Origin of the sequence: Streptomyces sp. SLBN-8D4 (assembly GCF_049739545.1) — a bacterium.
Classification (GTDB): domain Bacteria; phylum Actinomycetota; class Actinomycetes; order Streptomycetales; family Streptomycetaceae; genus Streptomyces; species Streptomyces canus_C.
This window is the reverse complement of sequence record NZ_JBMGQC010000001.1, coordinates 9,857,358-9,915,028: the sequence shown is the minus strand read 5'-3', so window position 1 is coordinate 9,915,028 and position 57,671 is coordinate 9,857,358. Positions and strand designations below refer to the sequence as shown.

Annotated in this window: 39 protein-coding genes and 4 pseudogenes (2 of these 43 cut by a window edge); 29 read left to right on the top strand and 14 right to left on the bottom strand. The window is 68.8% G+C overall.

Features of this window, described 5'->3' with window-relative positions; all coding sequences use genetic code 11:
* The 7 genes from RKD20_RS45020 to RKD20_RS44990 form a co-directional block, all read left to right on the top strand.
* On the top strand, positions 1-1,718 hold the 3' portion of the coding sequence (locus tag RKD20_RS45020; RefSeq protein ID WP_424882811.1) for a glycoside hydrolase family 6 protein. The gene continues 31 nt to the left of window position 1, outside the view; the window shows 1,718 of its 1,749 coding nt (coding positions 32-1,749); its start codon lies beyond the left edge, outside the window; the stop codon is at positions 1,716-1,718.
* A 315-nt stretch (positions 1,719-2,033) separates the two neighbouring features.
* Positions 2,034-2,867: an alpha/beta fold hydrolase gene (locus tag RKD20_RS45015; RefSeq protein WP_424882810.1), complete on the top strand. Its 834-nt coding sequence runs from the start codon at positions 2,034-2,036 to the stop codon at positions 2,865-2,867.
* A 19-nt stretch (positions 2,868-2,886) separates the two neighbouring features.
* The gene (locus RKD20_RS45010; RefSeq protein ID WP_424882809.1) at positions 2,887-3,792 is read left to right on the top strand and encodes an alpha/beta fold hydrolase; all 906 of its coding nucleotides are present in this window, start codon (positions 2,887-2,889) and stop codon (positions 3,790-3,792) included.
* Complete coding sequence (locus RKD20_RS45005) at positions 3,789-5,318, top strand: FAD-dependent oxidoreductase (protein ID WP_424882808.1); 1,530 nt, start codon at positions 3,789-3,791, stop codon at positions 5,316-5,318. Before RKD20_RS45010 ends, RKD20_RS45005 begins: the two co-directional genes overlap by 4 nt.
* A gap of 59 nt (positions 5,319-5,377) precedes the next feature.
* Positions 5,378-6,703: an amidohydrolase family protein gene (locus tag RKD20_RS45000; protein WP_424882807.1), complete on the top strand. Its 1,326-nt coding sequence runs from the start codon at positions 5,378-5,380 to the stop codon at positions 6,701-6,703.
* 123 nt (positions 6,704-6,826) lie between these two features.
* The gene (locus RKD20_RS44995) at positions 6,827-7,150 is read left to right on the top strand and encodes a TetR family transcriptional regulator (RefSeq protein ID WP_424882806.1); all 324 of its coding nucleotides are present in this window, start codon (positions 6,827-6,829) and stop codon (positions 7,148-7,150) included.
* A gap of 5 nt (positions 7,151-7,155) precedes the next feature.
* Positions 7,156-7,383 (top strand): hypothetical protein, encoded by a 228-nt coding sequence (locus RKD20_RS44990; RefSeq protein ID WP_424882805.1) that lies wholly within the window; start codon positions 7,156-7,158, stop codon positions 7,381-7,383.
* Between the two features lie 295 nt (positions 7,384-7,678).
* Here the strand turns inward: RKD20_RS44990 and RKD20_RS44985 are convergent, their stop codons facing one another.
* Together RKD20_RS44985 and RKD20_RS44980 are read right to left on the bottom strand one after the other, a co-directional pair.
* Positions 7,679-8,857 (bottom strand): DUF3500 domain-containing protein, encoded by a 1,179-nt coding sequence (locus RKD20_RS44985; RefSeq protein WP_424882804.1) that lies wholly within the window; start codon positions 8,855-8,857, stop codon positions 7,679-7,681.
* Positions 8,847-9,383, bottom strand: coding sequence for a zinc-dependent alcohol dehydrogenase (locus RKD20_RS44980; protein WP_424883479.1), 537 nt, complete (start codon positions 9,381-9,383; stop codon positions 8,847-8,849). Before RKD20_RS44980 ends, RKD20_RS44985 begins: the two co-directional genes overlap by 11 nt.
* Before the next feature lie 38 nt (positions 9,384-9,421).
* On the opposite strand from RKD20_RS44980, the gene RKD20_RS44975 reads away from it, so the two are divergent.
* The 4 genes from RKD20_RS44975 to RKD20_RS44960 all read left to right on the top strand — a co-directional run bounded on the left by RKD20_RS44975 (position 9,422) and on the right by RKD20_RS44960 (position 17,542).
* Positions 9,422-9,916, top strand: coding sequence for a dihydrodipicolinate synthase family protein (locus RKD20_RS44975; protein WP_424882803.1), 495 nt, complete (start codon positions 9,422-9,424; stop codon positions 9,914-9,916).
* 96 nt (positions 9,917-10,012) lie between these two features.
* A complete protein-coding gene (locus RKD20_RS44970) occupies positions 10,013-10,918 on the top strand; it encodes a LysR family transcriptional regulator (protein WP_424882802.1) in 906 nt (301 codons plus the stop codon).
* A gap of 906 nt (positions 10,919-11,824) precedes the next feature.
* Entirely contained in the window at positions 11,825-15,187 is a 3,363-nt protein-coding gene (locus tag RKD20_RS44965; RefSeq protein ID WP_424882801.1) for a discoidin domain-containing protein, read from the top strand.
* A gap of 291 nt (positions 15,188-15,478) precedes the next feature.
* Positions 15,479-17,542 carry an alpha-L-fucosidase gene (locus tag RKD20_RS44960; protein WP_424882800.1) on the top strand — a complete coding sequence of 688 codons (2,064 nt, stop codon included), beginning with the start codon at positions 15,479-15,481 and terminating at the stop codon, positions 17,540-17,542.
* 103 nt (positions 17,543-17,645) lie between these two features.
* Here the strand turns inward: RKD20_RS44960 and RKD20_RS44955 are convergent, their stop codons facing one another.
* Positions 17,646-19,946 (bottom strand): alpha-L-fucosidase, encoded by a 2,301-nt coding sequence (locus tag RKD20_RS44955; RefSeq protein ID WP_424882799.1) that lies wholly within the window; start codon positions 19,944-19,946, stop codon positions 17,646-17,648.
* Positions 19,947-20,418: 472 nt separating this feature from the next.
* Between RKD20_RS44955 and RKD20_RS44950 the strand changes: the two genes are divergently transcribed.
* A complete protein-coding gene (locus RKD20_RS44950; RefSeq protein WP_424882798.1) occupies positions 20,419-21,855 on the top strand; it encodes an RICIN domain-containing protein in 1,437 nt (478 codons plus the stop codon).
* 497 nt (positions 21,856-22,352) lie between these two features.
* On the opposite strand, the pseudogene RKD20_RS44945 reads toward RKD20_RS44950, so the two are convergent.
* A pseudogene (locus RKD20_RS44945) lies at positions 22,353-22,565 on the bottom strand (decarboxylase); the annotation flags it as partial.
* Between the two features lie 840 nt (positions 22,566-23,405).
* Between RKD20_RS44945 and RKD20_RS44940 the strand changes: the two are divergent.
* Entirely contained in the window at positions 23,406-24,716 is a 1,311-nt protein-coding gene (locus RKD20_RS44940; protein WP_424882797.1) for a glucuronoxylanase, read from the top strand.
* Between the two features lie 102 nt (positions 24,717-24,818).
* Here the strand turns inward: RKD20_RS44940 and RKD20_RS44935 are convergent, their stop codons facing one another.
* A complete protein-coding gene (locus RKD20_RS44935; RefSeq protein ID WP_424882796.1) occupies positions 24,819-25,580 on the bottom strand; it encodes a FadR/GntR family transcriptional regulator in 762 nt (253 codons plus the stop codon).
* Between the two features lie 304 nt (positions 25,581-25,884).
* Here RKD20_RS44935 and RKD20_RS44930 point away from each other — a divergent pair, with 304 nt between their 5' ends.
* The 12 genes and pseudogenes from RKD20_RS44930 (at position 25,885) to RKD20_RS44875 (ending at position 41,200) form a co-directional block, all read left to right on the top strand.
* Positions 25,885-27,249 (top strand): ABC transporter substrate-binding protein, encoded by a 1,365-nt coding sequence (locus tag RKD20_RS44930; RefSeq protein ID WP_424882795.1) that lies wholly within the window; start codon positions 25,885-25,887, stop codon positions 27,247-27,249.
* Positions 27,246-28,160 carry a carbohydrate ABC transporter permease gene (locus RKD20_RS44925; protein WP_424882794.1) on the top strand — a complete coding sequence of 305 codons (915 nt, stop codon included), beginning with the start codon at positions 27,246-27,248 and terminating at the stop codon, positions 28,158-28,160. The genes RKD20_RS44930 and RKD20_RS44925 overlap by 4 nt, the downstream gene beginning before the upstream one ends.
* A 106-nt stretch (positions 28,161-28,266) precedes the next feature.
* Positions 28,267-29,121, top strand: a complete 855-nt coding sequence (locus RKD20_RS44920) for a carbohydrate ABC transporter permease (RefSeq protein ID WP_424883478.1) — start codon at positions 28,267-28,269, stop codon at positions 29,119-29,121.
* 8 nt (positions 29,122-29,129) lie between these two features.
* Positions 29,130-31,121: a hypothetical protein gene (locus tag RKD20_RS44915; RefSeq protein WP_424882793.1), complete on the top strand. Its 1,992-nt coding sequence runs from the start codon at positions 29,130-29,132 to the stop codon at positions 31,119-31,121.
* Positions 31,118-31,465, top strand: coding sequence for an L-rhamnose mutarotase (locus RKD20_RS44910; RefSeq protein ID WP_424882792.1), 348 nt, complete (start codon positions 31,118-31,120; stop codon positions 31,463-31,465). The genes RKD20_RS44915 and RKD20_RS44910 overlap by 4 nt, the downstream gene beginning before the upstream one ends.
* Before the next feature lie 38 nt (positions 31,466-31,503).
* Positions 31,504-32,409 carry an amidohydrolase family protein gene (locus RKD20_RS44905; RefSeq protein WP_424882791.1) on the top strand — a complete coding sequence of 302 codons (906 nt, stop codon included), beginning with the start codon at positions 31,504-31,506 and terminating at the stop codon, positions 32,407-32,409.
* Positions 32,410-32,512: 103 nt separating this feature from the next.
* On the top strand, positions 32,513-33,454 hold the full coding sequence (locus RKD20_RS44900) for a zinc-dependent alcohol dehydrogenase (protein WP_424882790.1): 942 nt from the start codon (positions 32,513-32,515) through the stop codon (positions 33,452-33,454).
* Positions 33,451-34,212, top strand: a complete 762-nt coding sequence (locus RKD20_RS44895; protein ID WP_424882789.1) for an SDR family oxidoreductase — start codon at positions 33,451-33,453, stop codon at positions 34,210-34,212. Before RKD20_RS44900 ends, RKD20_RS44895 begins: the two co-directional genes overlap by 4 nt.
* A gap of 45 nt (positions 34,213-34,257) precedes the next feature.
* Positions 34,258-34,775: pseudogene (locus RKD20_RS44890) on the top strand (PfkB family carbohydrate kinase); the annotation flags it as partial.
* Positions 34,776-34,810: 35 nt separating this feature from the next.
* A complete protein-coding gene (locus RKD20_RS44885) occupies positions 34,811-35,821 on the top strand; it encodes an aldo/keto reductase (protein WP_424882788.1) in 1,011 nt (336 codons plus the stop codon).
* A 139-nt stretch (positions 35,822-35,960) separates the two neighbouring features.
* Positions 35,961-39,011, top strand: coding sequence for an RICIN domain-containing protein (locus RKD20_RS44880; RefSeq protein WP_424882787.1), 3,051 nt, complete (start codon positions 35,961-35,963; stop codon positions 39,009-39,011).
* A 137-nt stretch (positions 39,012-39,148) separates the two neighbouring features.
* Positions 39,149-41,200 carry a family 43 glycosylhydrolase gene (locus tag RKD20_RS44875; protein WP_424882786.1) on the top strand — a complete coding sequence of 684 codons (2,052 nt, stop codon included), beginning with the start codon at positions 39,149-39,151 and terminating at the stop codon, positions 41,198-41,200.
* A 73-nt stretch (positions 41,201-41,273) separates the two neighbouring features.
* Here RKD20_RS44875 and RKD20_RS44870 read toward each other — a convergent pair whose 3' ends face one another.
* The 9 genes and pseudogenes from RKD20_RS44870 to RKD20_RS44830 form a co-directional block, all read right to left on the bottom strand.
* On the bottom strand, positions 41,274-43,967 hold the full coding sequence (locus RKD20_RS44870; protein ID WP_424882785.1) for an RICIN domain-containing protein: 2,694 nt from the start codon (positions 43,965-43,967) through the stop codon (positions 41,274-41,276).
* A 182-nt stretch (positions 43,968-44,149) separates the two neighbouring features.
* Positions 44,150-44,596, bottom strand: a pseudogene (locus RKD20_RS44865) (helix-turn-helix transcriptional regulator); the annotation flags it as partial.
* A gap of 105 nt (positions 44,597-44,701) precedes the next feature.
* Positions 44,702-46,507, bottom strand: a complete 1,806-nt coding sequence (locus RKD20_RS44860) for an RICIN domain-containing protein (RefSeq protein ID WP_424882784.1) — start codon at positions 46,505-46,507, stop codon at positions 44,702-44,704.
* Between the two features lie 108 nt (positions 46,508-46,615).
* Positions 46,616-48,763, bottom strand: a complete 2,148-nt coding sequence (locus tag RKD20_RS44855; RefSeq protein ID WP_424882783.1) for a beta-galactosidase — start codon at positions 48,761-48,763, stop codon at positions 46,616-46,618.
* A 58-nt stretch (positions 48,764-48,821) separates the two neighbouring features.
* Positions 48,822-49,769, bottom strand: a complete 948-nt coding sequence (locus tag RKD20_RS44850) for a carbohydrate ABC transporter permease (RefSeq protein ID WP_424882782.1) — start codon at positions 49,767-49,769, stop codon at positions 48,822-48,824.
* Entirely contained in the window at positions 49,766-50,701 is a 936-nt protein-coding gene (locus RKD20_RS44845; RefSeq protein WP_424883477.1) for a carbohydrate ABC transporter permease, read from the bottom strand. The genes RKD20_RS44850 and RKD20_RS44845 overlap by 4 nt, the downstream gene beginning before the upstream one ends.
* 82 nt (positions 50,702-50,783) lie before the next feature.
* The gene (locus RKD20_RS44840; RefSeq protein WP_424882781.1) at positions 50,784-52,175 is read right to left on the bottom strand and encodes an ABC transporter substrate-binding protein; all 1,392 of its coding nucleotides are present in this window, start codon (positions 52,173-52,175) and stop codon (positions 50,784-50,786) included.
* A gap of 409 nt (positions 52,176-52,584) precedes the next feature.
* A complete protein-coding gene (locus tag RKD20_RS44835) occupies positions 52,585-53,718 on the bottom strand; it encodes a LacI family DNA-binding transcriptional regulator (protein ID WP_424882780.1) in 1,134 nt (377 codons plus the stop codon).
* Positions 53,719-54,668: 950 nt separating this feature from the next.
* Positions 54,669-54,836, bottom strand: a pseudogene (locus tag RKD20_RS44830) (sensor histidine kinase); the annotation flags it as partial.
* Between the two features lie 125 nt (positions 54,837-54,961).
* On the opposite strand from RKD20_RS44830, the gene RKD20_RS44825 reads away from it, so the two are divergent.
* From RKD20_RS44825 to RKD20_RS44810, 4 genes are all read left to right on the top strand, one after another.
* Positions 54,962-55,687 carry a response regulator transcription factor gene (locus RKD20_RS44825; RefSeq protein WP_424882779.1) on the top strand — a complete coding sequence of 242 codons (726 nt, stop codon included), beginning with the start codon at positions 54,962-54,964 and terminating at the stop codon, positions 55,685-55,687.
* Between the two features lie 214 nt (positions 55,688-55,901).
* The gene (locus tag RKD20_RS44820; RefSeq protein WP_424882778.1) at positions 55,902-57,134 is read left to right on the top strand and encodes a cytochrome P450; all 1,233 of its coding nucleotides are present in this window, start codon (positions 55,902-55,904) and stop codon (positions 57,132-57,134) included.
* Between the two features lie 58 nt (positions 57,135-57,192).
* On the top strand, positions 57,193-57,387 hold the full coding sequence (locus RKD20_RS44815; protein ID WP_424882777.1) for a ferredoxin: 195 nt from the start codon (positions 57,193-57,195) through the stop codon (positions 57,385-57,387).
* On the top strand, positions 57,384-57,671 hold the 5' portion of the coding sequence (locus RKD20_RS44810) for an NAD(P)/FAD-dependent oxidoreductase (RefSeq protein ID WP_424882776.1). 900 nt of this gene lie beyond the right edge of the window; the window shows 288 of its 1,188 coding nt (coding positions 1-288); its start codon is at positions 57,384-57,386; the stop codon falls past the right edge of the window. The genes RKD20_RS44815 and RKD20_RS44810 overlap by 4 nt, the downstream gene beginning before the upstream one ends.

Sequence of the window (57,671 nt, the reverse complement as noted above, 5' to 3'; positions counted from 1 at the left end):
CCCTTGCGCTGCTCAGCGGGACCTCAGCGGCCGCGCTCGTCTCGGCGCCGGCCGGAGCCGCCGCCGCGGCCGCACCCTGCACAGTGGACTACAAGGTGCAGAACCAGTGGGACACCGGCTTCACGACAGCCGTCACGATCACCAACAACGGCTCGGCCAAGTCGAGTTGGTCGCTGCAGTGGTCGTACGCCGGAAACCAGAGGATCAGCAACGGCTGGAACGCGAAGGTCAGCCAGAGCGGTTCGTCCGTGACGGCCGCCAACGAGAGCTACAACGGCGCGCTTCCCACCGGGGGTTCGGCGAGCTTCGGTTTCCAGGCGTCCTACAGCGGGACCAACGCCGTCCCGGCCACGTTCACGCTCGACGGCGTGACCTGCAACGTCGACGGCGGCGGGCCCACCGACCCGGGGCCGACCGATCCGGGGCCGACGGATCCGGGGCCGACCGATCCCGGCCCGGGTGGGCCCAAGGTCGCCAACCCCTATGTCGGCGCCAAGGCCTATGTGAACCCGGAGTGGTCCGCGAAGGCGGCCGCCGAACCGGGCGGCAGCCGCATCGCCAACCAGCCCACCGCCGTGTGGCTGGACCGGATCGCCGCCATCAACGGCGTCAGCGGCGGCATGGGCCTGCGCGCCCACCTGGACGAGGCCCTGAAGCAGAAGGGCAGCGGCGAACTCGTCGTCCAGCTCGTCATCTACGACCTGCCGGGCCGCGACTGCGCCGCCCTCGCCTCCAACGGCGAACTGGGACCGAACGACCTCGACAAGTACAAGAGCCAGTACATCGACCCGATCACCTCGATCCTGTCCGAGTCGAAGTACGCGGGCCTGCGGATCGCCACCGTCATCGAGCCCGACTCGCTGCCCAACCTGGTCACCAACGCCGGAGGAACCAACACCACCACCGACGCCTGCGTGACCATGAAGAGCAACGGCAACTACGAGAAGGGCGTCTCCTACGCGCTCGACAAGCTCGGCGCCCTCGCGAACGTCTACAACTACATCGACGCCGGCCACCACGGCTGGCTGGGCTGGGACAGCAACCTCGGCCCGTCGGTGCAGGAGTTCTACAAGGTCGCCACGACCAACGGCGCGAGCGTGAGCGATGTGGCCGGCTTCATCGTCAACACCGCCAACTACAGCCCCGTCAAGGAGCCCAACTTCAAGGTCACCGACATGGTGAACGGGCAGACCATACGCCAGTCGAAGTGGGTCGACTGGAACCAGTACGTGGACGAGCAGTCGTTCGCGCTCGGTCTGCGGGACAAGCTGGTCGCCGCCGGGTTCGACTCCGGTCTCGGCATGCTGATCGACACCTCCCGCAACGGCTGGGGCGGCTCCGCCCGGCCCACCGGCCCCGGTCCGTCGACCTCCGTCGACGACTACGTCAACGGCGGTCGCATCGACCGGCGCATCCACGCCGGCAACTGGTGCAACCAGAGCGGCGCGGGAATCGGCCAGCGGCCCACCGCCGCCCCCGCCACCGGCGTCGACGCCTACGTGTGGGTCAAGCCGCCGGGAGAGTCCGACGGCAACAGCGCCGCCGTGCCCAACGACGAGGGCAAGGGCTTCGACCGCATGTGCGACCCGACCTACGGCGGCAACGCCCGCAACGGCAACAACCCCACCGGCGCGCTGCCGAACGCACCGCTCGCCGGGCACTGGTTCTCCGCCCAGTTCCAGCAGCTGATGCAGAACGCCTACCCGCCTCTGCCGTAACCCTTTGACACGGTGAGTGGCCGCCGGGGCCGGTCGTCAAGTGGCCGGTCCCGGCGCAGGCGTGCAGGATCGCCCCGACGCCAGGGAAGCTCGGCGCTACCGGGTGAAGCCCGCCTCGCCGGACAGAGCGGTTTGCCCATTCGGCTGGTCATGGCCGACGGACACGCAGTGAGGGCGAGTGCCGGCCCACCGTGCCCCACGGGGCCGCTGTGCTCCACGGGGCCGCTGTGCCCCACTGGGCCGCTGTGCCCCCGGCCGCACCGCGCACCGGCCTTCCACTTGACAGAACTCTTTATCGGTAACACTGTATCCATTATGAGTTCCTGGTCTGAGCCGCAGCCTGATTCCCGCTTCGCCATGGTGGACGGCCTGCAGATCCACTACAAACGCACCGGGCGAGGCCCGGCTCTGGTACTACTGCACGGCAGCGCGTCCTCGCTCCAGCACTTCGACCGTGCGGCGGGACCGCTGTCGGAGTCGTTCGACGTGATCCGTCCGGACCTGCCCGGGTTCGGCCTGACCGGCCCCCGCAAGGATCGCGACTACCGCATCCCGACCTACACATCGACGGTGGCGGGTCTGCTGGAGGCGCTGGAGGTTCCCCGCTACGCGGTGGCCGGCAATTCGCTGGGCGGCAACATCGCCTGGAACCTCGCGCTGGACCACCCCGAGCGGCTGACCGGCCTGGTGCTGGTCAATGCCACCGGGTACCCGGAGAAGGAGATGCCTGCGGGCATGCGCCTGACCCGCAATCCGTTGCTGCGACCTGTGTTGCGGCGAGTGATGCCGCGTGGCGCCATCGAGCGCAATCTGCGCTCGGCCGTCGGTCCACGTTCGACCGTCGTGGACAAGGCCATGATCGACCGGGCCCACGAACTCATGAGCCGACCTGGGAACCGCTCGGCTTTCGTCGACTTCTGCAACACCGACCAGCCCGACCGCTCTGCACGGATTTCACGCATCACGGTGCCGACACTCGTGTTGCGCAGTGCGGCTGTCGACGGCCAGCACTTCGCCCGTGACATCCCCGGCGCCAAGGAGCTGGTGCATCCCCACGGCGGGCACCTGCTGCCGGAAGAGGAACCCCAGTGGGTCGCGGACGCGATCGTCGAGTTCCTCGGCTCTTCCGCCGGCACCCCCACGCACTGACGCCAAGGAGTCCCGTTCCATGAAGTACTTCGTCGCATCGGGCGAGGACCGCCGGCTCACCGCCGAAGCACGGCAAGCCCTGCCCGGCAGCTTCATCGAGCTGTCCGACGGCGTCACCCACTACGAACTGAGGGGCCCCGAGGACGGAGACATCGTCGTCATGGCGGGCGGACTGACCATCCCGCTGTTCTACTGGGACAGCCTCGCCACCGAGCTGCACGGCCGCGGGCTGCGCACTTTGACCTGCAGCGCGTACGGCCGCGGCTACTCCGACCGAGTGCGGTCGCGCTACGACGAGACGCTGTTCGCGCGACAGTTGGCCGAGCTGACGCAGCGGCTCGGTCTGACGGAGCGGCCCCTGCACCTCGTCGGCACCTCCATGGGCGCGTTGGTCGCCATGACCTACGCCGCCCAATACCCCTCATCCCTCGCCACCCTCACCATCGTCGGACCCGCCGGTCTCACGAAACCGCGGCTGACCTCCCCCCACCGGCTGCTGCGCAACGACTGGCCGGCCGGCCTCGTCGCCCGGCGACGAGGCCGCCAGATACTCCAAGGACACCTCGGACACAACGTCCGCGACCCCGAGCTCGGCGCGGAACTGACCGAGATGGTCCTCGACGCGTTCCGCTTCGAGGGCTCGCTGTACGCGGTCTTCGACACGCTCCAGCATCTGCCGGTCGCCGGCCGGGACGACCTCTTCCGGCAGACGGGGGCCCTGGGCATCCCGACGCTGCTGCTGTGGGGCGACCGGGACGAAGTCACGCCCCTGGCCCACTTCGAGACAGCGCGTAACTTGCTGAAGCCCCAGCGCCATCACGTCATTGCCGAATGCGGCCACATGGCCCCCTTCGAACGGCCCCGCGACGTCGCCGATCAGATCGTCCCGTTCGTGGCCGCACGCGCCGAAAGGCTCGACTCATGAACCGCCCCCAGGTCATCGACGTCCTGGTCGTCGGTGCGGGCCCCTCGGGCTCCGCCGTCGCGATCGACCTCGTACGCCGGGGACTGGACGTACGCATCGTCGACCGGTCTCCCCACGCCTTCGACGGCTCCCGCGCCAAGGGCATCCAGCCCCGCAGCCTCGAAATCCTCGAAGACCTTGGTGCTCTTGACGATGTACTGGCCGGCGGCAGCATCTACCCCAAACTCGGGCTCCACGCGGGCCCCCTCGCCGTGCCATGGAAGATGTTCCCACGCGGGGAGCCCACCCCGGACGTTCCCTACCCGAACACCTGGCTGATCCCCCAGTTCCGCACGGACCGCGCACTGCACGCCCGGCTGAGCGAGCTCGGACTCAAGGTCGAGTTCGGCCGTGAGCTGACCGAGCTGACGCAGGACGAGGACATGGTGGCCGCCAGGGTGGCGAGCGCGGACGGTACGGAGGAGATCGTCGCCCGCTATGTCGTGGGCGCCGACGGTGGTTCCAGTGCGGTGCGCAAGCAGCTCGGCGTCGGTTTCGTCGGGACGACGCACGACAGCGACCGGATGCTCATCGTCGATGCCTCGGTGACCGGTCTGGCCCGGGACCGCTGGCACATGTGGCCCGGCCTGGGCGGCAGACTCATCGGTGCCTGCCCGCTCCCCCACAGCGACATGTTCCAGTGGATGATCCGTCTCGCGCCGGACGAAAAACCGCCGTCGGAGAAGGACGACATCCTCCGGCGGATCTACGACCACACCCGCGACCGGCGCATCCAACTGCACGACATCCACTGGACGTCGGTGTTCCGGCCCAACATCCGCCTGGCGGAGAGCTACGGCCGAGGACGCGTCCTCCTCGCCGGTGACGCCGCGCACGTCCACACCCCGGCCGGCGCCCAGGGCCTGAACACCGGCATGCAGGACGGCTACAACCTCGGCTGGAAGCTCGGCCAGGTCCTCGCCGGAGCGGACCCGGCGCTGCTGGACACCTACGAGGCCGAGCGGCAGCCGATCGCCGCCGGGGTCCTGGGCCTGTCCACGGCGAAGTGGGGAGGGATCGCCAAGCTCGACCCGTCGAGCATGAAGCGAGGCAAGGACGAGCAGCAACTCGCCCTGACTTACTACGGCGGCCCGCTCGCCCCGGCCGACGGAGTGCGCACCGAGACGCTGCGCATGGGCGACCGTGCCCCGGACGCCGAACTGCGTGGCGCCGACGGCGCCGGAATCCGCCTCTTCGACCTCTTCCGCGGGCCGCACTTCACCGCTCTCGCCTACGGCCCCCGCGCCGCCCGCGACCTCGAACGGATCGCCTGGCCGACGGCGGGCGCCCGGCTCAAGCGACTCGCCGTGGGGCCAACTGCCGCCGACGGCCCCGGCTTCAGCGACCCCGCGAAGACCCTGCGGCGCGCCTACGGACTGACCGGCGACGCCTTGCTGCTGATCCGCCCCGACGGCTACATCGGGCACATCGCCACTTCGAACTTCCTCGCCACCACACAATCCGCCGCACGCGCAATGACGCCGTAGCCAAGGAGCCGCACCATGTTTCAGCCGAGCCGCATCACCCCCGCTCGGGGAGCCACCGCATGAGCCGCACCCTGCTGCGCGGAGCGCAGGTCATCACCATGGCGCCGGACCGGCCCGACGCAGAACACGTCGACATCCTCGTCGACGGCGACCGCATCGCCGCCGTCGGCGAGAACATCGAGGCGTCCGACGCCGAAGTCGTCGACCTCTCCGGCCGCATCGTCATCCCCGGCCTGGTCAACGCCCACCTGCACACCTGGCAGACCGCGCTGCGCTCCGCAGGCGCCGACTGGACGCTGATGGAGTACCTCACCCACCTCCACGGCGAGTGCGTCGGCCACTACACCCCGGCCGACATGCACATCAGCAACCTGGCGGGCGCGCTGAACCAGATCAACTGCGGTACGACCACCGTGGGCGACTGGTGTCACAATGCCCTCTCCCCCGAGCATGCCGACGCGGCCGTGGAAGGACTGGTCCGGGCGGGGATCCGGGCCGTCTTCCTGCATGGCACGCCCTACCGGTCGCCGGAGACTCCTCACCCGCTCGCCGAGATCGACCGGCTGCTGGACGGACCCGTCCGCGACCATGCGCTCCTGACCCTGGGCATGGCTCTGCAGGGGCCGCAGTATTCCTCGCCGGAGACGGCGGTGGCCGATTTCCGAGCCGGTGCGGACCGCGGTCTCGTCGTCTCGATGCACCAAAGCGGCGGAGAACTCTCCCCCGGCTGGGAGGCCGTGCGGGCCTCCGGGCTGTTCAGCCCCCTGACCAACGTCGTGCACGGAGCCGATCTGCCCGGCGCCTGGATCGAGATGCTCGTCGAGGCGGGCGTCACCTTCACGACCACCCCGGAGAACGAGCTGGGCCAGGGGCACGGCACCCCCGTCACCGGGGCTCTGCTGTGCCTGGGCGCGGCGCCCTCCCTGGGCACGGACATCGACACCGCCGTACCCGGCAAGGTCCTCACCGCAGCCCGGATCGCCCTGGCCCATCAGCGCAGCCTGGACCACGCCCGGTACCGGGAGACGACTGGCATGCACGCCAACACGGCCTCGGTCACTGCCAAACAGGCCCTGGCCTGGGCCACGGTCGAAGGGGCCAGGGCACTGGGCCTGGCCGACCGGGTGGGCCGGATCGAGGTCGGCATGCAAGCCGACCTGGTCGCTGTCGACGCCCGGGCATTCAACCTGTGGCCGGCGCACGACCCCGTCGCCACGGTCCTGCACGCCGACATCGCCAACATCGAAGCAGTGTTGGTCGCCGGCATCTGGCGCAAACGTGATCACGCCCTGCTCGCACCCGGCCTCGACGAACTCAGGGACCAGCTCCGCGAGTCCGGGCAGCGGCTGCTGCACGGCATCGGGAGTGTGCGCAGCCACGCCTGACACGCAGCGGCCCCGACGTACGAAAAAGACGCCGCCGCGCACGACCCGCCGTCCCTCGTCGGCGCGACGGCGACTCGCCACAGAGACGCGCATCGCGGCCGCACTCCCACAGGAGAACGTGACATGAGCAGTCCCAGTACCACCACGGTGGGCATGCCCCGCCAGGCGCTGCAGCAGGAACAGATCGTCCAGACCGCCATCGTCCTCCTGGACGATGGCGGCATCGACAACCTGAGCATGCGACGGCTCGGCAGTCGCCTCGGCATCACCGCCGCGGCACTCTACTGGCACGTCAGGAGCAGACATGATCTGCTCCTGCTGGCCGCCGACGCAGTCTGGGGGCGGATGCCTCTCCCCCGTCCTGACGGCCTCGAATGGCGTCCGGCGCTGCTGGCCATGGCCGATGTGACCTGCGTTCGATGCTTTCGCGTCACCCCTGGCTCCTGACCGCCATGACCCTCCAGCCTCTCGACGGTCCGTGCAGGGATCGCCATGACGAACATCTGATCGCGGTCTGTGAGACGTCCGGACTCGCCGGGCGAGATGCCGAGCAAACCGCCCACAGCATCGTCATGTTCGTGATCGGTGCCGCCCTCGCGACCGCCCCCGGCCCGTATGTGTCCTTCGGACTGCAGTCGATTCTCGACGGTGTCGAAGCCAGGCTGGCCGCCCGTGCCTGACAACGAGACCGCGTGCTGACAGCGGCCAAGGATCGAGCGAGAAGCCTATAGGCGGGCCACGGTCCCGCGATCTGTGCGCTCCTCTGAAGCCGGGGCCGGCGGATGGAAGTGGACCGGCCCGTCGCGTGCGGCGCTCACGGCCGCCGCTTCGGCGGCAGGCGTCCTCCAAGGCACCGGACGACCGGGGAGGCGTGGGCCGTGCGGAATCGTCCCGGGGTCCGCCGCCGCCCGCTTTCGAGTACGCCGCTCCTGGTGAATCACGGATCCAGGGCTTGCCGCGCTTCCCCGTGCGTGCTCACTCGTGTGCGATGTCTGTCCGGTGCTCCGCCAGTACGTCCAGTCCGAAGTCGGAGGTCAGGTCGCGCCACACCGAATGAGCGTGGTTCGCATGGCGTTGTGTGTTGTCGTACTCGATCAGGATGCGGGGATCCTGCACCCTGTAGTAGTGCGGCTCCCCCGCGTCCGTGCTGCCTGCCCAGCCGAAGTGGACCCCGTCGAGGACGGTGTCGGAGGCGTAGTGGGCGTCGTAGGCATCGGCCAGGAATTCGGGCGCCCGTCCGGTGTAGAGGGCGACGAGACGGCGCAACAGGTGCCGCTGCTCTTTGTTCAGGCCGCGCCCGCTGATGCCCCTGGGGGGAATCGTGATGGCCATGCGCGTGTGGTCGTCGGCGGTGTATCCGCTGCCCGCCTCCGCCCGGCGGTCGATGTCGTTGACGAGCCGGTCCAGGTCAGGATCGTCGAACCGGCCGCGCCACAGGTCTTGCATGTGCATCATCGTGTCACCGTGCTCGACGCGCGGCCGGTTGCCGGACACGATGTCCGACACGGCGGAGGGATGGAGCAGAGCTCGCCCGAACCGGCCCGCGTCGAGGCTGCGGGCCAGTTGGCGCGCAGTGTCCTCGGGGCCCTGGAGGGGACGCAGGGTGCCTCCGAGCAGCTCGGTCGTGGCCGGGTCGGCGCCGATGAAGCAGGGGGTCGTGGACATGAGCCGACCGGCGACGACGAGGTTGTTCAGGGAGATGTGGTGGCCGCCCAGTCGCCATGCCCAGATGCGGTCGCCGGGGCGGCCGAAGACCCTGAGCCAGTACAGGCCGGGGTCCCTCCCCCGCTGCCGGCCCCAGTGCACGGTCCACCCCTCCAACTGGTCCAGCGCGTTTTCCAGACCCATCACGGTGGTGACCGTGGCATAGCCCGCGACGGACAGGCCGGTGGCCACCAGTTGCATGGCCAGACTCTGCTGGCGGGCACTCTGGTCCCGGATGGCGAGCCCGCCGTGTTCCGTGGGGGTGTAGAACCAGCGCAGCCGCTCGGCCTCCGCATCCGGGTGGAGCGGGGAGTCGTAGGCCGCGAGAGGAAGTTGCCGGCCGTTCAGACTGCCCAGCCAGGCGGTGGCAGCCTCCGTCATGGCGGTCGCCGCCTTCTCCCGCCCGGCAGCCGGGATGTCGGGCACCGAGCCTGATCCGTCACCACGCATGGGCGGGCACCGGCTCCTCGGAGATGTCCAGCATGACCTTGATGGCGTTGCCCCGGCGCTCGGCGTACGTGTCGAATGCCTCGGAGACCTCGGCCAACCCGAAATGGTGGGTGACCAGTTCCGCGGTGCGCAGGCGGCCGCGGGCCGCGAGGCTCACCGCACGGGCCAGCGAACCGGCGCCTTCCCCGCGCACCGTCAGGATCGAGATGCCGTTCATCACGGCGTGGTTCAGCTCGGCCTGCACCGGCTGCTCGAAGAACCCGACAAGGACGACCTTCCCGGATCGCTTGGCCATGCGGAGGGCGTCGTCCACGGCGCTGGGGGCACCGGAGCATTCCAGAACGATGTCGGCGCCGATCCCGTCGGTCGCCTCACGGACCGCGGCGACGGCGTCCTCCTCACGGGAGTTGACGACGAGGTCCGCGCCGAAGGACTTGCCGATGGCCAGCCTGGCTTCCCGGGTGCCGACCAGGGCAATGGTCCTGGCCCCGAGTTCACGCGCGACCTGCGTCGCGAGCAGACCTATCGGGCCGGGGCCGCTACCCGCTCTCCTTCTCCGTCGTCATGTCTCCCGCCGTCATCGCCCGCATCGCCGGCGTCGCGCCCGGATGCGTGATGCTGAAGCACGAGGACTGGCCGGGACTGGAAAAGATCAGCGCACTACGGCAGCTGCAAGCCGAGGGAGCGATGCCCCGCCTGTCGATCCTGTGCGGAAACGGCGGCCTCTTCCTGGACTTCGAGACGGAGCGCGGAGCCGACGGCGCCATGACGGGCTACTGCGTGCCCGAACTCCTCGTCGACGTGGTGCGCCACACCGCCGCCGGCGACCGGGACGCCGCCCATGACGTCTTCGACGCCCACCTGCCCCTGCTGCGCTACGAACAGCAACCGGGCGTCGGCCTGGCGGTGCGCAAGTATGTGATGAAGCGGCGCGGAATCCTGGCTTCAGACACCCAGCGCAAGCCCGCAGCAGCGCTGTCTGCGCGTGCCCGCAGCGAGGTCGACTACCTGCTGACCCGACTGGCCCGCAAGGACGGCAGGGTCGTGGTCACAGCATGATCCTCGGTCAGCGCGGCCGCGCGGACCGGGTGTGCGCCGACCGTATCGGCACGCTGCATGGGCGACGCGCGACGCCCGCTCCAGTAGCTTGATCAGATGCAGCTACGTCAGCTGGAGTACTTCCTCGCGGTGTGGGAGGCGGGCTCCTTCAGCGGAGCGGCCGCGCGGCTCTACGTCACGCAGCCCTCGCTCTCCCAGCAGATCGGAGCCCTGGAGAAGGAGCTGGGCGCGGTTCTCCTGGAACGAGGCCGGCAGGGGGTGACACTGACCCCCGCCGGCCGGGTCTTCCTGCCGCGGGCGCAGGATGTCCTTCGTGTCGTCCAGGACGCCCGGGACTCGGTACGCGAGGTGGTCGAAGGGCGTAAAGGCGACGTCCATGTGCTGACCGTAAGGTCCGTCGCCTCGGGCATCCTGCCGCCCTCCGCAGCACGCTGGCACTCGACGTACCCCTCGACAGTGCTGCGCCTGCACGACTACTCACACCGCCGGGACCTCGAAGAGGCCATGCGCGGCGGACAGGGCGACATCGCGGTCGGCCCACGACCCCACCTGTGGGAGGGGCCCGTCCATTCCCTCGGGTACGAGGAGATGGTGGTCATCGGCTCCGCCGAACACCCGCCGGGCACATCGGCGAGCCCGTCCGAACTGGCCGCTGCCGACTGGGTGCGCTACGAACCGGAACAGGGCATGAGCGAAGTGGTGGACCGACTGGCGGGCCACCTCGGTCTCACTCCGCGCGCCGTGGCGCGCACCGGCCAGGTGTCGGCGGCGCTGCTGTTCGCGGTCGAGGGGATCGGTGTGGCGGTGGCACCGGAGAACGCGGTACCGCTGCGCTGGTCGCGCCATGCACGGCGGATCGGGACCGGCCACTTCCGGGAGCTGGTGGTGTTCAGCCGAAAGCTCCCTTCCCAGCTGGCGGAGCGCTACCGGGACATGCTCACTTCTCTGGAACTGCCACTCACCGCGGAACAGGATCTGCCCGAAGGAGCAATCCGCTTCTGACACCGCAGCCGTGGATGGCCGCAGGCGCACATCGCCTGTTGGGCCAGCCGTCGTCGCGCAGGCGCTCGAGTCCGCTGAGAAGAAGTCCGACGCCGAAGGGGAACTCGTCCTCGATCGGAACGGGCATTTCGGGCCAGGGTCGCAAACGCGTGCGCGGTCGGCCGCAGCGCCTGCTGCCAGGCCATCGCGTGGAGTTCGTCGGCGTTCAGTTCCACGGCGCCGGAAGCGCGGTCCGCGACTTGAGCCGTCAGCGTGCTGCCCGGTTTGCCGAAGTGCCGGTACAGCGCGGCCGTGCCCGAGCCCGGACGCTGGGCCGACGGCCGCATCGACAGAGCGTCGGCGCCCGCTCGCCCTCGATCAGCTGCTCCCGCGGAACGTCCCACCTCCTCAGCCGGCACCATAACAGCAACACCGTACCCGATATCAGAAGCATTGACGTGCTGTCGACATCGCCCCTGCCTGATTCACCGCCCTCACTGCCGCCCTTGGCTCACAGGCCGAGGGACTCACCCCAGCTGTCGACTGCGAACAGGCGACCGCAACGCAGTTCGGCGGACGGGCCTGCGGTCCGACCGTCTCCGATCCTGACGTCGACGACGTAGCCGAAGACGACCGGAAGACAGATCGAGCAGGCAGGTGCCCCCCCATGGGCTCCCGACTTGGGGAACTTGCCGATCATCGAGGAGGTCGTGCCGTCGCACGGCGGTCCCGCTTGTCCAGCTCGGCTCCTGAAAAGACGACCCCTGCACGGGCCTTGACACTGTCTCGCGCGGCGGCAAAGAATTCCCGCTGCAAACACCTTGATGAAACGATTCAAATCCGGCGTCCTCGTGAACGCCTCCCTTCCCCCGTCGTCGGGATGCCTCCCTTCCGCACCCCCACCGCACATCCACAGCAGGAGCCCGCATGTCCTCTGTATCGCGTCGGTCCGTCCTGCGCTCGGCCATAGCCGTGGCGCTCGCACCCACCCTCGGCTCGGCGCTTCTGCCGGGGCTCGCTCCTGCGGCGTCGGCCGCCGTCTCCTGGACCGCAAAGTGGATCTGGGCTCCGTCCAGCTCGACGAACCAGTGGGTGGCGTTCCGCAGATCGTTCACCCTGGGCTCCGCGCCGTCGAAGGCCGTGACGCAGATCGCGGCTGACTCCAAGTACTGGCTGTGGGTCAACGGCACGCTCGTCGTCTTCGACGGTCAGCTCAAGCGCGGTCCCAACCGGACCGGCACCTACTACGACGAGATCGACCTCGCCCCGTACCTGAGGAGCGGCAGCAACACGGTGGCGCTGCTGGTGTGGTATTTCGGCAAGCAGGGGTTCTCGCACAGCAGCAGCGGCAGCGGCGGTCTGCTGTTCCAGTCCGACATCACCACCGGTTCCACCACCACCCGGCTGGTCAGCGACACCAGCTGGAAGCACACCGTCCACCCGGGCTACTCCAACAACACCAGCGGCACCCAGGTCAACTTCCGCCTGCCCGAGTCGAACATCTACTACGACGCCCGCAGCGCCACCGCCATGACCGCCTGGGAGTCGGCCGGCTTCGACGACAGCGCGTGGAGTGCCCCCACCGATTTCGGAGCCGCGGGCGCCGCACCCTGGAACGATCTCGTCCAGCGGCCGGTCCCGCAGTTCCGGTACTCAGGCCTGAAGTCCTACGGCAACGCGGCGTCTCTGCCGGCCACGGGACAGGGCGCCACCGCCATCACGGCCACCTTGCCCTCGAACCTCCAGGTCACGCCCTACCTGAAGGTGGACGCCCCGGCCGGCGCGGTGATCGGCGTGCAGACCGACCACTACGCGGACGGCGACGGCCTGACCGGCCTCACACCCGGGGCGGAGAACAACATCCGCGCCACCTACGTCTGTGCGGGCGGAGTCCAGGAGTTCGAAGCGCTGGCCTGGATGAGCGGCACGGCGGTGAAGTACACGATCCCCGCGGGCGTCACCATCCTGGACCTGAAGTACCGGGAGTCCGGCTACGACACCGACTTCGCCGGATCGTTCAGCAGCAGCGAGGCCTTCTTCGACACCCTGTGGGGCAAGGCGGCGCGCACGATGTACGTCAACATGCGCGACAACTACATGGACTGCCCCACCCGCGAGCGCGCCCAGTGGTGGGGTGACGTGGTCAACCAGCTCAAAGAAGGCTTCTACACCTTCGACACCCGCTCCCATGCCCTGGGCGCCAAGGCCATCGCCCAGCTGGCCGCCTGGCAGAAGCCCAGCGGCGTGCTCTACGCGCCGGTCCCGTCCACCATCTGGACCGCCGAACTGCCCGTCCAGATGCTCGCCTCGGTGTGGGCCTTCGGTACGTACCACCTCTACACGGGCAACTCCGCCGCCGTCTCCAGCACCTACCCCGCGGTGAAGGCCTACCTGAACCTGTGGAGCCTTGACTCGGCCGGGCTGGTCAGCCACCGTGTCGGGGACTGGGACTGGGAGGACTGGGGCACCAACATCGACGCCCGCGTCCTGGACAACTGCTGGTACTACCTGGCCCTCGACACGGCCATCACGCTCGCCGGTCTCAGCGGCAACAGCGGCGACGTCGCCGGATGGCAGGCCAAGCGCGACAGCATCAAGGCCAACTTCGACCGCGTGCTGTGGGACACCTCCAAGAACGAGTACCGCTCACCCGGCTACACCAAGGACACCGACGACCGAGCCAACGGCCTCGCTGTCGTCGCCGGCCTCGCGCCCACCTCCCGCTACCGGGCGATCACCGAGGTGCTGCGCACCCACCTCAACGCCAGCCCCTACATGGAGTTCTACGTCCTTGAGGCGCTCTATCTGATGGGAGCGGCCACCGTCGCCGAGGAGCGGATGCGCAACCGCTATGCCGCCCAGGTCGCCGACCCCACCTGCTACACCCTGTGGGAGATATGGGACAAGTCGGGTGGAACCGACAATCATGCCTGGAACGGCGGCCCCCTGTACGTCATGTCCGCTTACGCGGCCGGCGTGCGCCCCACCAAGCCCGGCTGGACCACGTACGACGTCGTCCCGCAGACCGGCACCCTCACGAAGATCAACACGGTCACGCCGACCGTCAAGGGCGACATCCGCTTCGGCATCATCCGCGACGCCTCCCAGGTCACCCTGACCCTCACCTCCCCGAGCGCAACGACCGCGAGGGTGGGTGTTCCGACGTACGGCGGCTCCTCACCGGTCATCAAGGCCAACGGAACCACCGTCTTCACGGGCGGCGCCGCAACCGGCAGCGTCTCCGGCCTCAGCTACGCGAGCAAGGACGCCTCGTACGTCTACTTCACTCTCCAGCCGGGCAGCTGGACGTTCACGGTCACCGGCGCCGGCCGCCTGGACAACCTCGCCCTAGGCCGACCGGTCACCAGCAACAGCAGCCTGGAGAACAGCGACTGGGGCAAGAACCGGCTCACCGACGGCAAGCTCACCAGCGTGAGCGGCGCCAAGGGCTACACCAGCATCGACTTCCCCTCCCCCGACGTCAGCGCCAACCCCGTCTGGGTGGAGATCGACCTCGGCGCCGATACCGACCTCGACGCCGTACGGCTCTTCCCGCGTACCGACACCCCGGCGGTCGGCGGCGGCACGGCGGGCTTCCCCGTCGACTTCACGATCCAGACCCGCCCCGACGGGTCGAGCACCTACACCACCGCCCGCACCATCACCGCCGAACCCAACCCGGGCGGGCTCGTGCAGACGTACGGCTTCAAGACCACGACCGCCCGGTACGTACGCCTGCAGGCCACCAAGCTCGGCACGCCTCCCGTCGACGAGACCACCAAGTACCGCCTCCAACTCGCCGAACTCACCGTCCCCACCGCCGCGACCACCGTCGCCGCCAACTACACGCTGGAGAACGGCGACTGGGGCAAGACCCGGCTCCTCGACGGCACCCTCACCAGCGTGACCGGCGCCAGGGGCTTCACCAGCATCGACTTCCCCGCCGCCGACGTCAGCGCCACGCCCGTGTGGACCGAGATCGACCTCGGCGCGGACCGGACCATCGGCTCCGTCACCCTCCACCCCCGCACGGACGCCACCGCTGCCGGGGGCGGCACACCGGGCTTCCCTGTCGACTTCACGATCCAGACCCGCCCCGACGGGTCGAGCACCTACACCACCGCCCGCACCATCACCGCCGAACCGAACCCGGGCGGAAGCGCTCAGACCTACACCCTCACTGCCGCAACAGGCCGCTATCTGCGCCTCACCGCCACGAAGCTCGGCAAGCCCGCCTCTGACGAGAGCACCAGGTACCGCCTTCAGCTCGCCGAGATCCGTATCAAGTAGCAGCCCATGCCTTACGGGGGCGGTGCCGGTCGTGCAGTACGACCCCACCGCCCCTGCAGTCGCACATAGATCCGAGCTCTTGCGGAAGATCAGGTCACGGTCGGGCCGGACAGGCTGGCGGGGTTTCGCTCATGTAGGGGTTTAAGCAGGGTAGTTGATTAATCCTTGCTTCAACCCTGGACGTCACAGTCGACTAGCGTCTATAAATTCATCCGATGTACCCACGGCTCGGGCGTCCTTCACGAGCCCCGCCCCGAACAGCGCACCTTGACGATCGAGGAGAGCCGCCCCATGTCCTCTGCACACCTCAGCAGACGTTCCCTGATCAAGGCTGCCGCTCTTGCCGGAGGCGTCGTGGCCTTCGGGCTGCCGCAAGCGCTGCTGCCTGCCACCGCCGAGGCTTACACCGTCCCCTCCAAGATGGACTGGTGGTACCAGGCCCGGTTCGGGATGTTCATCCACTTCGGGTCCTACTCCTACCTCGGCCACGGTGAATGGGCGTTCTCCAGCGAGAACTGGGCCAAGGCCAACTACCAGACCCAGGTGTCCGCGAACTTCAACCCCACCGCGTTCAACGCGGCGACCATCGCCCAACTGGCGGCGGACGCCGGCATGAAGTACCTGGTGATCACCGCCAAGCACCATGAGGGCTTCGCGATGTGGGACTCCAACGTCCCCAGCTTCACCGACACCACCGGCACCAAGCTGTACAACCTGCACGACTACGCCGGTGTCCAGGGTGATCTGCTGGCTGCGCTCAAGACCGAGTGCGAGGCGCGAGGCGTCAAGTTCGGGCTCTACTACTCGATCCTGGACTGGAACCACCCCTCCCAGACGATCCGAAGCGGCGGTGTCACCACGATGGCCTCGCAGGCCGCCCGCACGGGTTACATCGCGGACATGAAGGCCCAACTGCAGGAGCTGCTCGACCGCTACGACCCGGCGCTGCTGTGGTTCGACGGCGACTGGTTCGGCGAACCCTCAAGCCCCACCCTCCAGGACTGGTGGCTCCGGTCGGACGGTGTCGACCTCTATAACTGGTTGATCGCCCGCAAGCCCGGACTCGTCGTCAACGAACGGGTCAAGCGGGACCTCGGTCTGGGCGACTACGCGGTCGCGGAATTCGGTGTCCCCAATGCGCCGCTGGACCGACAGTGGGAAAGATGCGACACCATGAACGGCGCCTGGGGTTACAACGCGGGCCAGGAGAACTCCTACCAGCCCGTCAAGAACTTCGTTCAGGAGCTCGTCACCTGCGTCTCGCGGGACGGCAACTTCCTGCTGAACATCGGCCCCAAGGGCGACGGCTCGGTCACCACCGGGTCCGTGACCATTCTTCGCGGCCTGGCCTCCTGGATGACGACGTACGGCGACAGCGTGCACGGAGCCACGGCAAGCCCGTTCGGCACCGACCCCACCTGGGGAAGGGCCACGAAGAAGGACGGCAAGCTGTTCGCGCACGTCTTCACCTGGCCCACGGGCGGCGTGCTGCAGATCCCGGCGATCAACAACACGATCAGCCGCGTCTACCTGATGAACAACCCCTCGGCCTCGCTCGCCTACACCGTCAGCGGCGGCCAGATCAACGTCACTGTTCCGGCCACCGCCCCGGACGCCAATGACTCGGTGGTCTGTGTCGAGGTCAGCGGTGTCCCCGCGTCCGCCGGCACGGCTCGGGTGACGGTGTTCAAGGACGTGGGTTACGCCTCGACGAACGCCGTCCTGACGCTGGGCACCTACACCTCCTCCCAGTTGTCGGCCGCGGGGGTGGGGCCCGCGGCCATCTCCTCGCTGAGGGTGCCCCAGGGATACCAGGTGACGGGCTACTCCGGTGACAACTTCAGCGGCACGGCCTGGACCTTCACGGCGGACAATGCCGATCTGCGGGTGACCGGCAACAACGACGCGATCGTCTCGCTGAAGGTCGCCTTCAATCCGGCCTCGTACTTCCGGCTGATCAACGTCACGGACGGTCTGGCCCTGGACAGCGGCGGCAACGTCGCCGCCGGCTCGAACCTCAAGCAGTGGACGCCGGTCGACAGCCCCAACCTCCAGTGGCAGGCCGTCGACCTCGGCAACGGCTACTACAAGCTGGTCAACCGCACCAACGGCATGGTCGCCGACGGCTGGGGCTCCACCAACAACGGCGCTCCCGCCCAGCAAGCGTCCTGGAACAGCGGCCCCAACCAGCAATGGCAGATCACCGACCGCGGCAACGGCCAGTACTCGATCGCCAACCGCTCCACCGGACTCGCCCTCGACGGCGGCGGAGGGGTCCCCTCCGGATCCGTGACCAAGCAGTGGACGTGGGTGAACAGCACCAACCTGCTGTGGACTTTCCAGCCCATCTCCTGACCCTCGTGGCGGGCGAGTTCGGCCCACACGCGAACCTTCGTCCACTCGGTGAAGCGACGTGGGAGGGGCCGGGCCGCCGTGCGGCCCGGCCCACTACCGCCGTTCAGAGGGCGACGATTTGCCAGTCCTGGTTGGGGCCGTCGGTGGTGGGCCACTGGATCACGTAGGCGGCGTCGTTGGTCGAGGCGTCCTTGACGTCGGCGCACCAGCCGTTGTGGACGTTGACGAGCCGGTAGTAGCCGCTGGTCTTGGAGGGGGCCAGCTTCCACCACTGGTTGTCGCCGCCGTCGTCGGTCCCCTGGTCGAGGATCGCACCCTGGGTGGAGGAGTCGGGGCTTTCGAGGACCTTGCCGCTCTTGACGCTGACCAGCCGGTAGGAGCCGTCCGCGTTCGGCAGCAGCTTCCACTGCTGGTTGGGGCCGCCGGTCCAGGGATACTGGATGACGTAGGCGCCGTCGCTGGTCGAGGCGTCCTTGACGTCCAGCACCTTGCCGCTGTTGCGGTTGACCAACTTGAAGGTGCCCAGGTCCGCGGCGAAGGGTCGGTCGTAGACCTCCAGATTGCGGATGGAGGCCCACACGCCGGACGGCAGCCCGGTGACCGTGACGCGCACGTACCGCGCCTGCGCCCGGAACTGGGCGACCTGCACCTGGCCGGCGCTGGTCGTGGCGGTACGGTCGGCGAGGACGGTCCAGGTGGTGTTGTCGGTCGAACCCTCCACCTTGTACTGGTAGTTGGTCTTGTCCAGCTCCCAGGCGATGCGGGTGCCGGTGACGGAGCGGGTGGAGCCGAGGTCGACCTTCAGCCAGTGGCCGGTGTTGCCGTTGTTCGCGCACCAGCGGGTGGCAGTGGACCCGTCGACGGCCTTGGCGGCGGAGTTGCCCTTGGAGGTCTCCTCGCTGTCGGCGGTGGCGGTCTTGCCGACGGCGATGTCGACCGGCTGAACGGACCGGTCCAGGGTGACGCCGACGACGCTGTCCTGAGGGTGGGTGGTGCGGTCCATACCGCTGATGGCGACCCGGCCGTCCCCACCGACCGTGTACGACAGGCCGGCTCCGGAGCGTACGTCGAAGACACGGGTGACCTGGGCGTCCCCGATCGACGGGGTGGTGAAGGCGGTGCCGCCGTAGCCGGGCAGGAGGTGGATGTAGAAGGTGTTGTCCTTGCAGGTGAAGCCGTACTGGCCGTCGACGGGGTTCCACGGGCCGCCGCGGGTTCCGTAGACGGACTGGCCGCAGGCGGTCATGAAGGCGCCGATCTGGCGCAGCAGGCTCGCCTGACCGGAGGACACGGTGCCGTGCCGGTCCGGGCCGACGTTGACCATCGCGGTCATGTTCCGCACCCAGCAGTTGACCAGGATGTTCACGGCGGTGCCGTAACTCATCACCTTGCCGTCGGAGTTGTAGCCCCAGGAACTGCCGACGGTGAAGACCTTCTCGACGAGGTTGCCGGTCCGGATCGCCCCGGTGGGCACCCCTGGGCCCTCGTCGTTGAGGTAGTCGCCCATCCAGCCGGACCGCAGGTTGGCGACGATGTCGGGCTGGTGCTTGCGCACCATGCCCATCAGCCCCAGCGGCTTGCCGCTGGTGTCCGTCTCGCCGTAGGCGGCGTCCACCGGCCACTGGTTCGCGGTGTCCCGGTACTGGCCGGGCTCCCAGAAGAACGCCGCGTCGGCGTCACTGCCCTTCTCCGCCAGCCAGCCGCCGTCCCACCACAGATCGTCGATGACGCCGTACTGGGTGACCAGCTCCTTGATGGACTCGTACACCTCGGTCTTCATGATCCGCGCGTTCTCCTTGTGCGCGGGATCGGTGGTGTAGTTCCACGGGTTGGTTGCGCAGTCGGTGCCGGTGACGTCGTAGTAGCCGGGGTAACGCCAGTTGATCGGCGAGTAGTACAGGCCCACCTTCAGCCCGGCCGCCCGCACCGCCGACACGTAGTCCTTCACGAAGTCCCGGCTGAGCGGGGCCTGTCCGGCGTTCCAGCTGTTGGGGTGGTTCACCGGCCACAGCGCGAACCCGTCGTGGTGACGCGTCGTCAGCGTGACGTACTTCGCCCCGAAGTCCTTGGCCAACTGGGCCCACGCGGCAGGGTCGTAGGCATCAGCGGTGAACTGCTCGCTGGTGGCGTCGGTGACGTATTTGCGGTAGTCGGAAGGTGTGACGGGGGCGTTATGCATCCACCACTCCCCCTTGGCAGGGCCCGCGTACACACCCCAGTGGATGAACATGCCCAGCTTGGCGTCCTGCAGCCACTGGATCTTGGAATCGGGTTGCTGCTCAAGGCCCATGTCGGTCTGCGGGATGCGCAGGGGCGGGAGCGGCAGGGGGTCGGCCGTCACGGCGTACGCGGGTGCCGCCACCATGACGGAGCCGACCGTGGCTGCCACCGTCATGGCTGCCATGCCGGTGAGAACCGATCTGCGCGAGATGGATTCCGGCAACGTGGTTCCTCCTGTTTGATTGTCAGAAATGAGCGCGTCTTCTGGACAGGCGACAGCCCGGGTCGACACATGGGTCCGCGAGCCCCTGAGCATCCCGGTGTCGTCCCGCTACATCCGGATACATTGGATGGATTAACAACCAGACGAGCCGCTTCTGTCTAGTACTGTGCCGCAGTTTCTCGCAAGGACGTTGCGATGCGACTCGATTGCCGCCTTTAACATCGGATGTATTTGAGCAGGTTCCCATGTGGAGGTTCGAGACCGGATCGGCCCGAAGCGTTGACGAGGCCCTCGTCGAGCCCTACCGTGCTCCAGCAGAAACGCACACCTTCTGACATTTATCCAAGCCCCCGGGTGGACGGGCCGCCATCCGCGAGGAGCCGAATCCGGCGCAGGCCCCCGCCCTCTCACCGGCTTTCAGCGAAGGAACCCGATGCTCCGTCGTGTCTGCCTGCTTCTGTCGGCCGTCCTCATGGGCGCGCTCGGGCTTCTGTCCGCCGGTGCGCCCGCGCAGGCCGCTTCCGTCACCGTGACCAACGCGACCCAGTTCACCGACACCACCGGAGCGGTGGTCCACGCCCACGGCGGTGGCGTCATCAAAGTCGGCTCGTACTTCTACTGGTTCGGCGAGAACCGCAACCCCGACAACTCCTTCAAGTACGTGTCGGTCTACCGGTCGACGGACCTCAAGACCTGGCAGTTCCGCAACCACGTCCTCACGCAGAACAGCGGCGCCGAGCTGGCCTCCGCGAACATCGAGCGGCCCAAGGTCATCTACAACAGCGCCACCGGCAAGTACGTCATGTGGATGCACAAGGAACTGGCCACCGACTACACCCAGGCCCGTGTCGCCGTCGCGGTCTCCGACACGGTCGACGGCAACTACACCTACCTGGGCAGCTTCCGGCCGCTCGGCATCACCTCGCGGGACCTGACCCTGTACAGGGACGACGACGGCACGGCCTACCTGGTCTCCTCCGCCAACGAGAACGCCGACCTCGTCATCTTCCGGCTCACCGCCGACTACACCGGCGTCGACAGCCAGGTCGCCAACCCGTGGCCCGGCACCTACCGCGAGGCTCCGGCACTGTTCAAGCGGGGCGGTGTCTACTTCATGCTCACCTCCGCCAACAGCGGTTGGAAGCCCAACCAGCAGAGGTACGCCACCGCCGCCCGCCTCACCGGCCCGTGGACGGCCATGACGGACGTCGGCAACGACACCGCCTACGGCTCCCAGACCGCCTACGTCCTCCCCGTCCAGGGCACCTCGGGCACCTCGTACCTGTACATGGGCGACCGCTGGGGCAACTCCTTCGGCGGCACGGTCGACGACTCGCAGTACGTCTGGCTGCCCCTGACCTTCCCGACCAGCACGACGATGAACCTGCCGTGGTACCCGCAGATCGCCGTCGACGCCACCGCCGGAACGGTCACCGGCGTGGGCGGCGGCCCCTACTCCAACCTCGTCGCTCGGCACAGCGGCAGGTGCCTCGACGTCTCGGACAACTCCGCCGCCGACAACGCGGTCGTGCTCCAGTGGAACTGCAACGGCGGCCTCAACCAGCAGTGGCGGCTCAGCGACGCCGGCGGCGGCTATGTCCAGGTCATCGCCGAGCACAGCGGCAAGTGCCTGGACGTGGCGAACGGCTCCACCGCGGACGGCGCCTACGTCAACCAGTACCGCTGCACCACCGGCACCAACCAGCAATGGCTCCTGCAGGATCAGGGCAACGGCTACTACCACCTCGTGGCCCGGCACAGCGGCAAGTGCCTGGACGTGAAGGACGCCTCCATCGAGAACGGCGCCCGCCTCATCCAGTGGACCTGCGGCACCGGCAGCAACCAACAGTTCCAGCGGCCCGACGCCTGACCACCGCTCGGAACCCCGCCTGGCCCTCTCCCCTCAGGGTGCGACCGAGTAGGCACCGGTGCGTGGGACAGGTGAACGCCGCAGCCTCGCCCGAGTCGTTGCCGCCGCACGTCGGGTCGCACACCCGACAGGTGTCCTTGCCGCACCGGGCGAACGATGCCGTAGTCGAAGCCGACCGCGACGACCTCGTCGCACATCGCCTGGGCGCAGGACTGCTCGTCCACACTGATTTTGCCTGCACAGCACGGTCGTAGATCGCTGTCCTCGAGAAGCGTGAGGACGTTGCCAACAGCGCCAGAAATGCGGTGCGTTGAGGTGAATCCAACGCGGCCAGGGACCATGTCACCGCGGCCTGCTGTCGGCGTTGTGCCCACGTGAGGAACTCGCCTTCCGCGGTGCGGGGGCCACCGTGCGTGTCGAGGCAGCCCCCGTTGATGAGGGCGACGTTCCTACAGATGTCAGCAGGCTGACCCCTGTGCAGCGAGGCGTGCCGCCCGTCATACGGTCCGGACGACGATGCCTCCGCCTTCGAGCGCCGTGACTTCGCCGGTGGGTGCGGTCGCGTCGGTGACGAGAGTGTGCACGACGGCGGCGGGGCCGACGTAGGCGTAGGCGGTGTGGCCGAGCTTGCTGCCGTCGGCGGCGGCGATGACGCGGCGGGCGGAGGCGAAGCTCGCCTTCTTCACCGCGGCGTCGTCGAGGTCGTAGGCGGCATGGACGGACACATCTTCCGGAGCCAGGACGACCTCGCAGCCGTCGTCGACGAGTGGCTGCCAGCCCGTTGAGCGCCTGCACCGTGCTGAGGTCCAGCCCCGCGTCGTCGTTCACTCTGCCGCCGACGCGCCGGAGGTGAACAGCGCGCAGCGGCGGGCGTGTTGGCGCAAGTCACCGGCCGCTGAGCTGGTGCGGGCGGAGGCCCTGGGGAGAGGGAACGCACAGTGTCTTGAGCGATGCTGGTCCGGCCCGGCTTCGACTTCTGTGGCAACCGCGATGACCCGGATGAACGACCAACTCACGTTTCCGCAGGACGGCGCTGCCTCATCCAGCCCCAGCCGGTAGCGGGCGACGGCAAGTTGACCGGGCCCGGGCCGGTATCCGGCGACGTAGGAGATCCTCGTCGTTCGGCTTCGGCCGATGCCTCGTGAACGGGTGACGCGCGGCCGACCGTGACCGCCCCGGCTGTCCACCGTTGCACCGCAGCGCGGGAAGCGGAAGCCGCCGGCCACCGCACGGGCCGCTCGACGATGCCGCGGTGCCTTCGCGGACAGGCCAAGGATGCCCCGAAGCCTTGACGCCAGAGAGCCGTGATCCTACGGTCCCTACACCACCTCACGATCGGTCACATCATCGAAACATTCGATGACAGGACCACCGCACCCGGCTTTCTGGTCTGCGCTTCGCTGCTTCGACGTCATTCCGCTTGTGTGGCCCCCGGCTCGGCATCGCAGGCCATGTGTCACCGACACAATCAGCTGCCACCGCACCACGACACCCCGCCAGGACCGAAAGTTTCGAGACGCGCATCAGCGCCACGTCCAGATGGAGGAGCAATGTCGTTGCACCGTAGCGATTCCGGCAACACAGGTCCGGTGCTTCCCAGTCGTCGGGCCGTCCTGACGACCATGAGTGCCCTGCCGGTCCTCGCGGCCGCGGCACCAGCGGTGGGAGCGCCCCGAACTCCGTCCCTGGCAGCCGCCGCCGTGACCGTCGACCCGTCGGCCACCCGGCAGACGATCCGGGGGTTCGGCGGCATGAACCACCCGCTCTGGATCGGTGACCTGACATCCGCCCAGCGCGAGACGGCGTTCGGCAACGGTGACGGACAGCTCGGCTTCTCCGTGCTGAGAATCTTCGTCTCGGAGGACAAGGCGAACTGGAGCCGTGAGGTCGCGACGGCGAAGCGGGCGATCGAGCTCGGGGCCACGGTCTTCGCCTCACCGTGGAATCCTCCCGCTCAGATGGTGGAGACCTTCGTTCACGGCCAACAGACCGACGCGAAGCGGCTCCGTTACTCCATGTACGGCGCCTATGCGCAGCACCTGAACGACTTCGTCGGCTTCATGCGGAGCAACGGCGTGAACCTGTATGCCATCTCTGTGCAGAACGAGCCCGACTACGCTCATGACTGGACCTGGTGGACTCCGACCGAGGTGACCAGGTTCCTGCGGGAGAACGCCGGGTCGATCAGTACCCGGGTCATCGCTCCGGAGTCCTTCCAGTACGTCAAGAGCTTTTCGGACCCGATCCTCAACGACCCCGCAGCACTGGCCAACCTCGACATTCTCGGGGCGCACCTCTACGGCACCTCGTTCCAGAACTTCCCCTACCCCCTCTTCAAGCAGAAGGGCGCGGGCAAGGAGCTGTGGATGACCGAGGTCTACTACCCCAACAGCAGTGATTCGGCCGACCTCTGGCCGCAAGCGCTGGACGTGGGGGAACACGTCCACCGGGCGATGGTGGATGCCGAGTTCCAGGCGTACGTGTGGTGGTACATCCGGCGCGGTTACGGGCCCATGCGCGAGGACGGGCGGATCAGCAAGCGCGGTGCCGCCATGGCGCACTTCTCGAAGTACGTCCGCCCGGGGCACGTGCGGATCGCCGTGACCGCGAACCCGCAGCCGAACGTCTACCTCTCGGCGTACAAGGGGAGCGGCTCCCGGGTGGTCATCGTCGCCGTCAACAAGGGGACCTCGCAGGTGAGTCAGCAGTTCACCCTGCAGAACAACGCCTCGTCCGGCGTCTCTTCCTGGCTGACGGACGCAAGCAGGACCCTCGCGGCCCAGAGCAGGATCACGGTGTCGAACGGCTCTTTCACCGGGCAGCTGCCCGCGCAGAGCCTGACGACCTTCGTGACCGGGTAAGGCCTCACACGGTCAGGTCTGGGTGCCGGCTGCAGACCGGCGTTCGAAGGGGGCCCTGCCGCGGTGCGGCAGGGCCCCCTTCGGCCTGTCCGGGCCGGAAGGTCATCCGAACAGGCGCCGCTGGATCTCCCGCCGGTAGTCCTCCAGCGTCCGGTCGAGGTGTACGGCGGTGGCCTCGGCCGCCTCGTCGGGGTGGCCGTCACGGATGGCGCGGTAGATGGCCTCGTGCTCCTCGACCGCGGCCGGGGTGCCCTCGCCAAGGCTGTCGTGGATGCCGATCGCGCTGGACTGGCGCTGCAGCCGTCGGGCGTCGCGCACCGCGCTGCCGAGGAAGGTGTTGTGCGAGGCCGCGGCCAGTGCCGCGTGGAAGTCGTCGTCCGCCTGGTTGAAGACGTCGACGTCGCCGTTGGCGTACCCGTACCGGCACTGCTGCATGGCGACCTCGATGGCGCGCAGTTCGGCGGGCGTGGCGCGGGTGGCCGCGAGCTTGGCGGCGGCCATCTCCTGGACTCTGCGGAACTCGAACAGCATGAGCACGTGGTCGAGGTCCACCGGACGGAAGAAGCCGCCCCAGCGACTGGTGATCAGCATGCCGTCGTCGTCCGCGACGAACAGGCCGCGGCCCTTGTGCGCCCGCACCCGGCCGAGCGCCGAGAGGATCTTCACCGCTTCCCGGACCACCGCCCTGCTGGTGTCCAACTGCTGGGCCAGGTCGTTCTCCGTGGGCATCCGGTCGCCGGGGACCAGACGGGCCTCGGCGATGAACTCGAGAATCCGCTCCGCCACGATCTCGTATCCGGGCCGGTAGTCGCGCCGCTCCTCCGCGCCGTTCACCACTGCCGCCACGGCGGGCGTGTCATTCATGTGTCCTGCCTCCGGGTGACTGCGCCGACGCTGCCTGATCGGCCCTTGAGCCGCGCTCATCGTACCCCAGACCCTAATGAGTCGTACTCATTTAGGGGATCACCGATCATGAATCGGCAGACGATTTGATACTTAAGTGACGTTTCACCTGGATTTATGGCCCCTATTCGTCGTCTCGACATGGACGCTGCACCCCGAAAAAGACCTACACACCCCTTGACGCACCCTTCGATATGGCGGCTAATTTCTTCCGCAGCGGTAATGACAGAGCCGTCAGCCTCACGCAAACCGAGTGGAGTCGCACATGTCCGTCTACAAGCCTTCGGTCACCCAGGAGACAGGGACCAGCAGGAGACGTGCCGCGTTGCTGGCCGGCTGTGCCGCCACCGTGCTGCTCACCGTGACCGCCTGTGGCGGGGGTGGCGGTTCGGCCGGCACGACCAAGGACGGATTCGCGCAGGCCGCGCAGAAGGACGGGGCGCTGACGGTCTGGGTGGACGCGACCCGCATGGACGCCGCGAAGCTGTACCAGTCGCAGCACCCGAACGTGAAGATGGACATCGTCAGCTACGACGGCGACGCCAACGGCTCCAACTACCTCCAGACGAAGGTCCAGTTGTTCAACCGGACGGGCAAGGGCTGGCCGGACGTCGTCTTCAGCTCCCAGAACAACGAGGCGAGCTGGGCGGTGGACGCGGGCTTCGCGGCTCCGCTGAACAAGGGCCTGATCCCGGACGCGACCCTCGGCGGGTTCGCCAAGGGGGCCAACGACGTCTGCACGGTCGACGGCACCCTGTACTGCCTGCGCAACGACCTCTCCCAGGCGGTGCTCTGGTACAACGCGCCGCTGCTGAAGAAGTTCGGCTACCCGGTGCCCACGACCTGGGAGGAGTACCAGGCGCTCGGCGAGAAGGTCGCCAAGGACCACCCCGGCTACCTCGTGGGCGACGCGGGCGACTCCTTCACCCCCGAGATCTACCTGTGGGCGAGCAAGTGCGGCGCCAACCACATCACCGGCCCCAAGGCCGTGTCGGTGAACACCAGCAGCGAGGCCTGCACCAGGATGGCCAAGCTGCTGGACGTGCTGATCAAGAACAAGTCGATGTCGATCAGTGGCGTCTTCAGCACCGACTTCGCCAAGAACGAGGCCGACAAGGTCCTGCTCATGCCCGGCCCGGCCTGGTACGGCGGCGCGGTCTTCAAGGACGGCCTCAAGACGCCGGCCAAGCAGATCGCGGTGGCACCCATGCCGCAGTGGCAGGGGGAGACCTCACCGTCCACCGGCAACGTCGGCGGCGGCACCTGGCTGCTGTCCAAGCACTCCACTCACATCAAGGCGGCCACAGACTTCCTGAAGTGGGTCACCACCGACAACGCCTACCAGGGCGAGAAGGCCCCCGGCTTCCCGGCGTACGCCCCGGCCGCCGAGAACTGGCTGAAGGCGCAGGCCACCTCCGGGTACTTCGACGGCGACCTCACCGCGCTCAAGGACGCCTCCTCGCAGGTGTGGTCCGACTGGGGCTCGGGCCAGTTCAGCCAGGAGGCCATATGGGCCGCCACCGTCAAGCCCGGCATCACGCAGGGCAAGACCATAGAATCGCTGCTGCCCGCCTGGCAGGACTCGATCGTCAAGTACGCCAAGGCCGACGGATACAAGGTGTCCCAGTGACGCTCACGCACTCCTCGGCCGGCTCTGTCCGGGGGCGCCCTCGCGGCACCTCCCGGCAGAGCCGGGCCGGCGTGGCTTTCGTCGCCGGTTACGTACTGCTGCTGATCGCCTTCGGCGTCCTTCCGACCTGTTACGCGATCTACTTCGCGTTCACGGACGCCGGAGGCGCCTTCACCGGCATCTCCAACTTCGTCACCACGGCACAGGACTTCCGCTTCGTCGACTCCCTGGGCCACGTGGCCCTGTACCTCCTGTTCTGGCTCCTGTCGCTCGTGGTGTTCGTCGTGGTCCTGGCACTGCTCCTGCACCGGCTGTCCTCCGGGCCGGTCAGCCAGGCGCTGCGCTTCCTCTACTACATCCCCGGAGCACTCGCCGGCGCCGCGAGCGTCCTGGTGTGGCTGTTCATGCTCGACCCGACGGTCAGCCCGGTCAGCTCCCTGCTGGAGACGCTGGGCTTCCACACCTTCGGCGAGGTCATCGCTCCCGGAAACCTCGCGGTGCTGTTCACGATCATCGCGTTCTGGACCGGAGCGGGCGGCTGGATCGTCGTCATGTACGGCGCGCTCAACAACATCCCCAAGGACGTCATGGAAGCCGCCCGCATCGACGGCGCCAACGGCTGGCAGACCGCCTGGCGCGTGCAGATCCCCATGCTCCGCAAGTGGATCGTGTACATGGTGATCCTGGCCTTCGCAGGCGGCGCCCAGCTCTTCGTCGAACCGCAGCTGCTCTCCCTCGCCAGCACGGGCGTGGCAGGCCGCGACTACTCGCTCAACCAGCTCACCTACGACTTCGCCTTCCAGATGAACAACATCAACGGCGCGGCCGCGGTCTCGGTGGAGCTTCTGGTCGTCAGCGTGTCGGTCGCCGGTGTCTTCGTCGCACGGTCGGGGTTCTTCGATGCCGACTGATACCCGAGCCACTGCCCCTGCCACCGCCCGCACGGAACGGGAGGCGACCATCATGAGCCGAAGCCGCCACGGGGGACCGCGGCAGCGCACCCGGCGCCCGGGGCACATGACGTCCCGGCTCCTTGCGGGCTCGGTGCTCACCGTGTTCGTGGTGTTCTTCGTACTGCCGGTGCTGTGGCTGCTGCTCGCGGCCACCAAGACCGACCAGCAGCTGGTCCACGACAACCCCCTGTCCTTCGGCTCCTGGCACGCGCTGAAAGCCAACTGGCACGCGCTCACCGGCTTCCAGGACAACGCCATCCTGGTGTGGCTGGGGAACTCCGCCGTCTACGCCTCGATCTCCCTGGTCATCACGCTCTGCCTGGCCATCCCGGCCGGATACGCGCTGGCGATGACCGAGTTCCGCGGCCGGCACACGCTCCTGATCGCGACCCTCGTCGTGATGCTGATGCCGAACGCCACGCTGGTGGTGCCGCTGTTCCTGGAGATCAACGCGGTGCATCTGATCGGCACCATGTGGTCGATCATCCTGCCGTACTCGTTCTACCCGTTCGGGGTGTACCTGACGTACATCTACTTCACCACCGCCGTGCCCAAGGACCTCCTGGCGGCGGCGCGGATCGACGGCTGCTCCGAGTTCGGCGTCTTCCGCCATGTGGCCCTGCCGTTGGCGACGCCCGTCATCGCACTGGTCGGGTTCTTCAGCTTCGTCGCCAACTGGACGAACTACTTCCTGCCGTACGTGATGCTCCCCGAGAGCGACGAGATGCCGATCCAGGTGGGCGTCGGCAGTCTCCTCAGCAATGTGCCGTCGTTCAACCCGACCGTCGGCACCCTCGCCATCCAACGCCCGCAATTGGCCCTGGCGACGCTGGTTGCCATCACACCCGTCCTCGTCGTGTTCCTGTTCGCCCAGCGCTTCCTGGTCAGCGGAATGCTCGCCGGCGCCACCAAGGAGTAACAGCTCTCATGCCCTTCAGCCCCCACCCCGACGCCTCCGGCGACACCCCGGCCACCCCCGCCCCCGATGTCCACGCCACGGTCCCGTTGCTCGAACCACCCGGCTGGGCCGTCGCCCAGCGCGCCCTGTTCGACCTCCTCGACCACGCCTGGCGCCGCTTCGCCCGCGACTTCACCGGCCCCGACGGACGACTGAACTACACCGGCCCGCTGACCACCCGCGACGGCGTGGACGACTTCTACGAGGTCTTCTTCAACTGGCCCCAGCTGTACCTCCTCGGCGGCGCCGACGACCTGCTGGCCGCCAGTGAGAAGCACTGGGAGGGCGTCACCCGGCAGCTGACCGAACTGGACATGCTGCGCGACGAGTACGAGCGCGGCTACGACTGGTTCCACCAGGGCGAGAGCCTGCTGCTGCTCTACTTCCTGTGCATGGCCGCCCCCGACCGCTGGCGTGAGCGCGCCCTGCGCTTCGCCGAGTTGTACGTCGACCCCGCCAAGGGCAACTACGACCCCGAGCACCGCATCATCACCCGCCCGCACAACGGCAGCGACCCCGAGCGCACCGGCCTGTTCGACGGCGACGTCTACCCCTGGCTGCCCAAGGAAGCGGAGACCTACGGCTTTCCCCTCGACTGGATCCCCGAGGCTGCGGACGCCCCCTTCCCCCTGTCGGCGGACCCGCGGCTCGGCGACCAGATGCGCGACCGGATGGGCGTCGGCGACACCACCATGAACCTCGCCGCGGCCGGACTGGTCCTCAACGCCTGGATCCTGTCCGGCGAGGAGCGCTACCGCGACTGGATCGTCGAGTACGTGGACGCCTGGCGCGAGCGCACCCGCGAGAACGGCGGCCTGATCCCGGACAACGTCGGCCCGGACGGAGTCGTCGGCAGCCTGCTGGAGGGCCGCTGGTACGGCGGCCACTACGGCTGGTCCTGGCCGCACGGCTGGCACAGCCTGGGTCACGCGGCCTGCGTGGCGGCGCTCGCGGCGGCCACGGTCACCGGCGACGACGACTACCTCTCCATGGTCGCCACCTCGCTCGACACCCTCATAGACCATGCCAAGGTCATGCCCCACACCGAGGCCGACTCCAGCCTGCCCTCCAAGTGGGCGGTGGAGCTCGGTCCCGACCGGCACACACCCACGCTCCACCTGCCGTTCCGTCACAACGACTCCGGCTGGTTCGACTACAACCCGGCCACGCCCCCCGTGCCGGTGGCCCTGTGGCACCACACCTCCTCCCAGGCCGACCGGGCCCGGCTGGAGGGACTGCGCGAAGCGGACGGCATCGACTGGCGCACCGTGCGGCCGTTCCGGTCCAAGGAGGACTCCGGCCACGAGAAGGCGTGGTTCGCCTTCCTCGCCGGCGACGACCCCGGCTACCCGGAGCGGATCCTCGCGGCCGCCCAGGCCCAGGTCCGCCACCGGCTGCGGCGCATCGACCGCTACCGCGACCTCGACGTGCCCGAGGCCGACATCCACGTGTGGCAGCTGTCCAATCCGGTGGTCACCGAGGCCCTGGTGCAACTGACCTGGGGCGGCCCGCAGGTGCTGTACCAGGGCGGTCTGCAGCAGGCGCGGCTGCGCTACCACGACGCCGACGCCCGCCGCGCCGGCCTGCCCGCGGACGTCGCCGCCCTGGTCACCTCCATCGACCCCGAGGCGACCACCGTCGAGCTGGTCAACCTGGCCCCCGAGACGGACCGCACGGTGATCGTCCAGGCGGGCGCGTTCGCCGAGCACACCGTCACCGGCGTCCGGTACACGACCTGCACGGACGACGGCTGGATCGGCGACATGTACGACTACGGACACAGCGAGCCGGTGGTCTCCGAGACCGAGGTCGCGTGCGACAGTCCGTACCTGACGGTCCGTCTGCCCGCCTCCACACGTGTGCGGCTCACCCTGCGGCTCGGACCGCGCACCCGCACACCCAGCTACCGGACGCCGTTCGACGGCTCCAACTCCCATGACACGACAGGGGAACCGGCATGAAGCGCATCGCCCAGACCATCAGGCTCCGCCCCGAGCACCGCGAGGAGTACCTCCGGCTCCACTCCGCCGTGTGGCCCGGCGTCGAAGCCGCCCTGCACCGGGCGAACATCCGCAACTACAGCATCTTCCTCCACGGTGACGTGCTGTTCGCCTACATGGAGTACCACGGCGAGGACTTCGAGGCGGACATGGCGTCCATCGAGGCCGACCCCGAGACCCAGCGCTGGTGGAAGCTCACCGACCCGTGCCAGGAACCCTGGCCGGACCGGGGCGAGGGCCGCCAGTGGAGCGAGCTCCCCGAGATCTGGCACCTGAGCCCGCCCGGCGACGACAGCACCGCCTGACCCGGCCCGCGCCAGCCCGACCCGACTTGGATCCCCCCATGAACGCACCCGTGCTCGTCGACGCCCACCACCACCTGTGGGACCTCGCCCACCGTCCGCAACCCTGGCTGGACGACCCCGGCGTGGCATCGATCCGCCGCACCTTCACCCCGGACCACCTGCGCTCCACCGCCGGCCACCCCATCGCGGGCCGGCGGCTGCACGGCACGGTGGTCGTCCAGTGCGTCCCGGAGGTCGCCGAGACCGAGGACCTGCTCGCACTGGCCGAGCGGGAGCCGCTGATCCAGGCCGTGGTCGGCTGGGCGGACCTCACCGCCCCCACGATCGGTGACGTGCTCGACCAGCTGCTCGCCGGGCCGGGCGGCGGATACCTGCGCTCCCTGCGCCACCTCGTCCAGGGCGAGACCGACCCGAACTGGCTGCAACGCCCTGACGTGGAGCGCGGGTTGCGGGCGGCCCGGGACCGCGGACTGCGCTACGACGTGCTCGTGCGCGCCCACCAGCTCGACCAGGCGATCCGGCTCGCGGAACGCTTCCCCGACCTGCCCCAGGTCCTCAACCACGCGGGCAAGCCGGACATCGCCCGACAGGACTTCGTGGACTGGGAACGCCGGATACGGCAGCTGGCCGCACACCCGCACGTGGTGTGCAAGGTCTCCGGGCTGATCACGGAGGCCGACCACGCCCGCTGGACCACCACCGACATCCGGCCCGTCTGGGACGTACTGGCCTCCGCCTTCGGCCCCGGGCGGCTGATGTTCGGCTCGGACTGGCCGGTCGCCAACCTGGCGGGGGGCTGGAACCGGTGGGCGGCCACCGTGGACGAACTGCTCACCAGCTGGAGCGAGAACGACATCGACGCGCTCCTCGCCGGGAACGCCACCGCGTTCTACGGCCTTGCGCCCGTTGCCGAAGAGGCAGACACGACGGCCGGAACGAGCTGAACACACCCCACCGAACATCGCGCCGAACCCGTGCAGAACACATCCACACGGATGCCGAGCCCTCGGCATCCGCCTCCGGTCTGCGCCGAAGGGACCCTGCCCCGTGACACTCGCAACCCGTTATCTGTCGGCCCGCACCCTCGACACCGCACCGGTCCCCAGCACACCACCGGGCCCCGGCGAGGTGGAGCTGGCCCCCGCCTACGTCGGTATCTGCGGCACCGACCTGCACATCTTCCACGGAGACATGGACGCCCGGGTCTCCGTGCCCGCCGTCCTCGGGCACGAGATGGCCGGCCGTGTCGTCCGGGTGGGCCCTGACGTCGAGGACTGGGCACCCGGTGACGCGGTCACCGTGATGCCGCTGCGCTGGACCGTGCCCGCCTCCACTCTCATACGGCTGCCCGACTCCCTCCCGCTGGACCGGGCCGCCCTCGTCGAGCCCACCGCGGTCGCGGTGCACGACGTCGGCCGGGCCGGGGTGCGCGGCGGCGAGCGGGTCGTCGTGGTCGGCGGCGGTCCGGTCGGCGTCCTGATCGCGCTGGTGGCCAGGGCGGCCGGGGCGGACGTCCAGGTGGTGGAGCTGAGCGCCCACCGGCGGCTGCGCGCCGGGGAGTTGGGGCTGACCGTGTGGGACCCGGCCGCCGAGGACCTGGCCGAGCTGGTCCGGCAGTGGACCGGGGACGCGGGAGCGGACGTCGCCTTCGAGGTGTCCGGCGCCGCGGGAGGCGTGGACACCGCGGTCGACGTGCTCGGCGTGCGCGGGCGGCTGTGCCTGGTCGCGATCCACTCCCGGCCCCGCGAGGTGAACCTGCACCGCTTCTTCTGGCGCGAACTCACCCTCGTCGGCGCCCGGTTGTACGACCGCACCGACTTCGAGAAGGCGGTGGCGCTGGTGGCCGAGGGCACCATTCCCGCCGACCGGCTGATCAGCAAGGTCGTGCCGCTCACCCAGGCGCCGGCCGCGTTCGAGGCGCTGGAGGGCGGCGACGTGATGAAGATCCTGGTGGACTGCACCGACGAAGCCCGGGAGGCCGCCGTATGAACGCCTTCGACCTCACCGGACGGCTCGCCGTCGTCACCGGCGCCCGGCGCGGGATCGGCCGGGCCATGGCCCGCGCGCTCGCCGAGGCCGGCGCGGACGTCATCGGGGTGAGCGCCTCGCTGGAGGAGTCCGGCAGCGCGGTGGAGAAGGACGTCACCGCCGCGGGGCGCAGCTTCGAGGCGATCCGCGCCGACTTCGCCGACCCCGAGGCCGTCCGGGAACTGGGCGCGGACCTCGCGGGCCGGGAGCGTCCGGTGGACATCCTGGTCAACAACGCGGGCACGATCCGCCGGGCCCCCGCGGCGGAACACCCCGACGCGGACTGGGACCTGGTCCTCCAGGTCAATCTCAGCGCCCAGTTCGCGCTGGCCCGCGCGGTCGGCGCGTCGATGGTGGCGCGCGGGCGGGGGAAGGTCATCTTCACGGCCTCCCTCCTGAGCTTCCAGGGCGGCATCACCGTCCCCGGCTACACCGCGGCCAAGCACGGCGTCGCCGGTCTCACCAAGGCGCTGGCCAACGAGTGGGCGCCGCACGGCGTCAACGTCAACGCCATCGCGCCGGGCTACATCGCCACCGACAACACCCAGGCGCTCCAGGACGACCCGGCACGCAGCAGGGCGATCCTGGACCGCATTCCGGCCGCGCGGTGGGGCAGCGCCGAGGACCTGGCGGGCGCCACCGTGTTCCTGGCCTCGGACGCGGCGGCATACGTGCACGGCACCGTGCTCCCGGTCGACGGCGGATGGCTGGGCAGATGACCGCCGACCTCACCGACATACTCGCCGAGGCGCGGATCGTGCCGGTCCTACTACCGCCCCAGCCTGTGGGCCGAACGCGGCGGGCCGGGGCGGGCCCGCGAGGTCGACCTGCGGCTCGCCCGGCACGCCGACGTCATGGTGGGCGCCCTCGGCCTGGCGGGCGAGCATCCGGGCGCCGTGCGCTTCTCGGCCGACGAGGTGCCGGACGCCCTGGCCGCCGTGGCCGACCCGCTGCCCGGCGCCAAGGTGCTCGCGACGACCCTGCGCGAGGTGCCCTCGGCGGGCGTGAACGACTGGACCTCCGCGGCCTGGTCCGCCGAGACCGGTCACGTAGCGGCCCCCTCATGCCCGGCCTGCACGTCCTGGACCGCATCGGCTCGGGCGACGGCTTCGCTGCCGGACTGATCCACGGCCTGCTCGCCGGTCACTCACTGGAACGTGCCCTCGCCTACGGCACGGCCCACAGCGCCCTGGTCATGACGACGCCCGGCGACGTCTCCATGGCCACCCTCGCCGAGGTCGAGGCACTCGTCGCCAGCGCCTCGGCCCACGGCCGACGCTGACCGGCGTCCCCCACCCCTGTCCCCAGGAGCACGCCTTGCACCACCGGAAGATCCAGCACACGCCGCTCGCCGTCACCGAACTCGGCTTCGGCGCCGCGGTGATCGGCAACCTCTACCGGGTGACCGACGCCCATGTCGCCTCGGCCGCCCTCGACGCCGCCTGGGACGCGGGCATCCGCTACTTCGACACCGCGCCGCACTACGGCCTCGGCCTCTCCGAACGCCGGCTCGGCGCCGACCTGCACGACCGGCCGCGCGAGGAGTACGTCGTCTCTTCCAAGGTGGGCCGCCTCCTCGTCCGCAACGAGCACCCGCGGGGCGTCGACGACGAGGGGTTCGTCGTACGGGACGACCTGCGCCGGCAGTGGGACTTCAGCCGCGACGGCGTGCTGCGCTCCCTCGAGGACACGCTGGAGCGCACCGGCCTGGACCGCCTCGACATCGTCTACCTCCACGACCCCGACGACCACTGGCAACAGGCCGCCGACGAGGCCATGCCCGCTCTGGCCGAGCTGCGCGCGCAGGGCGTGGTCGGGGCGATCGGCGCGGGCATGAACCAGTCCGCCATGCTCACCCGCTTCCTGCGCGAGACCGCCGCCGACGTGGTGATGCTCGCCGGGCGCTACACCCTGCTCGACCAGTCCGCCCTGGACGACGTCCTGCCCGCCGCGCAGGCCCACGGCAAGAGCGTCGTCGCCGTCGGCGTCTTCAACTCCGGCCTCCTCTCCCAGGACCGGCCCGCCGAGGGCATGAAGTACGACTACCAGGACGCCCCGACCGACCTGGTCCGGCGGGCCCTGGCCATCGCCGAGGTCTGCGAGCGCTACGGCACCACCCTGCCGGCCGCCGCCATCGCCTTCCCCCGCACGCACCCCGCCGTCGTCAACGTCACCCTCGGCATGCGCACCGCGAAGCAGGTCAGGCGCAACGTCGAACTGCACGCCCGCCGCGTCCCCGACGGGCTCTGGGACGAACTGCGCGCGCAAGGGCTGATCAGGGCCGATGTGCCCACCGCGAGCGAGGAGCGGCACCCCCGCCGTTCCTGACCGGCACGGCGGCACCACAGCCGTCGTCCGAACCCACCTTCTGGAGCCGCTCATGCTCACGTTCCCGAATGTCCGCGCCCCGAAGAGGAGCAGACACCCAGCCTCACGCGGCCTGCGTCTCCTCCCGGCAGCGCTCACGATGGCGCTCTCGGCCACCGTGCCGGCCTCCCTCACCACCTCGACACCCGCCGCGGCCGCGACCCAGGCCACCTACTACGTCGCCCCCAACGGTGACGACTCCAACACCGGCACGATCACGGCGCCGTTCAAGACCCTGCAACACGCCCGGGACGTCGTGCGCACGGTCAACGACAACATGACCGGGGACATCAATGTCTATCTCCGGGGCGGCACCTACCCGGTGAGCAGCACCATCAACTTCACCTCGGCCGACTCCGGCACGAACGGGCACCGCGTCGTCTACGCCGCCTACCCGGGCGAGAAGCCGGTCCTGGACGCAGGCGTTCAGGTGTCCGGCTGGACCCAGCACAGCGGGAACATCTGGAAGGCCACCCTCAACCGCGACGTCAAGCTCCGCGCCCTCTACGTCAACGACAAGCGCGCTCAGATGGCGTCGAAGACGGTCAACTCGGCCGGATGCTACGGGACCTACTCCGTCACGGCCGGCCAGGCTTCCTGGGCCTGGGAGTCGGGTTCGCAGTGCGACGGGGCCAAGTACAGCCTCTCCGACCTGCCCGCCGTCGCCTCCAACCAGGCCGACGTCGAGATCAAGTCCGCGACGACCTGGACCACGGCCATCGTGGGCGTCCGTCAGATCACCACGAGCTCGGACGGTGCCAGTCGCGTGGCCCTGTTCCAGCAGCCGGGTGCGGCCATTGCCCAGGGATCGGCGTACGGCCCGTTCAAAGCCGGCGGCAGTCATACGTTCATGAACGCGTACGAGTTCCTGGACCAGCCGGGCGAGTTCTACTTCGACAAGACGAAGCACACGGTCTACTACTACAAGTCTGGCTCCGAGGACATGACCACGGCGAAGGTCTTCGCGCCGGACAACGTGTCCACCCTCCTCAAGATCGCCGGCACGTCGGCCACCGACCACGCGCGGAACATCACGTTCTCCGGGCTCACGGTCGAGCACTCCGACTGGAACCTGGTCAATGTCGCGGGCTCCGTCTTCCGGCAGAGCCAGCAGGGCAACACCGTCTCGACCGTGTACGCGAAGCAGAACTTCCACGCGTACACCTACCGCAACGTCGACCTGCCGCCCGCGGCCGTCCAGATCGAGAACGCCGACGGGATCGTCCTGCAGGGCAACACGGTGCAGCACACCGGCGCCGACGGAATCACCCTGGCCAACGACGTGACGGACTCTCAGTTGACCGGCAACGTCACTAACGACATCGCAGGGTCCGCCATCACTGTGGGACACCCCCAGCACGTGTACATCGGGGACTACACCTCGACCAACCACGAGAAGTACCCGGTGAACGTCGAGGGAGTCTGCAAGAACATATCGATCACGGACAACTACCTCTACGACAGCGCGGTGTTGTTCGAGGCGTCCAGCGCCGTGTCGGCGTACTTCGTCGATTCCCTTTCCGTGCAGCACAACCGCATCGAGAAGTCCCCGTGGGCGGGCATCACGCTCGGCTGGGGATGGTGGAACTTCGACGGTTCGACGAACTCCATCAATCCCGGGAACCCGACGTCCACGGCGAAGAACAACACCATCAAGTACAACCAGATCCTCGACACGATGCAGGTGCTCGACGACTCCGCTCCCATTTACACGCTGGGCAGCCAGCCGGGAACGGAGATCAGCAACAACTACATCCAGGGCGTCCCTGCCGGCCACAAGTACGGCCTGCACCCCGATGAAGGCTCCGCCTACATCAACGAGCACGACAACGTGCTCGACGTCGACCCGGGCGTGTACTTCGCCATCAACTCCGGCACCTGGGGCCGGCAGCACGACCTCAGCCTCACCAACAACTACGGCACCGTCAACAAGATCGCCGGCAGGAACGTCCCGAACAGCACGATCACGGACGTGCGGGGCTACGGGGACAACGTGTGGCCGTCGCAGGCGTACGGCATCGCCCTGAACGCGGGTCTGGAGGAGGCCTACAGGAACCTCGTCCCCCAGAGCAGAGTGGCTCTCCAGGACTACACCCTGCCCGCGAGCACGTTCGCCGGCACGGGCGTGATGACCGTTCCGGTGCGCAGCCCCAAGGACGCGACCAACACGCTGTGGCTGGCTCCCGCCGGTACGACGACGTTCGCCGCCGGTCCCACCATGACCAGCGCGAGCGGCACCTCGACGAGCATCCGCGTCCCGCAGACGGCGGGTGACTACCGGCTCTACGTCGTGGACGCCCAGGGCAACGCGTCCCCCGCGTCGAAGGCCCTCGTGCGGCAGCGCTGGAGCCACGTCGACGACAAGGCCGCGGGTGTGACCTACTCCGGGACCTGGTCGAACTGGAACGACACGAAGGACATGAACGGGTCCGAGAAGGTCACGGGCACCGCGGGCAACTACGCCGAGTTCTCGTTCACCGGCTCGGGCGTGCGGTACCTAAGCATGACGCAGCCGAACATGGGCAAGGTGGACGTCTACATCGACGGCACCCTGAGCCAGGCGGGCATCGACGCCTACGCCCCGACGGTGACGAAGCAGGTTCCGCTGTTCGAGAAGACAAACCTGGCCGCCGGCCCGCACACGATCAGGGTGGTGTGCACCGGGACGAAGAACACCGCCGCCTCCAGCACCGTCTGCGCGTTGGACGCGTTCGCCTCCATCCAGTTCCCCGCGAAGAACGCCAACTACAAGGTGGTCAACAAGGGCAGCAACAAGGCGGTCGATGTGTCAGGCGGATCGCTGACCGCCGGAGCCAACATCATCCAGTGGACCGACTCCGGAGCCGGGAACCAGAACTGGCGCTTCGTCCCGGTGGGTGACGGCAGCTACGAGATCGTCAGCCGGAACAGTGCCCTGCTCATGGACGTCAGCGGTGCTTCCACCGCGGACGGCGCGTCCGTCATCCAGTCGTCCGACACCAGCGCCGCGAACCAGCACTGGACCCTGACCGCCACCGGAAGCGGCTACTACAAGATCAAGAACGTGAACAGCGACAAGGTGCTCGACGTGTCCTCGGGAGGCACTCAGCTCGTCCAGTCAACGGACACGAACGCCGACAGCCAGCTGTGGAAGGTCGTCAACATCGACTGATCCACGAGACAAAGGGGTGTGAGGGACGGTGCCGGCCGAACCCGGACCGGCGCCGTCCCCGCGTACCTCCATCACCGCGCATTCGAGTCGAGCAGTACCACCTCACATGTGATGACCCCAACCAAGGGACGGGACTTGTGGACCTCACCAGACGACAACTCGGTCGGCTCGCCGCGGTCGGCACCGGAGCGCTCCTGCTACCGGGCCTGCTGCCACCGGGCCGGGCAGCGGCGGCCGCACTGTCGGCCGGCAAGTGGGGCGACCAGGGCGACGGCACCTACGTCAACCCGGTTCTCCCGGGCGATTTCAGCGACTGGGACTGCATCCGGGTCGGCGACGACTACTACGGCATCACCAGCACCTTCGGGTACTCCCCCGGCGTTGCTGTGCTGCACTCGAAGGACCTGGTGAACTGGCGTACGCTCGGCGGCGCGGTCGGTGACGTGACCCAGATCGGACCACTGCTGAACTGGGACCGGATGAACCGCTACGGCCGCGGCGTGTGGGCCGGGGCCATCCGCTTCCACGCGGGGCGCTACTGGGTGTACTTCAACACTCCCGACGAAGGCTTCTTCATGACGTCGGCACCCTCGCCGGCCGGACCGTGGGACCCGCTGACGGCGGTGTGGCGGACCTCCGGCTGGGACGACCCGTGCCCCTTCTGGGACGACGACGGCCAGGGCTACCTCGTCGCCACGCACTACTCGGACAGTTACAAGATCAACCTGTTCCAGCTGTCCGCGGACGGCACGTCACTGCTCGGCGCACCCACGGTCATCCACCAGTCGCCGGGCAGCGAGGCCAACAAGCTGTACAAGATCAACGGCCTCTACTACCACCTGTACAGCGAGGTGAGATCCGAGGGCCGGGTGCTCATGATGAACCGCGGCTCCAGCCTCCTCGGCCCGTTCGAGACCCGGCAGCTGGAACACGTGAACACCGCGGTGGACCGCGAGCCCAACCAGGGCGGACTGGTGCAGACCCCGGACGGCACCTGGTACTTCGTGACCCACCACGGCCACGGCGACTGGGAGGGGCGTCCACTGTCCCTTCTGCCGGTGACCTGGGTGGACGGCTGGCCGATCCTGGGCCAGGTGGGCACGGACGGCATAGGCACCATGGTGTGGACGGGCCGGGTGCCCGCCGGCGGCACACCCGGGCTGCCGGTCGACGCACTTCCCGCCGTGGTGACGAGCGACCTGTTCACCGGCACCGGCCTCAAGCCGCAGTGGGAGTGGTACTACCAGGCGCGTGCGGGCTACTGGTCGCTGACCGAACGCCCCGGCCGCCTGCGGTTGAAGGCGTTCGCACCGCTGGCCGGCGACAACCTGACCAAGGTGGGGAACACCCTCACCCAGCGAGCGCTGCGCACGGCGGGCGGGGGCACGGTGACCGTCCGCATGGAACTGGCCGGCCTCGCCGACGGCCAGCACGCCGGACTGTGCCACTACGCGGCCACCTACGCGGGCCTGGGCGTCCGGCGCACCGGAACCACGACCACGATCACGAACAACGCCGGCGGCACCCTCACCGACGGCCCGGCCGTCACGCAGAACGCCGTGTGGCTGCGTACCACCTGGGACGTCAACGGCGTCAGCAGGTTCTCCTACAGCCTCGACGGCAGCACGTTCACCCCGTTCGGCAGCACGTACCAGCTCACCTGGGGCGGCTACCGCGGCGACCGGATCGGCCTGTACACCTACAACCCGAACAACACCGGCTACGTCGATGTGGACTCGGTGCAGTACACGATCGCGCCCACCCGGGCGTACAAGTGCGTCAGTGTGCGCAGCGGCAAGGTCGCCGACGTCTCCGGAGCCTCCCAGGCCGACGGCGCCGCCGTGATCCAGTGGGCCGACAACGGCAGGCCGAACCAGCAGTGGGCCTTCCAGTCCACCGGAGACGGCTACCACACCGTCATGTGCGTCACCAGCGGCAAGGTCCTAGACGTGGCGGGGTCCTCGACGGCGGACGGCGCACGGATCGTGCAGTCGACGGCCGACGGGCGGACCAGCCAGCAGTGGCAGCTGCGTCCACTGAACGGTGGCGCGTTCGCCCTGGTCAACCGCAACAGCGGCAAGGTGCTGGATGTCAGCGGTGGCGGTGCGGCCGACGGTGCCGCGCTGATCCAGTTCACCGACCGGGGCAGCACCAACCAGCAGTGGACGTTCTCCCGCGTCACCAGCTAGCTCGCGGCGGTGGGGCCGGAAAGCCATGGCTTTCCGGCCCCACCGTCTTTCTGACCCTTACCGCCTCAACCGGTCACTGGATCGTCCACGCCTGGTTCGACTGGTTCAGTGCCATCCACTGGTCGATGGCGGCACCGTTGGCCGTCGAGCCGGCGCTGACCTCCAGGACCTGCTTGGTCTCGAAGTTGCGGATGACGTATCCGCCGCTGGTCGGCTCGAAGTACCAGAGCTGGTTGTTGCCGCCGTTGTAGGTGTACTGCTGCAGATTGGTCCCTCTGTGGTGAGTTGCGCCGTTGATGTCGAGAGCCTTGCCGCTGCCCCTGTTGACGATCTTGTACAGCTGGCCGCTGACCTGGACGATGTTCCACTGCTGGTTGGTGCCGCTGTTGGCCGGCCACTGGACGACGCTCGCGCCGTCGGCGGTGGAGGCCTGGTAGACGTCCGCCAGCTGGCCGCTGTTGACGTTCTTGATGGTGTAGTACGTCGACGGGTTGACGTTCGGTGTACCGGTCGCGTCCTCCAGCGCACCGCCGGCCTGCTGCACGCTGAAGTCGGAGAAGAAGAAGTAGGCGCCGTCGGTCTTGGCGACCCGCAGGTAACGGAACTTCTGGCGGGCGTCGATGTTCCCCGTCAGCGTGGAGGCCATCGGCAGCGTTGTGGCGCCCTGGCGTCCCAGCACGGCGTAGGTGGCGAACGTCGGGTCGTTGGAGGCGCGGATCTCGAAGTTGCTGCGCGTCTCGGGCTGGTCGATGTCCTGGCGCATCGTCAGGGAGTACTGGCCGAGCTGGTAGGCCTGGCCGAGGTCGACCTGCCACCAGGCCGAGGTGTCGGTCCCGGTCGGCGACCATCCGGTGGAGCTGTCGTTGTCGTTGCCCTTGGAGGCCGCCACACCCGAGTTCAGGACCGTGGACGCGGTCGCCGGCTTGTTGTGGGCGAGGTTGAGCCTCGCCGCCAGGGACCGGTACGCGGGCTCCAGCCCGGAGGCCTGGATCACCGAGGTGCCCGAGGTCGCGTTGCCGGACAGCGTCACATTGCTGCCGTTGACGTTCTGGTTGATGAAACCGTCCGTGTGCGACAGCACGTTGTTGGAGACGGTCATGTTGTTGGAGCCCTCGTCCAGGTAGACGCCCGACACCGCGGAACCGCAGGCGGCCGGACTCCGGACCACGTCGTGCACGTAGTTGCCGTTGATGACGGTGCCCGGGTCGTTGGAGAGGTGGTAGATGCCGGCGGTGTCGCACAGCCGGTTCAGCACATTGCCGATCCGGTTGTAGCTGATGCTGTTGTTGCCCTCCGCGTTGGCCGCGGACTGCCAGCCCCAGCCCAGCGAGATGCCGGCCCACGGGGCGTCGCTGATGTCGTTGTGGTTGATGGTGGTGCTGTTGACGAAGCCGGCGTTGATGCCGGCGGTGCCCAGGTAGTCCTCGCCGATCCGCGTGATCAGGTTGTCGTTGACGGTGACGTTCTTGACGACCTCACGGGCGTCCTCGCCGGCCGGGGAGGTGGGCGGGTTGTAGACGGTGTGCATCTCCACGGTGGGGTCGGAGAACTTGCCGACCATGATTCCGTTGCCCGCGATGTCGTACACGACGTTGCCGGTCGCGCTGCTGTCGTGGACGCCGTGGTGCAGGTCGAGGGCGGTGGCCCCCATCTGCGTGAAGGTGTTCCCGGTGAACGAGACGCGGTCGGCGTCCGCGACGTGGACCCCGGCCGGCGGACGGTCGGCGTACTGGTGGTTCGAGGAGTCGGCCGACACGTTGTAGAGGCCGCCCTGGCCGTTGAGCAGACCGTTGTTGGTCGCCTCCATCCAGGTGGTCTGGGCGAAGGTGACGCCGGTGAAGCGCAGGTCGTGGACCGGGGCGTCCAGGCTGGTGCCCTTGACCTCCACAAGCGTGGGCAGAGTGGGTGCCTGCACGGTGGCGGTGGACATGTCCTCGCCGGAGCGCGGCTTGTAGTAGACCGTCTGCGCGGCCGTGTCGACGTAGAACTCGCCCGGCTCGTTGAGGAACTCGTGGGCGTTCTCGAAGTGCAGCGGGGAGCCGTTGGACAGGACCGGGAAGGGCCGCTGGAAGAGGATGCCGGCCTCGTGGTCCTGGATGGACACGTGGGCGGTGCCGCCCGCGGTGGTGAACGACTTCAGCCGCAGGTAGTTCTCCGCCCACTGCAGCTCCAGGACCATCTCGGTCCGGCTGAGGTTGCTCCAGTTGGAGATCTGCGAACTGAGCACCTGCAGCAGCTTGTTGGTCTTGTCGCTGCCCTGGAGCTGGAAGTCCGAGCCCAGGTCGGGGTACCGGGCGCGGGTGGCGCGCACTCCGTTGACGTACAGCTGCCGGAAGTTCAGGCTGCCGACGGACGCCTTGTACTCGCCGTTGCTCGCCGAGGTCCAGCCGGTGATGGTGCGGCCGCTGCTGATCACGGGTGTCTCGCCGTTGTAGGCCTGGTAGACGACCGTGTGGCCGTTCGTGCCTGAGTCGCTCGTGCCCAGAGTGATCGGGCTGGTGAGATTGTAGGTACCGCCGCGCAGGTTCACGACGATGTCACCGGACATGTTCACGTTCGCGGTGCGGACGGCGGCCTGGGCTGCCTGGATGGTCTTGAAGGCGGCCGTGGCACTGGATCCCGAATTGCTGTCGCTGCCGGCCACGGGGTCGACGTAGAAGCTCGTGGTGGCCGCCTGGGCGGGCTGGGCGGGCAGGAGGGCCGCGAGGACGACCACTCCGGCCGCGCACACTTTGGTCAGGCTCACACCGATGCGCAGAGTTCTCATGAGTTGCATTTATCGATCGCCGGAAGAGATCTCGTCAAGATGTCAGGCAGATACATTTCAGATCAACACACTGCCCAATAGCTGCCTAATACTGCTAAATACATCCATCACGACGTCGCCCTCGAAGTGCATCAGCGACGATCGAGAACCACGGGAACGCGAAATGAGTAGTACTCATTTTGCTATCCGCCCTTGTGAGTCTGCCGGAACGCGCCCGGCGTCACACCGGTGTGACGGGTGAAGAACTTTCCGAAGTTGGTCGGTTCGAGGAAACCGAGACGGCGGGCGATCGTCGCCACCGGTTCGTCGGTGTGGGCGAGCAGCCGCTGGGCCTCCAGAGCCACCCGGGCGTCGATGACGTGCTTCACGGGCTGTCCGGTGGCGGCGGCGCAGGCGCGCGTGAGGGTCTCGACGGTGTACCCGAGGCGGTGGGCGTAGTCGGCGGCACGGCGGGTGGTGGCGTACCCGCGCTCCAGTTCGGCGCGGAAGCGCGCGTACACCTCGCCGCCCGCGTGCGGGTCGCCGCCACCGTCGGGGTGGGGCAGCCGGTCGATCTGCAAGAGCACGGTGGCCAGCAGGAGTTGGAGGATCTCCGCCGACACGGCCTCCTCGGGACGGCCGTGTTCGGCCCAGGTTGCGTTTCTCGGCCAGTTCCGTGATCCGGTCGGTCGGAGTCCGACGTCGTCGCCGGACCCCGACCCCCGTCCCCCTGTCAGGGCTTGGACGGCACAGGGCTAGCGGACGAGCTTCCAGTCCTGGGAGCCGTCCGCGGTGCTGTTCTGCAGGGTCAGCGGCGCCCCCGCGGAGGCCCCGGTCAGGTAGAGGTTCGTGTTCTTGACGGCCTGGAACCTGTAGTAGCCGTCGGACGTCCTGACGAGGTTCCAGCTGCCCGTCGAGCTGTTGTCGACCCACTGGCCGATGCGCTGGCCGACCGTGGCGTCGCCCGTCCAGACGGCCGCGGCGCGGCCGCCCGACCTGTTCAGCAGGGTCGTGCCACCGTTGGGCTCGGTCACCACGTGCCACTGCTGGGTGTCGGAGTCGGCCGCCGCTCCGGCGTCCTCCAGGACGACGTCCGGTGTGTCTCCGTTGCCGAGGTTGGCGTCGTTGGTCTTGTTGCCGGTGCCGATCACCTGGCCGGTCCTGCGGTTGACGAGCCGGTAGTAGGTGCCCGAGGAGTCGCCGAGGTCGACCTCGGCGTAGGCGATCGTGGACGTGCCCTGGTTGTTGAGGATCGCTGTGCGGCCGGTGCCGTCCACATACTGGAGGTTGCGGCTGTAGCCGGCCGGCGAGGTCGTCTGGTACTCCGTCCACACGCCGTCGCCGCGGCCGCTCTCGTTGACCCACACGTCACCGCTGTTCGCCGCGTTGTAGACGAGACGCCCGTCGGGGAGCCGGATCAGAACCGGGCTGCCGCCGCCCGAGAGCGGACGTGAGCCGGAGACGACCGGGAGCGAACCGACCGACATGCCGGTCTGGCTGCCGCGGAAGAACTGCAGCGGGTCGTTGGAGATGACGTACCGGGTGTTGGCCCCGCCGCCCCAGTACTCGAAGGTGAGCATCCACCTGCCGTCCGACGTGGGGACGACATTGGTCATGCCCGGTCGTCCGCCGCCGATCTCGGTCTTGCCGCCGCCCATGTCCTGGACCGATCCGGAGACATCGACGACGGGGTCGCTCCACCTGGTGCTCCTGCCGTCCCAGGTCCGGTGCACGAGGATCTGGCCGTGCGAGTCGGTGGCCGTGTCGTTGGCGGGGTCCTTCTTCGGGACACCGGTGACCGGGTCGAAGCCGACGTAGTCGTTCTCGTCGGAGTAGTAGCAGACCAACTTGCCCTTGTAGACCATCAGGTAGGGCTCCCAGAGCGGGTCCACCTGTTTGTTCTTGTTGGCGGCGGCGATGTTCTGCCCGACCGCGCCCGCACTGCCCCCCTGCCATCCTCCGGTGGCGACGACGTTGAGGACCTTCCAGCTGCTGCCCTGGTCGGTGCTGGCGTACAGGGCGATCGCCAGGTCGCTGCGGTCGCCGTCGTTGGAGGGGGTCCAGTTCGGGTCGGCCGCCTTGTGCTCCTTGTAGTAGTAATCGTCACCGGAGACGACACTCGCCAGGAGCAGCGTGCCGGCCTTCATCCCGCCGACACCCTGCGGGAGCACGTAGAGATACGGGTTGGTCCAGTTGCTCGTGTACTTGGCGTACTTGGGGTCCTTGGAGAGGTACGCCGGTGCCCTGACCTCGGACAGCGGCTGCCAGCTCGTCCCGTCGTCGTCGCTCTTGTAGACGGGCAGGGTCTGCCCGTCGGCGCTGCCCGACTTCGCCACGACGGTGGACTTCTCGAACGACGCCACCAGCCGTCCGCCGGGCAGCTGGGCCGACTTCGGGTAGACCGCGCAGTTGCCTCGCCCCTTCAGACACGCATCATTGCCGAGCTGGTAGAGGATCCCGCCGGTCGGGTTGTACGCCTGCGCGCCGGACGCGGGGATGGCCAGCAGCGCGGCCGCCGCACCGAAGGTGCCCAGCGCCCTGCCCAGGGTTCTTCTCTGCATAACTCCTCCTTCAAGAACAATCACGGTGATGCGAGGGGGGCTTCGGTCGCCGGAGCGGTGCACCGCACTGCGGTGCCGCCCGGTGACCCGGTCGCAACAGACGCCCGCTCAGACGTCCGGGGTGGTGCCGTCGTGCTCGGCGACGAGGACGCGGACATCCCACGGGCCCAGGTCCACCTCCGCACCGGCAGGTACGTCGTCGCCGCTCAGTACGTCGGACAGGTGCACCGGGGACGGGACCCGTGCGGGCTCCCAGCTCCAGTTGTGGACGACGTGCACGTGACGCCCGTCAGGCGAGGTCCCGGTCGTGACGGTCACGGACTCTGGCAGGTCCCGCCATCCGCCGCGCGGGTCCGGTGCCATCCAAGCGGCCAGTGACCTGGCGAGGTCACGGCCGGGGACCGTGCCCACGCAGGTGACGCGGCCGGCGCCGTGCTGACGGGTGGTGACGGCGGGCCAGCGACCGAAGTGCGGGTGCTCGTAGGAGGCCAACGTCTCGGCGTCGACCGGTGTGAGGCCCTCGATCCAGTGCGTCGCCGTCGCGTCGGCGGGCACCTGGAGCGAGCCGCCGTCCACAGCGCGGACGGGTACGGCCTTCACGACGTTGCTGAACTCGTCGTAGTGGATCCCCGCGGCCTCGGTGAGACGGCCCGGTGCCTTCTCGTGCCGGGCGCGGGCCTCGTGGTCGGCGTATCCGGTGCGGGGACCCAGGACGAGGTGGCCGCCGGCGTGGGCGTAGGAGGTGAGCCAGTCGAGGGCGGCGTCGGTGGCGATGTACAGCGCCGGCACGACCAGCACGGGGTGGCGGCGCGCGGCCTCCCGCGGTGTCGTGTCCCGGACCAGTTGTGCGACATGCACGATGCGTACCTGCCGGCCGGCGTCGAAGGCCCCCCGGTAGAAGGGGTCGAAGACGCGGTGGTAGGCGGCGGGGTCGGGTTCGCCGTTCGGCTTGGCCAGCGGCGGGTACTTCTGCATGAGCCACTTGCTCGGCATCGAGTAGACCATCGTGATGTCGGCGTCCGGTTCGATCCCCGCGACGAGCGGACCGGCCTTGTCGAACTCGGCTCCCAGGCGCGCGATTTCGGCGTAGGTGCGGCCGGGCTGTCCGCTGTGCGGGAGGACTCCGCCCCAGTAGGTCTCGGCGCCGAAGCGCAGGGTCTGCCACTGCCAGTACTCGATCATCCGGGCACCGCGGGCCACGTGCGCCCAGGCGGCCTGGCGCCACTGGCCGTCGTAGCCGGGCCGGTTGTCCCAGGCGAAGCCGATGGAGTTCGCGTTGGTCTCGGTGACCAGGAAGGGCTCCTGGCGGGAGGAGAACATCCAGTCGGCGGTCTGGTACATCGACCAGACGCCGGTGGTCTTCCACCGCTGCTCGTGCTCGTCGGGCGTGGGGTCGGGCAGCAGGAGGCCGTCCTGCATGTCGTAGTACGGGTTGCCGGAGGCGATGTCGAGCCGCGCGGCCAGCTCGTCGTCCGCGACTCCCTGGCGGGTGTAGGAGATACAGGTGGTGACGAAGTGCTCGGGTGCCGCGTACTCGCGGACGATGTCCGCCTGCCAGCCGATGAACTCGGTGACCTGCCGGGCCTGGAACTCCCGCCAGGCGACGTCGTACTGAGGCTGCTCGTTGCCGTCCGGGGTCCACAGGTCGCCCCAGGTGGACAGCCGGTGCGACCAGTACACCAGCCCCCACTCGCGGTTGAGGGTCTCGACGTCGCCGTACTTGTCGCGCAGGTGGTCCACGAACCGCTGGAAGACGCCGTGGTTGTGGAAGAGGTGCAGGCCCGGTTCGTTGTCGACCTGCCAGCCGATGACCGCGGGGTGGTCGGCGTACCGGGCGACTATCTGCCGGATGATCCGCTCGGCGTGGAAGCGGAACGCGGGGTGGGTGAAGTCCACCTCCTGCCGGGCCCCCCAGCCGATGCGCTCGCCGGTACGCCGTTCGCCCGTGATCTCCGGGTACTGACGGGCCAGCCACGGCGGTACCGCGTAGGTCGGCGTGCCGAGGACGACGGCGATGCCCCGCTCGTGGGCGCCGTCGAGGACCGGCTGGAGCCAGTCGAGGTCGAAGCGGCCGTTCTCGGGCTCCCAGGTCGACCAGACCGACTCACCGACCCGGATCACGGTGAAGTGCGCCTCGGCCATCAGGTCGAGGTCGGTCTTCAGCCGTTCGTCGGGCCGCAGTTGGGGGTCGTAGGCGGGCGTGTACTCGTGGTAGTACGCGGCACCGAAGAGGACGCGGGCGGGAAGAACCGCCATGGGGGAACCTCCGAGGAGTCGTTGGGGGCTGGGCGTCGGCGTTGTGGTCGGCGGGGTGTTATTGCTTGACGCCGCCGGCGGCCAGACCGCTCTGCCAGTACCGCTGCAGGAGCAGGAAGGCGACGACGAGCGGGATGACGGAGATGAGGGAACCGGTCACGACGAGCGCGAGCATGTTGCTGTTCGCGCCGCTGCCGCCGCCGAAGGCCTGGGACGCCCAGGACGAGAGGCCGACCGTGACGGGGTACAGCTTCGGGTCGTTCAGCATGATCAGCGGCAGGAAGTAGTTGTTCCAGGTCGCCACGAGCGTGAAGAGCACGACCGTCACCAGGCCCGGTGCCAGCAGCCGCAGCGCGATCGTGCAGAAGATGCGCAACTCCCCCGCCCCGTCGATGCGCGCGGCCTCCAGGAGGCTGTCCGGAACGGCGTCCGCGGCGTAGATGCGCATGAGGTAGAGGCCGAACGGGCTGACCAGCGAGGGCAGCACGATGGCCCAGGGGGTGTTGACGAGGTCCACCTTCGCGAAGAGCAGGTAGGTGGGGATGGCGAGGGCGGTCGTCGGGATCATGACGGCGCCCAGGACGAGGGCGAAGGCCGCGTTGTTGCCGTGGAAGCGGTACTTGGCGAAGCCGTATCCGGCGGCGGCCGCGAGGAGCGCGGCGCCCAGTGCGCTGCCGACGGAGTACAGGACCGTGTTGAGCAGCCAGTGCAGGAAGACGCCGTCGTCGTGCGTGAGCGTCTCATGGACGTTCTTCAGCAGTTGCGGCGCGTGGGAGAACCACAGGCCGAAGCTGGTGAACAGGTCCTGGGTGCTCTTGGTCGAGGAGACGGCGAGCCAGAACAGCGGCAGCAGGAAGTACGCCAGGACGGCCAGCATGACGATGGTCAGCGGGGTACTGCGGCGGCCGACCGAACTCCGGCGCCGGCCGCGGGAGTTCCGCGGGGTGCCGCTCGCAGCCGCGCGCGGGGCGGGCCGGGACGTGGAGGGGGGCGTCGTGGTCGTCACGAGGTCCTCCTGCGGTTCGCGATGAACAGGACGGCGTAGGAGAAGATCACGATGACCAGGCCGAGCAAGAAGGACACTGCCGCCGAGTAGTTGACCTGCTGACCGGTGAAGGCCAGTGAGTAGGCGTACAGGTTCGCGGTGTACGAGTTGTCGATGACGTCGGGGGCGATGGGCTGCAGCAGCTTGGGCTCGTTGAACAGCTGGAAGCTGCCGATCACGGAGAACAGCAGGGTGAGCAGCAGGGCGGGGCGCAGCGCGGGGAGCTTGACGGACCAGGCGATCCGCCAGGGCCCGGCGCCGTCCATGGCCGCTGCCTCGTACAGTTCCGTGGGAACGGTCCGCAGGGCCGCGTACAGGATGATCATGTTGTAGCCGACGAACTCCCAGGTCACGATGTTCGCCAGGCTGCCCGGCATCCAGCCGTCGCTGAGGAAGCGCGGGATCGGCAGGCCGAGCTTCTCGCTCAGCTGCGCGAACGGCCCGAAGTCCGGCCCGTACAGGTAGCCCCACATGAGGGTGGCGACCACGCTCGGGACGGCGTAGGGCACGAAGATGCCCAGCCGGATCACGCGGGCCAGGCGCAGCAGGCCGCTGTCGAGCGCGAGCGCGAAGACCAGCGCCAGGACGAGCATGAGCGGGACCTGGATCAGGAAGAACAGCGCGACCCGCAGGACGCCCTCCCGAAGGAGCGGGTCTTTCAGGGCCGTCAGGTAGTTGTGAAGCCCGACGAAGGCGGTCCCGCCGATGAGCCGTTCCTGGAACAGGCTGAGGTAGGCGGCGTAGCCGAGCGGGGCGAGGAACATCAGCAGGAACAGCACCATGAACGGTGCGACAAATAGCGGGCCTGCCGCACCTTGGCGCAGGCCACCGAGGCGGCGTTCGGGCCCCGCTCGGCGCGGCTCCTCGGTGGGGGCCACGGTCGTGGCAGTCATCATCAGGCCTTTCTTGGGGGAAGGGCTGGCCAGGGGCGGGTTCCGTACCGGCGCGTCAGGTCGCCGGCACGGAACCCGCGGTTCACGGGGACTTGACGGTGAAGCCCTGCGCCTTGGCGTAGGTGGTCAGGCGCGTCTGCCAGGCGCCGAGCGCGGCGACCGCGTCCTTCTTCCGGGTCAGGGCCGTGCCCACGGTCTCGGTCCAGTCGGTGACGGCCTGGTCCAGGAACGGCGGCCACTGGAAGTCGGGGCTGACCGTCTTGCCGATGTCGGCGAACACCTGGTTGACCTTCTGGCCGCCGTAGAAGGAGGGGGCGTCGGCGGTGAAGGACGCGTCCGCGAGCAGCTGCTTGGTCGCCGGGAAGAACGACTGCTTGGTGTTGAACAGCTTCGCGCTGGCGGGGTCGCTGTTGAGGAACTGTGCGAACACCGCGGCCGCGATGGGGTTCTTGGTCTCCTTGATGACCGCGCTGGTCGAGCCGCCCCAGTTGCCCGAGCTCGGCTTCGAGGCGTCCCACTGCGGCAGCGGGGCGGCCCGCCACTTGCCCGCGGTGGACTTGGCCGAGCCGGCGAGGAAGACCGGCCCCCACGCGGCGGTGATCCAGGTGGCGTACTTGCCCTTGTTGAGCGCGGAGAACCAGGCGTCGGTGAAGTCCGGCTCGACGCCGATCAGGCCTTCTTGGGCCAGGCCGCCCCAGTAGGCACCGAGCTTCTTGGAGATCGCGTCGTCGACGTCGATGGTGACGTTGCCCTTGCCGGCGGTCGCGTAGGGCTTGGCGCCCGCCTGCCAGAGCAGGCCGTGCCAGGCCGCCGCTTCGTTGCCGGCCAGGTTGGTCAGGCAGACCTCCGGGTCGGCCTTGTGCAGCTTGCGCGCGGCGGCGGCGAAGTCGTCCCAGGTCTTGGGCGGTTCGATGCCGTTCTTGTCGAAGATGTCCGCCCGGTAGAGCATGCCCATCGGACCCGTGTCCTGCGGGATCGCCCAGATCTCGCCCTTGGAGCCGCTGACCTGCCCCCAGGTCCAGTCGACGAAGGTGTCCTTGAGCTTTGCCGCGCCGTAGGGGGCCAGGTCGAGCAGGCTGTCGGTGATCGTGAAGGTCGGGATGGCCTGGTACTCCATCTGAGCCACGTCCGGGGCACCGCTGCCGGCCTTGATCGCCGTACGCAGCTTGGTGTAATGCTGCACGCCCTGGCCCGCGTTGACGACCTTGACCTTGACGGCCGGGTACTTCTTCTCGAAGAGCGCGACCTCCTGGTCGATGTCCGGCACCCAGGTCCAGAACGTCAGTGTGGTCGGGGTCGTCATCGCCTGGTCGATGTCGGCCTGGCTGACCTGCTTGTTGGACGAGGAGGCGGAGCCGTCACCAGCGCCGCCGCAGGCGGTCAGAGCGGCACCCAGCGAAACCGCTCCCGTGGCGGTCAGGAGGAGCCGGCGGCTCATCTGGGGCTGGCTGGGGGTGGAGTCGGTTCTGTGCATGAGAACTCCCGCCGATGGCTGAGGGAAAAGCACGCCGAGCACAGGCGTGCGAGGGCAGAGTGAGGAGGGATACGCAGGCTCGGACGGGTCGGCCAGGGCACGGATGCCGGTATGGACGGCGACTCGTCATCGCGGACACCGCCCGCCGGGCGGTCCGCCCGCTGTCGCGGCGGAGGCCGGTGGTCGGGGAGGTCACGGTGGAGCGGAGAGTTGCGGCGCTGAGGGCTCGGTGGCCGCTTTGGTGCCGAAAGCGCGGAGAAGGGGACGCGGCGTTCGGGTAACGGGGTGTCCGTACGGGACTCACGCGCGGCCGGGAGAGGTGGGCGGGAACAGTGAGATTCGTACGGCGGCTCGCCACACGGCTCCCTGCCCGGTGAGGAAGGCGGTTCCTCGGGCCGGTCGGTGCTGGTCAGTCGTACGTGGACGCACCTCCGCCCAGGGCCGGGACAGGCCGGCCCCCACTCGGAGATGAGGTGGAGGACCGTCCGCTGCCCGGGGTCTTCCGGGGTGGCGGAGGCGCGGTCGAGGCGCGGATTACGAGGTCGACCGGTGGTTCACCAGCCGGCAACGGGGGCGCGTCCGGGTTCTCGATGGAGTGCACGAGGCGTTTGAGCCCCTCTTGCGCCACGGTGTCGAAGGGCTGACGCATCGTGGTGAGCGGAGGGGTGACATAGGCGGCGACGGGGATGTCGTCGAAGCCCACGACGCTGACGTCCTCGGGCACGCGTCGGCCGGCTTCCACCAGCGCGCGGATGAGCCCGATGGCCATGTCGTCGTTGGCGGCGAACACCGCGGTGAGGTCGTCGTCGGCGGCGAGTTCACGGCCCGCGGTGTAGCCGGTCGAGGCGGACCAGTCCCCCTCGACGACGGGCGGGAGCACCCTGTCGTGTGCGGCGAGCGTCGACCGCCAGCCCTCCAGCCGGTCCCGGGCGGCGTACCACCGCTGCGGTCCGGCGAGGTGGTGGACGGTCTGGTGCCCGAGCTCCAGCAGGTACTCGGTCGCCGTGCGCGCCATCAGATCGGCGCCGACGCCCGCGGCGAGTGTCTTGGGCGTGGCCAGGGACGGCGAACCGAGCACGAGCACCGGTACGTCGTCGCGGGCGGCCAGGTCCTCGCCGTGTCCGTCGTCGATCGGCTCGGAGATGACGATGCCGTCCACGCCCTGCTCGAGAAGCGAGTCGACGGCGCCGGCGACGCCTGTCGGGTCGCCTTCCAGGGTGTTGACCACGCGGAGGGCGTAGCCGGTGTCCCGTACGGCGCGTTCGACGCCCATGATCAGTGAGGCGGGGCCGTACAGGGCGGTTCCCAGCGTCACCACGCCGATGGAGCGGGTGCGTCCGGAGGCCAGTGCCCGTGCCGCGTTGTTCATGCGGTAGCCGAGTTCCTCACCGGCCTCCAGGACGCGGCGGCGCACCTCGGCAGAGACGTACGGCTCGTCGTTGTAGACCCGGGAGACCGTCTTCTGCGAGACGCCGGCCAGCTGGGCGACGTCCACGCTGCGGGGTGCGCCGGAGCTTCCGCCCCGCCTTGCCACTCGCCCCATGGTGTCTCCAGGTGATCGTGCCCGGCGCCGGTCGACGCCGTATGACTGCGCTGACATGTCTACGCAGTCATACGGTGGTCGTCAAGCGTTCGGAACAGATTCGCAATCTGGACTCGCGGTGGATCGGGGCGGGTGCGGCCCAGCCGGGAGAGGGCATGGGATGGAGGAGTTCCAGGTCCGAGACCAGGTCCGGCCTGCGGATTCTCACGCAGCGGGTCAAGGGCAGGCGGGATCGGCGATGGTGCGTCGGCAGGCACGGTCGTCCACTTGGATCATGGGCGCAGGGAACTCCATGATCTTGGGAGCCCGTGCCCCCGTGCGGCAACGCTGAAGCCTGCCGTGAGCCCTGCTAGGGCAATCGCCTGAGCCACAACACGGCAAGGCCGTAAGCAACAGCCGACACAGCAAGTCCCGCGAGGACCGTGGCGGTGTACGCCCGGTCGGGCAGCGTCTGCCTGAAGAACCCGAATGTGACGTCGCGAGTGAGGAGGAATGCTGCGACGGCGGCGAACATCGCACCCGCTGACTGCTGGGTCCATCGTCCCGGCTTCGACGCAACGCGGCCATCCGGGCGAGGAGCAAGAGGTTCTGTCACTCGTCACTTGTACCGGTCTCGATGTGACTCATCAACGGTTGCCGGCCCAAGCACACACGACAGGACTCGGCGTCGTCGCACGATCACGGGCCCATGGACAGTCGCTGTCGACACTCGTGAACAAGGTCTCGCCGCCGGTACGGCCGGTCGGCGGTCGTCTTCGCCGGCCTCACGGTCGTCATCGCGCTGGCCGGGCTGTCCGTCGTCGGCATCCCGCTGCTCACCGAGGTTCCAGCCCTCCCCCACACTCGGCTTCGCTCGAGTGGTGGGACCCCCACCCGGCCGCCAGCGCCCGTACGGCGCCGACGAGCCCACGGTCGGTGAGGATCGGGGGTGAATGCCGCGTACCACCTGCCGAGAGGGTGCCCGGGTCACGGACGGCGATCCGCAGACGCTCGCGCAAAGTGCCGGTGATCGGCTGGTACGCCTCCGGGATGCGCCGGCCCGTCCAAGCGGCCGTCAGACCACGTTTGGCTCCGGCGATCCGGCGGATCAGCAGCACCGTCTCGGGCAGCATCCACGCCCAACTAGAGCCCATACCCTGCGCACCCCACGGCGCGCGACGTCAGGAAGCGGTGTCATGCATCCCGTCCCGAACCCCCCGGGGAAACCAGTTGCGTTGGGCAAGCGGACGGTAGGGTGAAGCGCATGTACGGCAGTGACGTCCGTGTGAGACCGGCACTTGCCCACGGAGCCGGTCAACACCTCCTGCTCATCGTCCATGAGCCGGGCGTCGCCGAACTCCTCTCCACCACACTGAAGTTGGCGGGATACCGCACAACCCTGACCGGGACCGGGAGCGAAGCGCTGGAGCGGCTCTCGGAGCAGCGGTTCGATCTGATGATCGTCGACACGTCACTGCCGGACATGGCGGGCCTGAGCCGGGAACGGCCCGTATTGGCCCATCGCCCGCCGGCGCTCCTCCTCACGGAGTACGACTCGCTGGACGACCTCGTGCCCGAACTGGGCCCAGGGGAACGGGACTACGTCACCAAGCCTTTCCGGGTGGCCGAGGTGCTGGCCCGTGTGCAGGTCCTGCTGCGGGACGCGCACCTCGGGCGTCCGCGGGACGGCTCGCTCAGCTACCGCGACCTGGTCCTGGAGGACACCCTGCGCCAGGCGCGCCGCGGCACCCGCCCCCTCGCCCTGACGCCCGCCGAGTACCGGCTGCTGCGCCACCTCCTGGTCAACGCGCACCAGGTGCTCTCCAAGGAGCAGATCGGCCGGTACGTCTGGGGCGACCACCGCGGCGACAACTCCATCGAGCAGCTCGTCTCCCGGCTGCGGCGCAAGGTCGATCGTGACGCGCCCAGCCTGATTCACACACGCCGAGGATTCGGCTACTGGCTCGGGCACGCCGAAGACGAGCACTGACCTGCCGCACCAAGCGGCGCCGTGCATACAACTCCCTTGCACAACAGGCTATTTACGCACCCCCACACGGCTGTGATCTGGGTCACGTCAGCTTTTCGTCAGGGAACTGATCGGAAGGCGTCAGCCCGCTCTGTTTGCATGTGCTCATCGAGGCCTCGACCCCTTCACCCCGGCGCTCCGCCCGTCGAGCGGACCCCCACCACCGAGGAGAACCATGGCCGACACGCTGGCCGGACCCGTACCCGACTCATCGGACCCGCTACCCGAGTTCCCGATGCCCCGGGAGGCCCGCTGCCCCTTCGACCCGCCGCCCGCCCTGAAGGACCTCCAGGAGCAGACGCCGCTGACGAAGGTGCGACTGTGGGACGGCAGCGAACCATGGCTCGTGACCCGGTACGCGGAGCAGCGCGCGGTCCTCGGCGATCCCCGGGTGAGCGCCGATACCGACAGCCCCGGCTACCCGACCAAGGCCTCTCCCGCGGGCGGCGAAGGCAAGCTCAGCTTCATCATGATGGACGACCCCGAACACGCCCGGCTGCGCCGGATGGTGACGGCGCCGTTCGCCGTGAAGAAGGTGGAAGCCCTGCGGCCCACCGTGCAGAGGATCGTCGACGACCTGATCGACGGGATGCTGAGCCGGCCGGGGCCGGTGGACCTGGTGGAGGAGTTCGCCCTGCCGATCCCCTCCCTGGTGATCTGCGAACTGCTCGGCGTGCCCTACGACGACCATGCGATGTTCCAGGAGAACACCAAGACGATGGTCCGCACGACCGCGACTCCCGAGCAGCGCGGTGCGGCGAGCCTGGAGGTCGCCGCATACCTGGCCACCCTCATCGGCAAGCGGCTCGCCGAGCCGAGGGACGACCTGCTGTCCAGCATCGCGGGGCGCGTCACCGCCGGGGAGATCGACCACCGGCAGGCCACGGAGATGGCGCTGCTCCTGCTGATCGCGGGCCACGAGACCACCGCGAACATGATCGCCCTCGGCACCCTCGCCCTTCTCGAGAACCCCGACCAGCTCGCCCTGCTGCGTGAGAGCGACGACCCGAAGTTCGTGGCCGGCGCGGTCGAGGAACTGCTGCGCTACCTGCACATCACCCACCTGGGACGGCGCCGCGCGGTCGCCGAGGACATCGGGATCGCGGGTCAGGTCATCAAGGCCGGCGAGGGCGTCATCATGGCCAACGAGATCGCCAACCGCGACCCCGAGGTGTTCGCCGACCCCGACCGGCTCGACCTCACCCGTGACGCCCGCCGCCATGTCGCCTTCGGCTTCGGTGTCCACCAGTGCCTGGGCCAGCCGTTGGCCCGGATGGAACTCCAGGTCGTCTACGGCACCCTCTACAAGCGCATTCCCACGCTGAAGCCGGCCTGCGCGCTGGAGGACGTCAGGTTCAAGAACGACGCGTTCATCTACGGCGTGCACGAGCTGCCCGTCTCCTGGTGACGGCTCCCCGTCCCGCGAACGACCAAGATCACGTGTGAGGAAGCAAAGGGGAATTGCCATGAAGGTGGAGCTGGAAGCCGACAAGTGCGTCGCCTCCGGGCAGTGCGTGCTCGCCTCGGCGGACGTCTTCGACCAGGACGACGACGGCATCGCGATCCTTCTGGAGGAGCAGGTCGGCGACGACCGACTCGACGACGTCGAGGAGGCCGTCGCGGTCTGCCCGGCCGCCGCCATCCGGCTGGTCGAGCAGTGAGGCGGATCGTCGTCGTCGGTGCCTCGGCCGCCGGACTCGCGGCGGCCGAGACCCTCCGCCGGGAGGGCTACGACGGCACACTCACCCTCGTCGGCGACGAGCCGCTGGCACCCTACGACCGCCCGCCGCTGTCGAAGCAGATCCTGGCCGCGAAGTGGGAGCCCGACCGGCTGGCGCTGCGCACATCGGATGCGCTGGCCGCGCTCGATCTCGACCTGCGGCTCGGCGTCGCGGCCACTGGCCTCGAACTCGCCGACCGCACGGTGGAGTTGGCCGACGGATCC

Bases quoted from the DNA above. Each gene is read 5' to 3' on its own strand.
- RKD20_RS45015 (WP_424882810.1), top strand. From the start codon at position 2,034: ATGAGTTCCTGGTCTGAGCCGCAGCCTGATTCCCGCTTCGCCATGGTG.
- RKD20_RS45010 (WP_424882809.1), top strand. From the start codon at position 2,887: ATGAAGTACTTCGTCGCATCGGGCGAGGACCGCCGGCTCACCGCCGAA.
- RKD20_RS45005 (WP_424882808.1), top strand. From the start codon at position 3,789: ATGAACCGCCCCCAGGTCATCGACGTCCTGGTCGTCGGTGCGGGCCCC.
- RKD20_RS45000 (WP_424882807.1), top strand. From the start codon at position 5,378: ATGAGCCGCACCCTGCTGCGCGGAGCGCAGGTCATCACCATGGCGCCG.
- RKD20_RS44995 (WP_424882806.1), top strand. From the start codon at position 6,827: ATGAGCAGTCCCAGTACCACCACGGTGGGCATGCCCCGCCAGGCGCTG.
- RKD20_RS44990 (WP_424882805.1), top strand. From the start codon at position 7,156: ATGACCCTCCAGCCTCTCGACGGTCCGTGCAGGGATCGCCATGACGAA.
- RKD20_RS44985 (WP_424882804.1), bottom strand. From the start codon at position 8,857: ATGCGTGGTGACGGATCAGGCTCGGTGCCCGACATCCCGGCTGCCGGG.
- RKD20_RS44975 (WP_424882803.1), top strand. From the start codon at position 9,422: ATGTCTCCCGCCGTCATCGCCCGCATCGCCGGCGTCGCGCCCGGATGC.
- RKD20_RS44970 (WP_424882802.1), top strand. From the start codon at position 10,013: ATGCAGCTACGTCAGCTGGAGTACTTCCTCGCGGTGTGGGAGGCGGGC.
- RKD20_RS44965 (WP_424882801.1), top strand. From the start codon at position 11,825: ATGTCCTCTGTATCGCGTCGGTCCGTCCTGCGCTCGGCCATAGCCGTG.
- RKD20_RS44960 (WP_424882800.1), top strand. From the start codon at position 15,479: ATGTCCTCTGCACACCTCAGCAGACGTTCCCTGATCAAGGCTGCCGCT.
- RKD20_RS44955 (WP_424882799.1), bottom strand. From the start codon at position 19,946: ATGGCAGCCATGACGGTGGCAGCCACGGTCGGCTCCGTCATGGTGGCG.
- RKD20_RS44950 (WP_424882798.1), top strand. From the start codon at position 20,419: ATGCTCCGTCGTGTCTGCCTGCTTCTGTCGGCCGTCCTCATGGGCGCG.
- RKD20_RS44940 (WP_424882797.1), top strand. From the start codon at position 23,406: ATGTCGTTGCACCGTAGCGATTCCGGCAACACAGGTCCGGTGCTTCCC.
- RKD20_RS44935 (WP_424882796.1), bottom strand. From the start codon at position 25,580: ATGAATGACACGCCCGCCGTGGCGGCAGTGGTGAACGGCGCGGAGGAG.
- RKD20_RS44930 (WP_424882795.1), top strand. From the start codon at position 25,885: ATGTCCGTCTACAAGCCTTCGGTCACCCAGGAGACAGGGACCAGCAGG.
- RKD20_RS44920 (WP_424883478.1), top strand. From the start codon at position 28,267: ATGACGTCCCGGCTCCTTGCGGGCTCGGTGCTCACCGTGTTCGTGGTG.
- RKD20_RS44915 (WP_424882793.1), top strand. From the start codon at position 29,130: ATGCCCTTCAGCCCCCACCCCGACGCCTCCGGCGACACCCCGGCCACC.
- RKD20_RS44910 (WP_424882792.1), top strand. From the start codon at position 31,118: ATGAAGCGCATCGCCCAGACCATCAGGCTCCGCCCCGAGCACCGCGAG.
- RKD20_RS44905 (WP_424882791.1), top strand. From the start codon at position 31,504: ATGAACGCACCCGTGCTCGTCGACGCCCACCACCACCTGTGGGACCTC.
- RKD20_RS44895 (WP_424882789.1), top strand. From the start codon at position 33,451: ATGAACGCCTTCGACCTCACCGGACGGCTCGCCGTCGTCACCGGCGCC.
- RKD20_RS44880 (WP_424882787.1), top strand. From the start codon at position 35,961: ATGGCGCTCTCGGCCACCGTGCCGGCCTCCCTCACCACCTCGACACCC.
- RKD20_RS44870 (WP_424882785.1), bottom strand. From the start codon at position 43,967: ATGAGAACTCTGCGCATCGGTGTGAGCCTGACCAAAGTGTGCGCGGCC.
- RKD20_RS44860 (WP_424882784.1), bottom strand. From the start codon at position 46,507: ATGCAGAGAAGAACCCTGGGCAGGGCGCTGGGCACCTTCGGTGCGGCG.
- RKD20_RS44855 (WP_424882783.1), bottom strand. From the start codon at position 48,763: ATGGCGGTTCTTCCCGCCCGCGTCCTCTTCGGTGCCGCGTACTACCAC.
- RKD20_RS44845 (WP_424883477.1), bottom strand. From the start codon at position 50,701: ATGACTGCCACGACCGTGGCCCCCACCGAGGAGCCGCGCCGAGCGGGG.
- RKD20_RS44840 (WP_424882781.1), bottom strand. From the start codon at position 52,175: ATGCACAGAACCGACTCCACCCCCAGCCAGCCCCAGATGAGCCGCCGG.
- RKD20_RS44835 (WP_424882780.1), bottom strand. From the start codon at position 53,718: ATGGGGCGAGTGGCAAGGCGGGGCGGAAGCTCCGGCGCACCCCGCAGC.
- RKD20_RS44825 (WP_424882779.1), top strand. From the start codon at position 54,962: ATGTACGGCAGTGACGTCCGTGTGAGACCGGCACTTGCCCACGGAGCC.
- RKD20_RS44820 (WP_424882778.1), top strand. From the start codon at position 55,902: ATGGCCGACACGCTGGCCGGACCCGTACCCGACTCATCGGACCCGCTA.
- RKD20_RS44815 (WP_424882777.1), top strand. From the start codon at position 57,193: ATGAAGGTGGAGCTGGAAGCCGACAAGTGCGTCGCCTCCGGGCAGTGC.